This is a genomic window from Citrobacter sp. wls615 (assembly GCF_005281355.1).
GTDB classification, from domain to species: Bacteria; Pseudomonadota; Gammaproteobacteria; order Enterobacterales; family Enterobacteriaceae; genus Citrobacter; species Citrobacter werkmanii.
In genome coordinates, this window is sequence record NZ_SZXM01000026.1 from 228508 (window position 1) to 276456 (window position 47949).

46 protein-coding genes and 2 tRNA genes (1 of these 48 only partly in view) are annotated in these 47949 nt (G+C 50.9%); 22 read left to right on the top strand and 26 right to left on the bottom strand.

Annotation, left to right across the window (positions count from 1 at the left end):
• Positions 1 to 625: the 5' portion of a tetrathionate reductase subunit TtrC gene (ttrC, locus tag FDX04_RS09405; protein WP_042308742.1), read on the bottom strand. The gene continues 398 nt to the left of window position 1, outside the view; the window shows 625 of its 1023 coding nt (coding positions 1-625); it begins with the start codon at positions 623 to 625; the stop codon falls past the left edge of the window.
• Positions 626 to 1360 (bottom strand): tetrathionate reductase subunit TtrB, encoded by a 735-nt coding sequence (ttrB, locus tag FDX04_RS09410; RefSeq protein WP_137360056.1) that lies wholly within the window; start codon positions 1358 to 1360, stop codon positions 626 to 628.
• A gap of 227 nt (positions 1361 to 1587) precedes the next feature.
• Between ttrB and ttrS the strand changes: the two genes are divergently transcribed.
• The 9 genes from ttrS to ydhT all read left to right on the top strand — a co-directional run bounded on the left by ttrS (position 1588) and on the right by ydhT (position 10508).
• On the top strand, positions 1588 to 3321 hold the full coding sequence (ttrS, locus tag FDX04_RS09415; RefSeq protein WP_137370857.1) for a tetrathionate respiration histidine kinase TtrS: 1734 nt from the start codon (positions 1588 to 1590) through the stop codon (positions 3319 to 3321).
• Complete coding sequence (gene ttrR / locus FDX04_RS09420) at positions 3296 to 3880, top strand: tetrathionate respiration response regulator TtrR (protein ID WP_137370835.1); 585 nt, start codon at positions 3296 to 3298, stop codon at positions 3878 to 3880. Before ttrS ends, ttrR begins: the two co-directional genes overlap by 26 nt.
• Positions 3881 to 3972: 92 nt before the next feature.
• A complete protein-coding gene (fumD, locus tag FDX04_RS09425) occupies positions 3973 to 4182 on the top strand; it encodes a fumarate hydratase FumD (RefSeq protein ID WP_137360058.1) in 210 nt (69 codons plus the stop codon).
• A 477-nt stretch (positions 4183 to 4659) separates the two neighbouring features.
• Complete coding sequence (locus tag FDX04_RS09430) at positions 4660 to 5286, top strand: ferredoxin-like protein (RefSeq protein ID WP_038640293.1); 627 nt, start codon at positions 4660 to 4662, stop codon at positions 5284 to 5286.
• A gap of 112 nt (positions 5287 to 5398) precedes the next feature.
• The gene (locus FDX04_RS09435; RefSeq protein WP_038640295.1) at positions 5399 to 7501 is read left to right on the top strand and encodes an aldehyde ferredoxin oxidoreductase; all 2103 of its coding nucleotides are present in this window, start codon (positions 5399 to 5401) and stop codon (positions 7499 to 7501) included.
• Positions 7502 to 7511: 10 nt separating this feature from the next.
• Complete coding sequence (locus FDX04_RS09440) at positions 7512 to 8177, top strand: YdhW family putative oxidoreductase system protein (RefSeq protein WP_042308733.1); 666 nt, start codon at positions 7512 to 7514, stop codon at positions 8175 to 8177.
• Between the two features lie 64 nt (positions 8178 to 8241).
• Positions 8242 to 8910 carry a 4Fe-4S dicluster domain-containing protein gene (locus FDX04_RS09445; RefSeq protein ID WP_042308731.1) on the top strand — a complete coding sequence of 223 codons (669 nt, stop codon included), beginning with the start codon at positions 8242 to 8244 and terminating at the stop codon, positions 8908 to 8910.
• On the top strand, positions 8907 to 9692 hold the full coding sequence (gene phsC / locus FDX04_RS09450; protein ID WP_137360060.1) for a thiosulfate reductase cytochrome B subunit: 786 nt from the start codon (positions 8907 to 8909) through the stop codon (positions 9690 to 9692). Before FDX04_RS09445 ends, phsC begins: the two co-directional genes overlap by 4 nt.
• Positions 9693 to 9695: 3 nt before the next feature.
• A complete protein-coding gene (gene ydhT / locus FDX04_RS09455; RefSeq protein WP_137365575.1) occupies positions 9696 to 10508 on the top strand; it encodes a protein YdhT in 813 nt (270 codons plus the stop codon).
• Positions 10509 to 10517: 9 nt separating this feature from the next.
• On the opposite strand, the gene FDX04_RS09460 is transcribed toward ydhT, so the two are convergent.
• Genes FDX04_RS09460 through FDX04_RS09475 form a run of 4 tightly spaced genes read right to left on the bottom strand, consistent with a single transcriptional unit; the run spans position 10518 to position 13623 of the window.
• Positions 10518 to 11195: an amino acid ABC transporter permease gene (locus tag FDX04_RS09460; protein WP_061381430.1), complete on the bottom strand. Its 678-nt coding sequence runs from the start codon at positions 11193 to 11195 to the stop codon at positions 10518 to 10520.
• Positions 11185 to 11970, bottom strand: coding sequence for an amino acid ABC transporter permease (locus FDX04_RS09465; protein WP_137349829.1), 786 nt, complete (start codon positions 11968 to 11970; stop codon positions 11185 to 11187). Before FDX04_RS09465 ends, FDX04_RS09460 begins: the two co-directional genes overlap by 11 nt.
• Positions 11970 to 12788: an amino acid ABC transporter ATP-binding protein gene (locus FDX04_RS09470; protein ID WP_137370836.1), complete on the bottom strand. Its 819-nt coding sequence runs from the start codon at positions 12786 to 12788 to the stop codon at positions 11970 to 11972. Before FDX04_RS09470 ends, FDX04_RS09465 begins: the two co-directional genes overlap by 1 nt.
• A 1-nt stretch (position 12789) precedes the next feature.
• Positions 12790 to 13623 (bottom strand): ABC transporter substrate-binding protein, encoded by an 834-nt coding sequence (locus FDX04_RS09475; RefSeq protein ID WP_061381427.1) that lies wholly within the window; start codon positions 13621 to 13623, stop codon positions 12790 to 12792.
• A gap of 212 nt (positions 13624 to 13835) precedes the next feature.
• Here FDX04_RS09475 and FDX04_RS09480 point away from each other — a divergent pair, with 212 nt between their 5' ends.
• On the top strand, positions 13836 to 14729 hold the full coding sequence (locus FDX04_RS09480) for a LysR family transcriptional regulator (RefSeq protein WP_137370837.1): 894 nt from the start codon (positions 13836 to 13838) through the stop codon (positions 14727 to 14729).
• Positions 14730 to 14781: 52 nt separating this feature from the next.
• On the opposite strand, the gene FDX04_RS09485 is transcribed toward FDX04_RS09480, so the two are convergent.
• Complete coding sequence (locus tag FDX04_RS09485) at positions 14782 to 14922, bottom strand: hypothetical protein (RefSeq protein WP_003832695.1); 141 nt, start codon at positions 14920 to 14922, stop codon at positions 14782 to 14784.
• 332 nt (positions 14923 to 15254) lie between these two features.
• Here FDX04_RS09485 and FDX04_RS09490 point away from each other — a divergent pair, with 332 nt between their 5' ends.
• Entirely contained in the window at positions 15255 to 16736 is a 1482-nt protein-coding gene (locus FDX04_RS09490) for an APC family permease (RefSeq protein WP_042308718.1), read from the top strand.
• A 19-nt stretch (positions 16737 to 16755) separates the two neighbouring features.
• Here FDX04_RS09490 and FDX04_RS09495 read toward each other — a convergent pair whose 3' ends face one another.
• A complete protein-coding gene (locus tag FDX04_RS09495; RefSeq protein WP_137360064.1) occupies positions 16756 to 17454 on the bottom strand; it encodes a cache domain-containing protein in 699 nt (232 codons plus the stop codon).
• 24 nt (positions 17455 to 17478) lie between these two features.
• Positions 17479 to 18204, bottom strand: coding sequence for a FadR/GntR family transcriptional regulator (locus tag FDX04_RS09500; RefSeq protein WP_042308714.1), 726 nt, complete (start codon positions 18202 to 18204; stop codon positions 17479 to 17481).
• A gap of 314 nt (positions 18205 to 18518) precedes the next feature.
• Between FDX04_RS09500 and FDX04_RS09505 the strand changes: the two genes are divergently transcribed.
• The 4 genes from FDX04_RS09505 (at position 18519) to FDX04_RS09520 (ending at position 23619) form a co-directional block, all read left to right on the top strand.
• Entirely contained in the window at positions 18519 to 19946 is a 1428-nt protein-coding gene (locus FDX04_RS09505; RefSeq protein WP_061381426.1) for a gamma-aminobutyraldehyde dehydrogenase, read from the top strand.
• Positions 19947 to 19957: 11 nt separating this feature from the next.
• The gene (locus FDX04_RS09510; protein ID WP_137370838.1) at positions 19958 to 20431 is read left to right on the top strand and encodes an ester cyclase; all 474 of its coding nucleotides are present in this window, start codon (positions 19958 to 19960) and stop codon (positions 20429 to 20431) included.
• Between the two features lie 83 nt (positions 20432 to 20514).
• The gene (locus FDX04_RS09515) at positions 20515 to 22407 is read left to right on the top strand and encodes an FAD/NAD(P)-binding protein (RefSeq protein WP_137360067.1); all 1893 of its coding nucleotides are present in this window, start codon (positions 20515 to 20517) and stop codon (positions 22405 to 22407) included.
• A gap of 3 nt (positions 22408 to 22410) precedes the next feature.
• A complete protein-coding gene (locus tag FDX04_RS09520) occupies positions 22411 to 23619 on the top strand; it encodes a cytochrome c (RefSeq protein WP_137370839.1) in 1209 nt (402 codons plus the stop codon).
• Between the two features lie 43 nt (positions 23620 to 23662).
• On the opposite strand, the gene FDX04_RS09525 is transcribed toward FDX04_RS09520, so the two are convergent.
• Positions 23663 to 25138, bottom strand: a complete 1476-nt coding sequence (locus tag FDX04_RS09525) for a PLP-dependent aminotransferase family protein (protein ID WP_137370840.1) — start codon at positions 25136 to 25138, stop codon at positions 23663 to 23665.
• Between the two features lie 106 nt (positions 25139 to 25244).
• Here FDX04_RS09525 and puuE point away from each other — a divergent pair, with 106 nt between their 5' ends.
• The 4 genes from puuE to FDX04_RS09545 all read left to right on the top strand — a co-directional run bounded on the left by puuE (position 25245) and on the right by FDX04_RS09545 (position 29478).
• Positions 25245 to 26507: a 4-aminobutyrate transaminase gene (puuE, locus tag FDX04_RS09530; protein WP_137360070.1), complete on the top strand. Its 1263-nt coding sequence runs from the start codon at positions 25245 to 25247 to the stop codon at positions 26505 to 26507.
• A 175-nt stretch (positions 26508 to 26682) separates the two neighbouring features.
• Complete coding sequence (locus FDX04_RS09535) at positions 26683 to 27738, top strand: ABC transporter substrate-binding protein (RefSeq protein WP_137370841.1); 1056 nt, start codon at positions 26683 to 26685, stop codon at positions 27736 to 27738.
• On the top strand, positions 27725 to 28729 hold the full coding sequence (locus FDX04_RS09540) for an iron ABC transporter permease (protein WP_137370842.1): 1005 nt from the start codon (positions 27725 to 27727) through the stop codon (positions 28727 to 28729). The genes FDX04_RS09535 and FDX04_RS09540 overlap by 14 nt, the downstream gene beginning before the upstream one ends.
• The gene (locus FDX04_RS09545; RefSeq protein ID WP_137370843.1) at positions 28726 to 29478 is read left to right on the top strand and encodes an ABC transporter ATP-binding protein; all 753 of its coding nucleotides are present in this window, start codon (positions 28726 to 28728) and stop codon (positions 29476 to 29478) included. The genes FDX04_RS09540 and FDX04_RS09545 overlap by 4 nt, the downstream gene beginning before the upstream one ends.
• On the opposite strand, the gene FDX04_RS09550 is transcribed toward FDX04_RS09545, so the two are convergent.
• The 9 genes from FDX04_RS09550 to FDX04_RS09585 all read right to left on the bottom strand — a co-directional run bounded on the left by FDX04_RS09550 (position 29465) and on the right by FDX04_RS09585 (position 37824).
• Positions 29465 to 30187 (bottom strand): substrate-binding domain-containing protein, encoded by a 723-nt coding sequence (locus FDX04_RS09550; protein ID WP_137370844.1) that lies wholly within the window; start codon positions 30185 to 30187, stop codon positions 29465 to 29467. The two genes, FDX04_RS09545 and FDX04_RS09550, sit on opposite strands and share 14 nt — an antisense overlap.
• 4 nt (positions 30188 to 30191) lie before the next feature.
• Complete coding sequence (locus FDX04_RS09555) at positions 30192 to 31799, bottom strand: FAD-NAD(P)-binding protein (RefSeq protein ID WP_137370845.1); 1608 nt, start codon at positions 31797 to 31799, stop codon at positions 30192 to 30194.
• Positions 31800 to 32016: 217 nt separating this feature from the next.
• Positions 32017 to 32093, bottom strand: a tRNA-Val gene (locus FDX04_RS09560).
• A 4-nt stretch (positions 32094 to 32097) separates the two neighbouring features.
• Positions 32098 to 32174: transfer RNA gene (locus FDX04_RS09565), tRNA-Val, on the bottom strand.
• Between the two features lie 400 nt (positions 32175 to 32574).
• Complete coding sequence (gene trpS / locus FDX04_RS09570) at positions 32575 to 33579, bottom strand: tryptophan--tRNA ligase (protein WP_137370846.1); 1005 nt, start codon at positions 33577 to 33579, stop codon at positions 32575 to 32577.
• Positions 33580 to 33797: 218 nt separating this feature from the next.
• Complete coding sequence (locus FDX04_RS09575; RefSeq protein WP_137370847.1) at positions 33798 to 35582, bottom strand: diguanylate cyclase; 1785 nt, start codon at positions 35580 to 35582, stop codon at positions 33798 to 33800.
• A gap of 118 nt (positions 35583 to 35700) precedes the next feature.
• Positions 35701 to 36810, bottom strand: a complete 1110-nt coding sequence (locus FDX04_RS09580) for an AI-2E family transporter (protein ID WP_042308685.1) — start codon at positions 36808 to 36810, stop codon at positions 35701 to 35703.
• A 149-nt stretch (positions 36811 to 36959) separates the two neighbouring features.
• On the bottom strand, positions 36960 to 37172 hold the full coding sequence (locus tag FDX04_RS24660; protein WP_371415436.1) for a helix-turn-helix domain-containing protein: 213 nt from the start codon (positions 37170 to 37172) through the stop codon (positions 36960 to 36962).
• On the bottom strand, positions 37132 to 37824 hold the full coding sequence (locus FDX04_RS09585) for an AraC family transcriptional regulator (RefSeq protein WP_371415437.1): 693 nt from the start codon (positions 37822 to 37824) through the stop codon (positions 37132 to 37134). Before FDX04_RS09585 ends, FDX04_RS24660 begins: the two co-directional genes overlap by 41 nt.
• Positions 37825 to 38109: 285 nt before the next feature.
• Here FDX04_RS09585 and FDX04_RS09590 point away from each other — a divergent pair, with 285 nt between their 5' ends.
• Together FDX04_RS09590 and FDX04_RS09595 are read left to right on the top strand one after the other, a co-directional pair.
• Positions 38110 to 39387, top strand: coding sequence for an oligosaccharide MFS transporter (locus FDX04_RS09590; protein ID WP_137370848.1), 1278 nt, complete (start codon positions 38110 to 38112; stop codon positions 39385 to 39387).
• Between the two features lie 16 nt (positions 39388 to 39403).
• Positions 39404 to 40606 (top strand): glycoside hydrolase family 88 protein, encoded by a 1203-nt coding sequence (locus FDX04_RS09595; RefSeq protein WP_137370849.1) that lies wholly within the window; start codon positions 39404 to 39406, stop codon positions 40604 to 40606.
• Positions 40607 to 40694: 88 nt separating this feature from the next.
• Here the strand turns inward: FDX04_RS09595 and FDX04_RS09600 are convergent, their stop codons facing one another.
• The 7 genes from FDX04_RS09600 to FDX04_RS09630 all read right to left on the bottom strand — a co-directional run bounded on the left by FDX04_RS09600 (position 40695) and on the right by FDX04_RS09630 (position 47062).
• The gene (locus FDX04_RS09600) at positions 40695 to 42623 is read right to left on the bottom strand and encodes a bifunctional diguanylate cyclase/phosphodiesterase (protein ID WP_137370850.1); all 1929 of its coding nucleotides are present in this window, start codon (positions 42621 to 42623) and stop codon (positions 40695 to 40697) included.
• A gap of 17 nt (positions 42624 to 42640) precedes the next feature.
• A complete protein-coding gene (locus tag FDX04_RS09605; protein ID WP_042308675.1) occupies positions 42641 to 43135 on the bottom strand; it encodes a molybdopterin-dependent oxidoreductase in 495 nt (164 codons plus the stop codon).
• 403 nt (positions 43136 to 43538) lie between these two features.
• The gene (locus tag FDX04_RS09610; protein ID WP_137360081.1) at positions 43539 to 44180 is read right to left on the bottom strand and encodes a transcriptional regulator; all 642 of its coding nucleotides are present in this window, start codon (positions 44178 to 44180) and stop codon (positions 43539 to 43541) included.
• 124 nt (positions 44181 to 44304) lie between these two features.
• Positions 44305 to 45273, bottom strand: coding sequence for a threo-3-hydroxy-L-aspartate ammonia-lyase (locus tag FDX04_RS09615; protein WP_042308671.1), 969 nt, complete (start codon positions 45271 to 45273; stop codon positions 44305 to 44307).
• Positions 45274 to 45300: 27 nt separating this feature from the next.
• Positions 45301 to 45696 (bottom strand): RidA family protein, encoded by a 396-nt coding sequence (locus FDX04_RS09620; RefSeq protein ID WP_137360083.1) that lies wholly within the window; start codon positions 45694 to 45696, stop codon positions 45301 to 45303.
• 226 nt (positions 45697 to 45922) lie between these two features.
• Positions 45923 to 46231, bottom strand: a complete 309-nt coding sequence (locus FDX04_RS09625) for a monooxygenase (RefSeq protein ID WP_137360084.1) — start codon at positions 46229 to 46231, stop codon at positions 45923 to 45925.
• 39 nt (positions 46232 to 46270) lie between these two features.
• Positions 46271 to 47062: a PhzF family phenazine biosynthesis protein gene (locus FDX04_RS09630; RefSeq protein WP_042308665.1), complete on the bottom strand. Its 792-nt coding sequence runs from the start codon at positions 47060 to 47062 to the stop codon at positions 46271 to 46273.
• A gap of 134 nt (positions 47063 to 47196) precedes the next feature.
• On the opposite strand from FDX04_RS09630, the gene FDX04_RS09635 reads away from it, so the two are divergent.
• Positions 47197 to 47895, top strand: a complete 699-nt coding sequence (locus tag FDX04_RS09635) for an RluA family pseudouridine synthase (RefSeq protein WP_137370851.1) — start codon at positions 47197 to 47199, stop codon at positions 47893 to 47895.
• Positions 47896 to 47949: the final 54 nt, after the last annotated feature.

Genomic DNA, 47949 nt, shown 5'->3' on the forward strand with positions numbered 1-47949 from the left:
CGATAGCCAGCGCGCTCAAGGCGACAATTTGTCCCCACGCCAGTTTGCGCAGCAAAGATCCTTCACTTTTTGTTGCAGCGATGAGCAGGGCGAGGAACGTTTGCAGCGCGCTGAGGAACATTGCAACCGGAAAGGCGTAGCTGAACCAGACGGGACGCGCCTGCACCACCGACACTTCGCGACCGGTGTAAACCAGTAATCCGATAGCGGACAAGGCGCTACCGACGGCCAACCATTTAGTTACGCTGTAACTTTTAAGTGTTAACTGCTTAACGTGCTGTGCCAGAAACCACAGGCCCAGGAAGCCGGTGAACAGCGGTAAAAACAGTGCGCCCCATGGCATCCAGGACCATGGCGTCGGATAAGCATAAAAATGCCAGACGCGGGCGGTTTGGTGTAAATCAGCGGTCAGCGCCAACGGGGCGGTTATTGCACAGGTCAGGGCGATTAACAGCGTCAGGTTTTCCAGTTCTGCCGTCTTCTGTTTACGCCAGTGCAGCACGCAGGCGAACAGCGCGGCGCAGGCGGCAATACCGATGAAAAAGAAATACTGTACGGCCCAGGGTAACCAGCTTACATGCTGTGGATGGGCCAGAACCTCTTCGATAATCAGTGAATGGTTCATTTAAACCTCCTGCCAGAGAGCGGGTTGAGCACGTCCCATTAACGGGGTGACAAACGCTTCATCCAGACCCAGATAAAACACGTGCGGTGATGTTCCGCTTTCGGGTTTCAGCACCTTGATGGCCTCATGGTGTTTGTGCAGCATTTGAGAAATCCGGCTGTGCGGATCTTTGATATCGCCAATGATACGTGCGCCGCCGACGCAGGATTCAACGCAGGCCGGGAGCAGGCCCGCTTCCAGGCGGTGTACGCAAAAAGTGCATTTATCGGCGGTTTGCGTTTCGTGGTTGATGAACCGCGCATCGTATGGACAGGCCTGCACGCAGTAAGCGCAACCCACGCAGCGGGTGTTGTCGACGACTACGATGCCGTCTTCGCGTTGGAAGGTGGCCTGCACCGGACAAACGGGTACGCAAGGTGGATTATCGCAATGGTTGCACAGGCGCGGCAGCAGGACGTTGGTGACGCTTTGCTGGCCTGTCAACTGCACCTGATACTGGTTAACGAGGGTTCTGAAATCCCCCTGCGGCGTCTGGTTCTCAATGGCGCAACTGACGGTACAGGCCTGGCAACCAATACAGCGTCGCAGGTCAATCAGCATGGCGTAGCGATGCTTGAGTGAGCCTTCATGGCGTTCAGGCGAGAAGGGGAATTGCGCCTGAGCCAGCGGAACCAGTGAAGCGCCAGCGGTCAGGACGCCCAGTTGCTGGAGAAACTGCCGTTTACTGCTGTCCATATTTTCTCCCGTCACGGTTCAACAACGAAACATTGGTCACGCCGTTGATTTGAGTGTGATGAATAAAGAATTCCAATGATTTACAGTGTAAAAATCGTGACGGGGGGTACTCTATTGTGGTTAACCACATACCCGGCTTGTTGTTGATCTAAAACAACATAATTGACAGGGATAATTGAGTGGGACGCAACGTAGTAAGATGCCTGACGGCGCTGGCGTCGCTGTGGATGCTAAGCGGCACGGTTGCGGCGCAGACATGGAACATTGGCGTGTTGGCAATGCGTGGGGAGATCTCCACACGTCAGCACTGGCAGCCGTTGGAAACCCTGTTGAACCAGCAAATTCCCGGTGAGCAGTTTCATATACAACCGCTGGACCTACGGCAGATGCAGGAGGCAGTGAATCGCGGCACGGTACAGTTTGTAGTCACCAATCCGGCGCAGTTTGTACAGCTAAACAGCCGTTCTGCGTTACGCTGGCTGGCGTCGTTACGTTCTACCCGTGGAGGCAAAGCCGCCAGTAACGTGATTGGCAGCGCGATTCTCGTCAGGCGCGATAGTGGGATCGCTTCCGCGCATGATCTGATCGGTAAAACGGTTGGCGCCATTGATGCTCAGGCTTTTGGCGGCTATTTGTTGGGGTATAAAGCACTTAGCGATGCTGGTCTGCGCCCGGAGCGCGATTTACGCCTGATGTTTACCGGTTTTCCTGCCGATGCCTTACTCTATCTATTACGCGAAAAAGCCGTGCAGGCGGTGATTGTGCCGGTGTGTCTGCTGGAAAACATGGATGAGGAAGGGCTCATTCATAAAACGGACTTTAGGGCTGTACTCAACCATCCAACCTCGATTCCCTGTTTAACCAGTACGCCACTGTATCCTGACTGGTCGTTTGCGGCACTGCCTGCAGTGAGCGACGAGTTGGCCGATCGCGTCACACGGGTGCTGTTCAATGCGCCGCAGAATGCAACGTTTCGCTGGGGAGCGCCTGCCTCAACACGCGAGGTAGAAGCGTTGCTGCGTGATGTCCGCCAGCATCCGCAGCAGCGCCAGCTTTGGCTGGACGTCAAAAGTTGGTTTATCCAGCACCGGCTCGCAATGGGGGCGGTGGCCGTTGTGCTGTTGCTGCTGACGCTCAATTATATCTGGGTGATGCTGCTGGTCCGCCGTCGCGGCAGGCAACTGGAGCGGAACAGCATTCTTCTGCGCAAACAAGAACAGGCGCTGGAAACTGCTCGCCAAATGAGTGTGCTTGGTGAGATGACCTCCGGATTTGCCCACGAACTCAATCAGCCGCTGTCGGCTATCCGCCATTATGCACAGGGCTGTTTGATCCGCCTACGCGGTCAGGATAAGCAGCATCCGTTGTTACCTGCGCTGGAGAACATTGATGCCCAGGCGCAGCGGGGGGCTGACACATTGCACAATCTGCGCCAGTGGGTCAGTCAGGCGCAGGGTAATCCGGTGATGACCGATGACTGGCGAGCCGTCAACGTGCATGATGCTATTCATCACGTCTGGCAATTATTGCGTATGCCCCAGCAATTTCCGGCGGTAGCGCTACAAGCTCGGGTAAATAAGACGTTAACGCTAACGCTGCCGAGCGTTCTGCTTGAGCAGGTGCTGGCCAATCTGGTGCTTAATGCGGCCCAGGCAGGGGCAACCACGGTGTGGTTCAGCGCCCAGCGTGAGGAGGGTGATGTGCGTATTTGGGTGCAGGATAACGCTGGCGGTATTGATGAGGCACAGTTGTACCAGGCTTTTCAGCCGTTTATGACCACCCGTAAAGAGGGCATGGGGCTGGGATTAGCCATTTGTCAGCGGCTGGTGCGTTACGCGAATGGAGAGATTGGGATCAAAAACCATCAGGCTCCTGATGAAAAAGCGGGCGTGGTGGTGACATTACATTTTAAGCAAAACCGGGAGGGAGGCCGTAGTGGCAATAATTCATCTGCTGGATGACGACATTGCCGTCACTCAGGCCTGTGCGTTTTTACTGGAAAGCCTGGGATACGAGGTATGTTGCTGGGATCAAGGCGAAACATTCCTCTCTGAGGCAAACCTGTATCAGGTCGGCGTACTGTTGCTGGATATGCGTATGCCGGTAATGGATGGGCGCGCTGTGCATGAAGCGATGCGCCAACGAGAAAGTACGTTGGCAGTGGTGTTCCTCACCGGGCATGGCGATGTGCCGATGGCGGTTGAACAAATGAAACGTGGCGCGGTCGATTTTTTGCAAAAGCCGGTGTCCGCCGAGCCGCTTCAGGCGGCGTTAGAGCATGCTTTGCAGATTTCTCACGCCGCCTTCTCGCGACAAGAGATCGTGGCCTGCTATCAGATGCTCACGCCAAAGGAACGAGAGTTGGCGCAACTGGTAGCAAAAGGGTTAATGAATCGGGAAATTGCTGACGCCATGAATATTGCGGTGCGTACGGTTGAAGTTCATCGCGCGCGGGTGATGGAAAAAATGCAGGCGCGGAGCCTTGCTGAGTTGGTTAATCGACTGCAGCGGATCCAGTAAATTTATGACATTTGTTTGATTTTCATTGAATTTTGTCTAATCAGCCAGAGTGATATATGCTGTTGGTTTGAGTTAATGACGGGCGGGCAAATATGGGAAATCAGACCAAAGACGACGAGTTGTACCATGAAATGTGCAGAGTAGTCGGTAAAGTAGTGCTGGAAATGCGCGATCTGGGACAAGAGCCAAAGCATATCGTCATTGCAGGTGTGCTGAGAACCACCCTCGCCAACCAGCGTGTAAAGCGCAGTGAGCTAGAAAAACAAGCCATTGAGACCGTTATTAAAGCATTGGCCGGATAATCCATAAAAAGAGGAGGGCAGTCATTTGCGCCATCCTCTTATTCTCGTCACGTTATTCTATCAATATATATAATTTAGGACTGCAATTAGAGAAATACACTCCGCTGTATATTTCGTTGTATATCGATTGATATATAAAAATATATTTGAGAGTGTAGTCACAAATATTTGCAAACCATATGAAATATTATTTCAACTTATCTTAATGATAATAAATCTCACTCCGCATTAATTACTTTCCTTCCGTTTTTTAATTGATGACGATCAAAACGACGATCCCTAAATAACCACATTATCTTTGTGCCTAACCCTAAAGGATTAGATTCATTCAGTTTAACCACCGTCATTTATACGATCAGGTTAGGGCAAATATTCACGTGTTGTTGGCAACATTAATGGCCGAATCGGCCAATCTGCGTGCAAAAATTAGCCTGGATGTGTTGCTGCTACTGCGTTTGCAAAGAGGATGCGAAATAAATGAACCAGGTTGATCGTCCATTTTTAGATTGTGGTTTAACGCGGCTGGAATTTTTACGTATATCCGGAAAGGGTCTGGCAGGACTGACCATTGCACCCGCGTTGTTATCACTTTTTGGTTGTAAGCAGGAAGATATCGACAGCGGTACAGTTGGCCTTATCAATACGCCGAAAGGGGTGCTGGTAACGCAGCGAGCACGCTGCACCGGTTGTCATCGCTGCGAGATTTCCTGTACCAATTATAACGATGGGGCCGTTGGCACCTTCTTTTCCCGCATCAAAATTCATCGTAATTACTTCTTTGGCGATGATGGCGTCGGGTCCGGTGGCGGACTGTATGGTGATTTAAACTATACCGCGGATACCTGCCGCCAATGCAAAGATCCGCAATGCATGAAGGTCTGCCCAATTGGCGCCATTACCTGGAAGCAGGAAGACGGCTGTATTGCCGTAGACCACAAACGTTGCATTGGCTGTAGCGCTTGTACCACAGCCTGCCCGTGGATGATGGCGACCGTTAACACGGAAACGAAAAAATCCTCAAAATGTGTGTTATGCGGGGAATGCGCCAATGCTTGTCCTACTGGGGCATTAAAAATTATCGAGTGGAAAGATATTACCGTTTGATAGAGGGCAGGCATGCCTGATACGCGTCATTAATTGCCAAAAATAGCGCAGTTTTGAATAAAAAACTGCCTGACGGGTATATCTATTAAACCTTCTTGCAAAGGAAAACATGATGGCTAATGGTTGGACAGGTAATATTTTACGGATCAATCTCACCACGGGTAATATCACCCATGAAGATTCCAGTAAATTTAAGAAATTTATCGGTGGGATGGGCTTTGGGTATAAAATTATGTACGACGAAGTCCCGCCAGGCACCATGCCTTTTGATGAAGGGAATAAACTGGTTTTCGCCACCGGGCCATTAACCGGCTCGGGCGCACCCTGTAGCTCCCGCGTCAATATCACCTCCTTGTCAACATTTACCAAAGGTAATTTAGTCGTAGATGCCCACATGGGCGGTTTCTTCGCCGCACAGATGAAATTTGCCGGTTACGATGCGATTATTATCGAAGGTAAGTCCGCATCGCCTGTTTGGATCAACATTAAAGACGATAAGGTCAGCATTGAAAAAGCCGATTTCCTGTGGGGCAAGGGCACGCGCGCCACAACCGAAGAGATTTGCCGCATTACCAGCCCTGAGACTTGCGTCGCCGCGATTGGCCAGGCGGGGGAAAATCTGGTACCGCTCTCCTGCATGATCAACAGCCGCAACCACAGCGGCGGCGCCGGTACTGGCGCGGTGATGGGCTCGAAAAATCTGAAGGCTATTGCGGTAGAAGGGACCAAAGGGGTCAATATCGCCGACCGCAAAGAGATGAAGCGGCTCAATGACTATATGATGACCGAGCTTATCGGCGCCAACAACAACCACGTTGTACCAAGCACCCCGCAGGCCTGGGCAGAATACTCTTCGCCAAACTCGCGCTGGACGGCCCGCAAGGGACTGTTCTGGGGAGCGGCGGAAGGCGGGCCAATCGAAACGGGTGAAATCCCGCCGGGCAACCAGAATACCGTCGGTTTCCGTACCTATAAATCCGTGTTCGATCTCGGACCTGCCGCTGAGAAATACACGGTAAAAATGAGCGGCTGTCATTCATGCCCCATTCGTTGTATGTCACAGCTCAATGTCCCGCGGGTGAAAGATTTTGGCGTACCGAGTACCGGTGGCAACACCTGCGTGGCGAACTTTGTGCACACCACCATTTTCCCCAATGGCCCGAAAGATTTTGACGATAAAGACGATGGGCGGGTGGTGGGAAACCTGATTGGTCTGAACCTGTTCGACGATTATGGCATCTGGTGTAACTACGGGCAGTTGCACCGTGATTTTACTTATTGCTACTCGAAAGGTGTTTTTAAGCGCGTACTGCCGGCGGAAGAGTATGCGGAGATCCGCTGGGATCAACTGGAAGCTGGCGATCCTAATTTTATTAAGGATTTTTACTATCGGCTGGCGCATCGCGTGGGGGAACTCAGCCACCTTGCGGACGGATCATATGCCATTGCTGAACGCTGGGATTTGGGCGAAGAGTACTGGGGTTATGCCAAAAACAAACTGTGGTCGCCGTTTGGTTTTCCTGTCCACCACGCTAACGAGGCTTCAGCGCAGGTTGGGGCGATCACCAACTGTATGTTTAACCGTGACTGCATGACGCATACCCATATTAACTTCATCGGTTCCGGTTTGCCGCTGAAATTACAGCGCGAAGTGGCGGGCGAACTGTTTGGTTCGCAGGATGCATACGACGAAACCAAAAACTACACCCCGATCAATGCCGCGAAGATCAAATATGCCAAATGGACGTTGCTGAAAGTCTGTTTGCATAATGCGGTCACGCTATGCAACTGGGTCTGGCCGATGACGGTTTCGCCGCTCAAGAGCCGTAATTATCGCGGAGATTTGGATCTGGAAGCGAAATTCTTCCAGGCAGTTACTGGCGATGAAACCACGCAGGCGAGTCTGGATCTGGCCGCTGAACGTATCTTTACCCTGCATCGCGCCTATACGGTCAAACTGATGCAAACCAAAGATATGCGCAATGAGCACGATCTCATCTGTTCCTGGGTGTTTGATAAAGATCCGAAGATCCCGGTCTTCACCGAGGGGACCGACAAGATGGACCGGGAGGACATGCGCCTGTCACTGACGATGTTCTATCAGGAAATGGGCTGGGATCCGGAACTGGGCTGCCCTACGCGCGAAACGCTGAATCGACTCGGACTTGAGGATGTGGCAGCCGATCTGGCGGCACAAGATCTGTTGCCAGCGTAAGGAACGCGAGATGACTAACGTGAGCAACGTTCAGGCACCCATTGAGGCGTTTCCTGATGAGGTAGATAGCCAAAAGAGACACTGGCTGCAGGCGCTACAGCTGCCTGCAGAACAGGTGAACGCGACGCAGGTTCAGGAACCTGCCAGCCCGGAGTCGATAGTGGCGGAGTTTATCCGCCAGCATTCAGCAGCGGGTCAATTGGTGGCACGCAGTGCCTTCCTGCAGCCACCATATTCGGTTCCTGAAACCGACCTTACCGTGTTGCTGGATACCCTGTGTCACGGTGCGAATGGGGCGGATATTACCTGTGTGCACGGCGCTGAAGAGGCATATTTCTTTTCAACGCAAACCATGACGGCAAACTACGCCAGCATGTGTGTGCAGGTGGTGGAAAACGACATCTGTCGCGCGATTGCCGAGGCGGTACGCTTCGACTGTCAAACGTATCCGCGCCCCTATAAGGTCGCGATGTTGACGCAACCGCCGTATAGCTTTGAATCTCAGCAGGTTGCAGCGGCGCTCTCGGCAATGGAAACGCACCCGGATTACGCAGATATACGCACTGTGGAATCGTCAAATGCGGAGCCTTATTTGTTTAGCGAACGTTTTATGAGTTATGGCAAAGCGTACGGCCTGTGCGAATGGTTTGAGGTTGAGCAGTATCAGAACCCCTGAATTCTTCAGGTTGATGTCATGGAATGTGTGGACGACCACTGTCACAGCATTAGAGGATAACCCGATGTCCTTCACCCGACGTAAATTTGTCATTGGCATGGGGACGGTGATTTTTTTTACCGGCCCAGGTCAAAGTTTGTTAGCAAGCCCCAGGAGCACTAAAGGCGTTCGTTATGTCATGATCCACGACGAATCTCTGTGTAACGGCTGTAATATTTGCGCCCGCGCATGCAGGAAAACCAATCATGTTCCTGACCAGGGCAGCCGTTTGTCGATAGCGCATATTCCGGTTTCGGATAACGACAACGAAACGCTGTATCACTATTTTCGTCAGTCCTGCCAGCATTGTGATGATGCGCCCTGTATCGAGGTCTGTCCAACCGGCGCCTCCTGGCGAGATGAGAATGGCATTGTGCGGGTAGATACGTCTTCGTGTATCGGCTGCAGTTACTGCATAGGCGCGTGCCCTTATCAGGTACGCTATCTCAATCCGCGCACCAAAGTAGCGGATAAATGCGACTTTTGCGCTGAATCACGTCTGGCGAAAGGTTTCCCTCCGATCTGTGTTAACGCCTGCCCGGAACACGCGCTGATTTTTGGTCGTGAAGATAGCCCGGAGATTCAGACCTGGCTGCGGGAAAACAAGTATTACGAGTATCAACTTGCAGGCGCCGGGAAACCCCATCTGTATCGTCGGTTCGGTCAACATTTGATTAAAAAGGAAAATGTATGAACGCGTCGCAGAATGCCGAACAGTTTCACGCCCAGCTTGCGCAATATGTCCCTATGTTTTCACCTGACTACTGGCCTGTGTGGTTGGTCATCGCCGGATTAATGCTGGTGGGAATGTGGCTGGTGCTGGCGCTACACGCCATGCTGCGCTTTCGTGCCGCGCATAAAGCGTCGGCAGGGCACGGTGAGAAGGTCTACTTATACTCGAAGGCCGTTCGTTTGTGGCACTGGTCGAATGCGCTGCTGTTTCTGCTTCTTCTGGTGAGTGGACTCGTCAATCACTTCTCGGCCGTCAGCGCGTCGGTGATGAAAAGCCTGCTCACTGTACACGAGGTCTGTGGCTTTTTGCTGCTCGCCTGTTGGATTGGTTTTGTCCTAATCAACCTGATTGGCGGTAACGGGCATCATTATATTATTCAACGTCAGGGCTGGATCGGACGAGCGCAAAGACAAACGCGTTTTTACCTGTTTGGCATTATGCAAGGAGAGTCACATCCATTCCCGGCATCAAAGCGTTCGAAATTCAATCCGCTACAGCAAGCAGCCTATGTTGCCGTGATGTATGGTTTGCTGCCGCTGTTGTTGATATCGGGTCTGTTATCGCTCTATCCGGCGGTTGTCGGCGATCTGTTCCCCGGCGTGCGTTACTGGTTGTTACAGGCGCACTTTGCGTTGGCAATAATCAGTTTGTTTTTTATTTTCGGGCATCTGTATCTTTGCACTACGGGGCGCACGCCGGGCGAAACCTTCAAGTGCATGGTGGATGGCTATCACCGGCATTAAGCGATGATGATTACGCGTGATGACTTACGGGCCTGGCGCGTTGGGCCCGTAATGTATCGCTGGTTTCTACGTACTTTTCCCGCCGGGGGAAGTTATGCCGATGTACATCGTGCGCTCCAGCGGGAAGGGTATATCGACTGGGCAAATAGTCTGGTGGAATATGGCTGGTCAAAATGGCGGGAAGAGGAGAGTTTTGTCCGGCAGGATATCCGGGCGATGGGAAATATTTCCCGCGTGCAAACGGTGGGGGAAACAGGTAGGCCGCTGGCGAGTGCGGAAGATAATGTCAGCTTTGGCTGTGCGGATGATAACGTTAAAATCGCCAGCGCCGGCTATGCCGCACAGATTGCCAGTGCAGGTTACAGCGTACGTATAGGCAGCGTAGGCTATAACGCGCATATCGGCAGCTCAGGCGATCGCGGACGAATTGCGGTCGCGGGAAATTCAGCGCGTATCAGTAGCGTGGGCGACGGGACGCGTATCGCCAGTACCGGCATGCGTGTACGCATCAGTGCACTGGGTGACAGAAACCGTATTGCCTGCAGCGGTGATTTAACCCAGCTAGCCTGTTTCGGCGCGGAATCGAAAATCGCCAATTGTGCAGATAATATCCATATTATTGCCAGCGGAGAGAACGCGGTTGTTGCCAGTACCGGTACTGTCGATTCGATTATACTCGGTCCTGGCGGATGCGCGGCGCTGGCCTATCATGATGGCAAAAGAATGCGTTTTGCGCTTGCGGTTGAAGGCGAAAATAATATTCGGGCTGGCGTGAAATATCGGCTCAACGAAGACCACCAGTTCGTGGAATGTTGAGCCTTGAGGTCATTTTAGCGCGAACCGTCGCTGGGTGATTTTTTCCAGGCTAAAGCACAGCAGGTAATAGACCAGTCCGGTAAAGATAAAAATGGCTGCCGGATAGATTTGCACCCGGCTATTAACCTGACCGGCAACCGTCGTGAGTTCTGGCACATTGACAATAAACGCCAGCGACGTGTCCTTCAGTAGTCCAATAAAAATCCCTGTCAATGACGGCATAGTGTTGCGCAGCACTTGCGGCAATAAAATAAGCCACAGGGCCTGGTACGGGCGAAAACCCTGCACCACTGCCGCTTCATATTGCCCACCAGGTAACGCGCTAATTCCGGCATACACCGAGTGCATCACCGAGGCGGCAGTGAACCATGCCAGTGCTAACGTCACGGTAACTGCGCCAGGCAGATCGCTTCCTGTCAGCATGGGGAGCAAATACCACATCCAGAAAATCACAAAGATTAACGGAATGCCGCGAATAAACTCGGCCCAGATAAACAGTCCTTTGCGAACCGCGCCCGGAAAACGCCAGGCGCAGCAGGCAAGAACTATCCCCCCGGGCAGTGCCAGCAATGCCGCGCCGATGGCCATCAGCAAAGTAAGTAGCACGCCGCCGGGTTGGCCTTCGGTCACGCGTCCCCACAGGAGATAGTCCAGATTGTCAGTAATGACCGAAATATTAGCGATCATGTGGGATGCTCCTGAAACTTAATGGACGCGTTCTTATCCTGAACTGTTTACCTGACGCAGATTTCGGACCAAGACGCGTAAGCAGCATGCCTAGCACGATGCCGATAAACAGATAGAGGGCTGTTCCAACGGCAAAGGCTTCCAGTGCATGCGCGTTATAGCTCTCAATTTGCCGCACCTGATAGGTCAACTCTGCAAATCCAATACCGCTGGCAAGCGAGGAGAGTTTCATCAGGTTGAGATATTGCCCAACGATCGGCTGCCATGCGTTCGCCAGCCCTTGGGGAAGGAGAATGTGACGAAAAACCGCCCAGGCGGAAAAGCCCTGAGCAATGGCCGCCTCGCGTTGTCCGGCAGAAACCGCCTGCAAACCAGAGGCAATCTCCTCGACCAAAAAGGCTGAAGTAAAAACACCCAGCCCCCAGGCAGAACAAAGAAACTCCGGCGTTAACCACCAGACGTCACCCGGCAGAACTGACCATGGGTGTTCAGCATTAATAAAGGTAATCACGTCACGGGGTAGCCAATTCCATGCGGCGAAATACCAGAACATCAGTTGCACCAGTAAAGGCGTGTTGCGAAACACTGAGACCCACATGCCGACCACCGCGGTGGCAATGCGATTGCCTGTCAAACGTAAGCCGAGTAGTAGGAGAGCAAAGAGAGTGGCAAGCGCGACGCCTGCCAGCGTCACCCATAGCGTGGTGAGAAAACCGGAAATTATCCATTGTAGAGGTTGCCCGCTCAGCACCCCCTGCCAGTCCATTAGATGCATTATAACGGTAACTCCTGGTGTAACGGGTCGAGCACTTTTTTCAGGAAACGCTGGGTTCTGGGATGTTGTGGGCGGGTGAAGAAATCCTCCGGCGAGGCGACCTCCAGTATATCGCCGCCATCAATGAATACCACACGATCGGCAATCTCACGGGCGAAGTGCATTTCATGAGTCACGACGATCATCGTGATACCGCTGTGAGCCAGATTTTTCATCACTTGTAACACTTCGCCGATCATTTCTGGATCCAGCGCGGAGGTGGGTTCATCAAACAAAATGATTTGTGGCGATGAAGCCAGCGCGCGGGCAATGGCAACGCGCTGTTGCTGCCCGCCAGATAACTGAGCGGCATAGGCATCGGCTTTCTCGAACAGTCCTACTTGATCCAGTAATTCGAGTGCCCGGCCTTTCGCCTCCGCCTTGTTCCAGCCGTGAACATATTCCAGCGCCAGCGCAATGTTTTGCAGCGCGGTCAGATGCGAATAGAGATTGAACTGCTGAAATACGAAACCGATACGGCTGCGTAACTGGCGTAATGCCGCTCCGCGCAACTGACTAATTGGTTTACCATCAATGAAAATTTCGCCACCGCTGAGCGACTCAAGCTGATTGATAAGACGTATAAGAGTGGATTTTCCAGAGCCAGAGGGACCCAAAATGGTCACCACTTCACCAGGTTCAACTGCCAGGCTGACACCGTTAAGTATGGTATGAGCGTCATACTGCTTAATCACATTGTGCAGTTTGACGCTTGCCTGACCCAATTGGGTAGAATCCGCAGCCGAAGCTGCGGAACGATGAAAAAGGGCTGAGAGCATATTACTTGGCTTCTATTTTAAAGGCGCGGGGCTGTGGGTTTTTGGTTTCAGGACCGAACCACACATCATAAATTTTTGCCGCCTGACCGGTAGACTCCAGCTTCAAGAGTTCATCGTTGACGGCTTTTAACAGAGCGGGTTCGCCTTTTTTTACCCCCACGCCGATCTCTTCTTTACTCAGCAGGTCCGGCAAAATTTTGAAATCTGCTTTATCCGGCGCACCGCTTAACAAGCCCGCCAGAATTGTACTGTCCTGGGTGATGGCCTGCACATTACCGTTGCGTAATGCGGTTAATGCCAGGGGAATATCGTCATAGGCCAGTACACGCGACTGCGGGAAGCGCTGATGTAACGCCTGCTCACCGGTAGTCCCTTTTACCGCGCCGATTCGCGCTTTGCCGTATTCATCTAGCTTGTCCGGAGATTTTGCCGGTACAAGGAACTGCTGGCCGGTGACAAAATAGGGCACTGAGAAATCGATCACCTGTGCGCGCTCAGGTGTGATCGTGATATCCGCTACGATTAAATCGGCTTTACCGGATTGTAATAACGGAATACGGTTGGCCGGATTGGTGGCTACCAACTCCAGTTTTACCCCCAGGGATTTGGCCAGCGCTTCGGCAAAATCGACGTCGTAGCCGACAATCTTATGCGTTTTTGCATCAACTGAACCGAACGGCGGATTGGCGTCGAATGTCGCCACTTTGACTACGCCTGCGGCTTTGATATCGGCCAATTGGTCGGCCTGAGCCTGCGAAACGCTAATGCCAGAGGCCAGTAGCACGCTGAGTGCCAGAAGTGTTTTTTTAGCGCTGTGAATTTTCGTTGCCATCATTGTATGAAATCCCTGTAGTTTTTGGTTTGTGCTTTTTACGCTCCCATAACTTACGATTCAGACAAAATAAGAAAAAATTCTTATCTATATACAAAATGTTATTAGTGAAAGGGGGGAGATCAGGAGTGATGTGCGCGAACGTTCACAAACGCTACGTGATTACCCTCATGACCTGTACCATACGTCAATAAAATTAATGGCTGGGGACAAGCATGCTGCGTGATAATTTTAACGATCTTTATTACCTCATTATCGTCGCCCGCGAGCGGAGTTTTACGCGGGCTGCGGCAAAGCTTGGGGTCTCGCAGTCAGCGTTAAGCCATGCGATACGTGGACTCGAAGAGCGGCTGGATGTACGACTCCTTACCCGCACCACGCGCAGCGTCGCGCCGACTGAAGCCGGAGAACGGCTCATCAACAGTATCAGTCCGCGTTTTGATGACATTGAAACGGAACTGCTGGCACTAACCGACATCCGTCAGCGGGTGGCGGGTAACATTCGCCTTACCTTGGGTGAACATGCGTTGCAATCGACTGTCTGGCCCGCGCTGGCGCCTTTTTTGCAGACTTATCCTGAAGTGAAAGTGGAAATGACCCTCGACAACAGCCTGACGGATATTGTGGCTGGCCGTTATGACGCGGGTATTCGTCTCGGCGAGCAGGTGGCAAAAGATATGGTTGCTGTCAGAATTGGCCCGGACTGGCGCATGGTGGTGGTCGGTTCACCCGCTTATTTTGCCCGCTACGGTAAACCACTCACCCCACACGATCTGCAAAACCATAACTGCATCAACATGCGTATGCCGACGTTGGGCGGGCTATATGCCTGGGAATTTAGCAAAGGCGGACAAGATTTGCGCGTGCGGGTTGAAGGGCAGCTTATTTTTAACAATCTCCCCCCGCGGATTAGCGCAGCGATTGCCGGGATGGGGCTGGCATTTGTGCCGGAAGACACTGTCGAACAGGCGGTGACTGACGGTGCGCTGGAAAAAGTACTGGAGGACTGGTGCGAACCTTTCCAGGGCTATTATATGTACTACCCCAGCCGTAGGCAGCACACCGCCGCCTTTGCCCAATTGATTGCGGCTTTACGGTATACAAGCTGAAGTGGGAAGGGTTAGCAGGCGATAAAAAACCGGCATTGCGCCGGTTTGGAAATCAGATTTTGCAGGCGTCGCCGCAGTCATTATCAGCAATAATTTCCTGCGCTTTCTTATCAGCATCTTCCAGACGTTCAGCATTACGCTCTTGCGCTTCTTCCAGTCCATCAAAGACCAGATTATCGAGATCAATTTCCATCATTCACCTGCTCAGGTTCAGCGTTTAACATCACACTATTATATTGCAAAAATGTTGCTTAACAGCAGCGATTATTGCTACTTAGCCCCGAACTTAAATCAGATGCGCATATTTTTCTGGCAGCGTGGCCCACAGATGGCGGCTGTGAAGATCTGCTGGTCGTAAATACTGCTAAATGCCAGCGCTTTCTACCGTTTTATCTTCACTTTTCCATTAACGTGATGTGCGATCATTTTTAACAAATATGCGACAAAATCACTATACATATAACTTAATATCTTTTATACATTTATTGTTCAACCCTGCGACTATTCCACAAAAGAGAAAGATATATGGAACAGACACCTGATAAGAAAAACGATAATTTTCAAAAAGATGGCAAAGAACAGTTCAATCGCTCAATCGGTTTAATTTCAAACTTCGCGTTGGGTTTTACCTACCTTTCGCCGCTCACGGCCGTCTATTCGCTGTTTGCGCTGGCCGTAACGCTGGCGGGGCCGCCCGCAGTATGGTGGATTTTAATCGTCGCATGTGGCCAGCTTTTAGTGGCGTTGGTGTTTGGTGAGGTCGCATCCCAGTATCCGATAACCGGTGGGTTGTATCCTTGGGCGAGAAGATTATGGGGCAAGAAATATGCCTGGATCGCCGCCTGGATTTACCTGTGGGCGCTGGTGGTCACCATTACGTCAATTGCGGAATATACCTCGACGTTTGTTGAGTCGCTGTTCCACTATGGCCAAACGCCTGCCACCATGTTGCTGACGTCTGTCCTGCTACTGCTGTTGATGATGGCTGTTAATATGTCCGGGACCAAAAACCTGGCCAGGGTCGCCAAAATTGGCTTCTGGTGTGAAATTGTCAGCGTGATTGCGCTGGGAATTTATCTGTTGATCTTTCATCGTTCGCAGCCTTTCTCCGTCATTTTTGACTCGATGGGCGTGCTGGCTCAGGACGGAAGCTACTCCACCGCATTTATGTCTGCCGCGCTGATGGGGCTGTTTATGTTCTTTGGCTTTGAAGCCTGCGGTAACGTAGCGGAAGAGGTGCAGAACCCGAGCAAAAAGATCCCGGTCGCGATGATTTTAAGCATCGTATTTGGCGCGATTTCCGCCATCATTTCCGTGATGGGTTATCTGCTGGCTTCACCGAATCTGGTCAGTATCGTGAATGGTAAAACGTCCGATCCAATCCCCGCCATTCTCAATGAAGCCTTGGGGGAAACAGGCGCAACTATCTTTATCATCGTCGCGATTGTGGCGATGTTATCGTGCATTTTGTCTCTACAGGCTGCGTTAAGCCGTCTCATTTTTTCTTTCTCCCGCGACAGAATGCTGCCGGGAAGTGAATGGATGTCCAAAATCTCGAAAAACGGCGTTCCGGATAATGCGATGGTCGTCAGTTGCCTGCTGCCGGTGATCATCTGCGTTTGGGTCTATTTCCAGCCAGACAACCTGTCGCGTATTACCGCGTTTGCCGTAATCGGTATCTATATCTCGTTCCAGATGGTCGTGCTTGCTGCGTTACGTCAGCGTCTGAAGGGCTGGAAACCGGCCGGGGAGTGGACCATTGGCGGTTGGGGCGTGATTGTAAACGTACTGGCCTTAGCCTATGGATTATGTGGGATCTGGTTGCTGGCCCAACCGGCAGATAGCAGCGACTTCATTGACCGTTGGACAGTGCTGTTCGGACTGGCGATTGTAGTTGGGTCGGGGCTTATCTATATGTTCCTGACCCGACCGTTTGGCCGCTCTGCGGCGCCGGAAAATGATGCTATTGCTTACGCCAATAAGCTCAATATGGGGCAGGATAACTAAAACAAGGGCCTTCGGGCCCTTAGTTTTGATAGTGATAAAGGATAAAGTAGTCGCTCTGATATACCACGGTGCTGTTGGCGGGTGACAGTAACTCCCCCACGCGAAAGCGAGGCCAACTGGAGAAGATAATCCTGTTTTCCAGATTGGTCAGTATGACGTAGTCAGGATGAGCGCAGGAGAGCAGTTCGGCTTCGATTTGGCTGACCAGCAGATCGACGGCGGCGACGCCGAGGAACTGATCGTTGTAGTAGACCGGCACTGCCGAAGTCAGGGTATAGGAGATATTGCAGATATAATCGACGTACGGGCCGTGGATATAAGCTTTCCCTGCCGGTGGCGAATGTTTAAACCACTCGAAGGTTCTGAAATCCAGTCGTTGTTGCGTGGCCTGATCCAAATCGAGGTGAGCCTGGCTCAAACCATTATCTTTCTTATACCACCACTCCAAAAGCCAATACTCTTTGGTGGTGGTAGTGCTCTCTATATGGCTGGCAAATCCGGCTCCAGAGCAGTAATGGTTGTCATTGAGCGTGCGCTTAATATGCTCTTGAACGGTGGATCTCACAGAGGGATCGAGGACAACCTCGGCTGAAGCTTTCTGTATTCCGGCAATCGCCTCATGGATGCTCCTCGCCAGCGCCACGGTAGAATCTACGGTAGAGACGGTAATATCATCAATTTTATGGATTAATGCGCTTAAGGATGTCGAAGAGCTCATTGTCTGTCCTGCCTTCACGGGTTGTCAGTTCGAGTTATATTTCAGCTTTTTTTCGATAAGGTAATAGGTAAAGGTGTCGATGATCCGCGTGGCAAGCTGTACTGATTCCGCCTCGTTGTGGGCTGCCAGCGCATCGGCCAGCGCTGAATAAAGCGCGATAATTTCGGCATGAATGCTGTCCGTGCGATAGAGGATCGCCACCAGCGATGCCCATTCAGCTTGCACCTGAAGCTCCTGGTTCGCCAGCCGTGCCGAATGTGAACTGGCGGCTATCGCCAGCAGGCATCGCATATCGGCCTGGGTCATCAGCTCAGGTGATTTTGCCTTTCTAAGCACCTCAACAAACTCGCGAAATTTGGCGATATCCGCGCCAGTCATTCGTCTGGAAGCAAGTCTTGCGCTATGGCTAATGATGGCGCAATGCATTTCCCCCAGATCCGAAAGATAATCGGTACTGATCGCTTTGAACGGATGCAGAGGGCTATTTTTGCCATCGATATTTTCGCAAACGAAGCTGCCACCATTACGACCACGAACAGTATGGATAAGATTATTAGCCCGAAGCGTGTTTAGCGCTTCTCTGATAGTGATATGTGAGACACCCATCATCTTTGCCAAATCAGTTTCGTTGGGAAGCTGTTCTTTCGGCTCCAACAATCCCGTGATAATAGCGTTTGAAAGGCGTTGCACTATCTGGTCTGAACGACTGACCTGCCCGATAGGCGCAAATATGACCGCGTGAGTAATCATAATCTTTTCTGCACTCAATTCCCTGAAACAACGACCCTTTCTAACACATGCCCGCTGGGCAAGGAAGGTAAGAATGGCCGCGTTATTTTACATGCCCATGCGCAAAATCTGCCGCACAGACGGATGTGTGTTCCGATAACCTCTGGAGCCGCGCGCGCCGCGTCAGCTACCAGTGGCAAGCTTTACCCTGAATAATGTAAAAAATAAGTTAAAAATGCGAGGCTTATCATAGTGTCAATGTTGCGTATTTGAAAAGTTTTTACAATATATATATTACATAAGATTCTTTATGTATTAATGAGCGGGAGACAGGCATGAAAACCCTGAAGCATTTTATTAATGGGCAATATGTAGCAGGCGGCAGCGAAGAGACCTTCGAACTGGTGAGTCCGGTTGACGGTGAAACGTACGCATTATCTCCTAATGCCAGCGCGGCAGAGGTGGAGCAGGCCTACTCTGCAGCTGAAGCGGCGTTTAGCATCTGGAGAAAATCGACACCGGCCCAGCGACAAATAGCGTTATTGCGCCTTGCGGACGAAATAGAACGCAATGTGGAGCGACTGGTCAATGCCCAAAGCCAGGAGACCGGTCAGCTTCGCCATTTTATTGAGAAGGAAGAGATCGCGGCATCCTGCGATGCCATCCGTTTTTTTGCCGGGGCTGCACGTTGTCTTGAAGGCAAGGCAGCAGGCGAATATTCCGCTGGATATACCTCGACTATTCGCCGGGAACCGCTGGGCATTGTCGGGCAAGTTACGCCGTGGAATTACCCGTTTATGATGGCGGTATGGAAGATTGCGCCGGCACTGGCTGCAGGTAACACGGTAGTGTTAAAGCCAAGCGACACCACGCCAGTCAGTACGCTGCTGTTGGCGGAACTGGCGGCGCCCTTGTTCCCGAGAGGGGCATTTAACGTGGTTTTAGGCAAAGCCAGTACCGGTTCTCTGGTGGTCTCAAACCCGAAAGCCTCACTGGTTTCGATTACCGGTTCGGTCCGTGCAGGTCTGCAGGTTGCGGCCTCGGCAGCGGCGAACCTGACCCGGGCGCATCTGGAATTAGGTGGGAAGGCGCCCGCGGTGGTATTTGCCGATGCGGATATGGACAAGGCGATTGCGACGATTGTCACGGCTGGCTTTTTCAATGCCGGGCAGGACTGCACGGCGGCCACGCGTATTCTGGTCGAACAGTCCGTCTACGCTGAATTCCTGGGAAAACTGGTACAGAAAACAAAGAGTATTAAATTTGGGCCGCCAGAAGATCAGGATGCATTGTATGGCGCTTTGAATAGCCGGAATCAACTCGAGCAAGTGAAAGGCTTTATTGAGCGTTTACCGGCACATGCAAAAATTGAGACCGGCGGGCGCGCCGGATCTGGCCCAGGCTTCTATTTTGAGCCGACGATCGTCTCTGGTCTGCAACAGCACGATGAAGCTATCCAGCATGAAGTATTTGGTCCAGTAATGACTATTCAGTCGTTTTCTGGCGATGAAGATGCATTACTTAAGGCCAATGATGTGGAATATGGTCTGGCGGCGAGCGTCTGGACCAGCAATCACAGTCGCGCGCAGCGCTTCAGCATTGACCTTGATTTTGGCACGGTATGGATTAACAGCCATATTCCCCTGTGCGCCGAAATGCCACACGGCGGCTTCAAAAAATCGGGTTATGGCAAAGATCTCTCATCCTATTCGCTCGAAGAATACACTCGGGTGAAACATATCATGTGCGACATTTCTGAATAGAGAGGGTGGTGATGAAAACATTAAAAGTGGCGGTGCTTTCATTGGTGATGCTCTCGGGCTATAGCCTGGCAGAAAGTCCCTCGCTGAATACCGTGAAAGAGTATATGGCGGCGTGGAATGCGCATGATGCTTCGCGAGCGGCTCAATATCTTGCAGATGATGCAGTCTATTATGATGCCGCCGCGGGAGAACCGATTACCGGCAGGGAAAAAGCAGAAAAAGAAGTTATTGGGGCCTTTATTAAGGCGGTCCCGGATCTGACCTGGAAAATGATCGGCAAACCCGTTTATGACGAGGATACCGTGGCTTTTCGTTGGCAGTTCTCAGGAAAAAATAGTGGTGAATGGGCAGGGAGTCCACCGACAAATAATCTGATAAAATTTGAAGGTGTCAGCTATATTCATGTTAAAGCAGGAAAAATCACCTGGCAGGGTGATTATTATGATTCTAAAAAACTGGATGAAGAATTAAAGCCAGTGAAATAGATGGCGATCCCCCTTTTTGTTGAGGAGGGAATACCTCTTATTTGTGTCGTGTTAAGGGCAGTGTAGCAATAAGGAAAAAAGTAATGGCAATTACCAGACGTGATTTTCTCAACGGCGTCGCGGTGACCGTTGCGGCGGGGCTTACCCCGCTGGAATGGGTCAGGGCGGCAGGGAAGGAAAACGCATTTATAGATGGAAGTTATTATCCGCCTGCGCTGACGGGGCTGCGGGGCAATCATCCGGGATCGTTTGAAATGGCGCATGCCGTGGGCCGTGAGCATAAACATTTTGATTTAAACGCTCTGCCTATTGAGGAAGAGTACGATCTGGTGATTGTGGGCGGCGGTATCAGCGGCCTGGCTGCCGGTTGTTTTTGGCGTCAACTTGCCGGGCAAAATAGCCGGATTCTGATCCTCGATAATCATGACGATTTTGGGGGGCATGCCAAACGGAACGAGTTTACCAGCTCGGGCAAGAAACTACTCGGCTATGGCGGCAGCGAAGCATTCCAGTCGCCTGCGCATAATTTCAGTCCGGAAGTGCAAAAGCTGATGGAAACCGTGGGCGTCAGCGTCACGCGGTTGAAAGAGAGTTTTGACGTAAACTTCTATCCCGACTGGCAGCTCAGTCGCGGCGTTTTCTTCGATAAAAAGAATTTTGGCGAAACAAAAATCGTCAGCGGCGATCCGGGACGGGCGGTATCTGATGATATTCCGCCGGACAGACTGAATGGACGCAAGATCGAAGACTTTATCAATGATTTTCCGCTAAGCGAAAACGACAGAAAAGCGTTAATCGATCTGCATGTACGTCCTGCGGACTACCTTCCCGGTATGACGGTTGATGAGAAAACTGAATGGCTGGATACCCACAGCTACAGCGAATTTCTGGCGAAAAAAGTCGGTTTGAGCAAAATGGCGTTGCTCTATTTTCAGCAGCGTTCTAACGACTTCTTTGCCATCGGCATTGAAGGGATTTCCTGTAGCGATGCCCGGGCGTGCGCCTTACCGGGTATGGAAGCGCTGGGATTACCCCCGCTGGATGGAGAGTCGCTGGCCGACCTCGAAGAGCCGTATGTTTACCATTTTCCGGATGGAAATGCCGGTCTGGCCCGACTGCTGGTCAGGTATATGCTACCGGATGCGCTGCCGGGCACCACCATGGAGGACTCGGTCCTCGCCAGACTGCATTATGAAAAACTGGACCTGCCGGAAAACACCACGCGTCTGCGCCTGAACAGCACGGTGATTAACGCCGCCAACGTGCCGGATGGCGTTGTTGTCAGCTATCTGCGCGACGGTAAAATGCATCGCGTTCGTGGTAAGAACACCATTATGGCGGGTTATAACATGCTGATTCCGTATCTGGTGCCAGAGATGCCGGAACAGCAGCAGGCGGATCTCAAACTTAACGTGAAAGCGCCGCTGGTATACACCAACGTGGTGGTTAAAAACTGGCAGGCATTTAAACAGCTTGGCGTGCATGAATTTTACTCTCCGGCAGCACCTTACAGCCGGGTTAAGCTCGACTATCCGGTCAGCATTGGCGGGTATCAACACCCAGCCTCACCGGACGATCCGATGGTGATTCATATGGTCTACGTCCCCACGTATCCTGGCAGTAACCTCTCGGCCAGAGAGCAGTTCCGGCTGGGGCGGGCCTATTTGCTGGGAACGACATTTGCGGCGCATGAAGAGATGATTCGCGCCCAGTTGCAGGAGATGTTTGGCGCAACAGGCTTTGATAATCAACGCGATATTGCCGCCATTACGGTTAACCGCTGGGCGCATGGCTATGCCTATTACCCTAACTCGTTGTTCGACGACATGGACAAAATGCCCGAGATTATCGAGCGGGCGCGCAAGCCAGTTGGTCGTATTGCCATTGCTAACTCCGATTCTGACTGGGGGGCTTATGCTCATACGGCGATCGATCAGGCATGGCGAGCGGTTAATGAACTCAAGGAGATGGGGTGATCTATGCGTAATGTAACCGTTCTTGCTGCCTGTTTATTTACCGCCACGGTTTCTGCGGCTGAAACTCATGGCGAATACATCGCGAGGATTTCTGACTGCGTAGCCTGTCACACGACGGAAGGTGGCGCGGCGATGGCCGGGGGCAAAAAGTTTCCCACTCCACTAGGGGATATTTATTCGACCAATATTACTCCAGATAAGAAGCAGGGGATTGGTAGCTACTCATACGAGGATTTTGAAAAGGCGGTCCGTCAGGGGATTGCCAAAGATGGTCATCCGCTCTATCCGGCTATGCCTTATCCCTCTTACGCGAAACTTTCTGACGAGGATGTTCAGGCGCTGTACCGCTATTTTATGCATGACGTCACGCCGTCGGCACAACCCAATAAAGAGAATGCCATTCCGTGGCTACTCTCCGCCCGCTGGCCGCTGCATATCTGGAACTGGTTGTTTACCGACGCGCCAGAGACGGCTGCTGCGAGCGCGAAAACGGATGAAAATGCGGCCCTGGTGAAACGAGGCGCTTATCTGGTGGAAGGCCCGGGACACTGCGGTTCATGCCATACACCGAGAGGTGTGGCGATGAACGAAAAAGCGTATAGCAATGCCGATCCCGAGTATCTGAGCGGCGCGATGATCGACGGCTGGTATGCACCGTCGTTGCGGGGCACCGGAATGTCGGAGTTGGAGTTAAAATCGCTGTTGCTGACCGGTAAAAGCAAGCATGCCGCGGTTTCTGGTTCGATGGCTGAAGTCGTTACTCAAAGTACACAGTATCTGACGGACGAAGATGCCACGGCGATCGCACAATATCTGCTGAGCCTGAAAAGTACGAAGCCTGAAGCGGGGCGTAGCGCAGCGACTACGACATCCTGGTCGAATTCAGCCGAGGCGGGCAAAGTGACCTATAACCGCTACTGCTCAACGTGTCACGGTCTGGAAGGCAAAGGTACGGATGATAATGCACCTTCGTTGATCCACAATCCGCTGGTGATGGTGGATGACCCGACGCCGCTGTACAGAGTGATTGCCTATGGCGCAGAAACACCGACAACACGGGGCAGCGTCTCCTTTAAGATGCCAGCCTACAACGGTATGTTAAGCGACAACGAAATGCGCGACGTAATTAACTACGTGCGTAAAAGTTGGGGGGAAGGGAATGGTGAAGTAAGCCAGGAGGATCTGGCTGGCGTTAAAAAAGCGTCACATTAAACAGCATGCCGGATAAGGTGCGAGCACCGCTATCCGGCAGTGCTTATACGGCGTTTTCCCTGATAATCGTCGCGAGTCGGGTAAACGCCGCCGCCATTTCATGTTCTTCAATACTGGCAAACCCCAACAGCAGGCCGCTGCATTTCTCTTCATTCACGTAGTAACGAGACAGCGGACGCACCAGCAGATCTTGCGCATTCGCTTGCCGGGCTATGGCGACGTCATCACTTCCGGCGGGTAGCTGTAAAATCATATGCAGCCCGGCGTTGCTGCTGAAGGAGCCAAGATATTGCTCACCAAGTTGGCGGGTAATAAGTTCCACCAGCATCTGGCGACGACGACTGTACAGCTGGCGCATTTTTCGAATATGCGCCGCGTAGTATCCCTCGCGGATAAACTCCGCCAGCGCGGCCTGAATCAATAAATGTCCGCCGCGATAGAGGTCGTTATGAACCTTTTTTAGCGGCGCGGCTAGCGGTTTGGGCAGTACCACATACCCGAGTCGCAGTGCGGGATAAAGGGTCTTGCTGAATGTTCCGATGTAGATAACCGGCGTCTCTTCCTCCAGTCCCTGTAATGACGGAATAGGCTGCCCGGAAAAGCGAAACTCGCTATCGTAATCATCTTCTATTATCCAGCTTCGCGTTTCGCGGGCGCGCAAGAGAAGCTGTTGCCGACGGCTCAGACTCATTACCGAACCGAGCGGATACTGATGTGACGGTGTCACAAAAATCAGTTTCGGTGCGGGTTCTGTTGGGCCTGGCGGAATCATACCTTGCTCATCAACCGGGATTGCCGAAAAGTTTACCGCGTTGATGCGTAGAATGTTTTTTATCCCCCAATAGCCTGGCTCTTCAATCCAGGCACTGTCACCCGGATTGCACAACGCACGCGTTACCAGATCCAGCGCCTGGTGAATACCTTCAGTAATCAGAATTTGATCAGGCGAACAACGTACACCCCGGGCGGTGCGCAGATAGTCTGCCAGCGCTTCTTTCAATTCACTCACCCCGCCTACGGCATCGTAAGTGAGAAACTCCGGGCGCAGTCGCCTTGCCAGCCGATCCTGGATTTTTTTGAGCACCCGGTGAGGAAAATGCTCAACATCAGGCACGCCAGGAATAAAGGCTCCCCATTGCCGGGGACTGGCGCTGGCATGCCCCAGCAGTTCAAGGCAGCGGGCAGATAAGCGGGTGTGATCCTCAAGCGCAACAGCCACTGGCTCTTTGTTGGGGCGTAGATCGAGATTGTCGAGCACGCTGTCGGTAACAAAGGTGCCGCTGCTGGTGCGCGCAGAGATATAGCCTTCGGCCTGCAACTGCTCGTAAACCCGCAAGACGGTGTTACGCGATAACGTCAGTTCGCCCGCCAGATCCCGTGAGGGAGGCATGCGGGTAGCCGGTTTCAGGCTGCCCTCAAGGATGCAACAACAAATGGCGGCATACAGACGACGATGCAGTTTTTCATCTGTCTGCTGGCTAAATGCTTGCTTGATCACATCTCCGGCAAGTGAACGCATTTGGATCCTTAAAATAAAACGATTTGGCTCTCGATTAAAGTACCAGATGGCGTCTAAATTTAAAGGGTAATTCAACTGAAATGTAGTTATGGACAAGGTGTAGCGAATGAACAATAAAAACCTGCAACAACGTCGTCTGGATGCCACCCCGCGTGGCGTGGGTGTCATGTGTGACTTTTACGCCCAGTCGGCAGAAAACAGCACGATTACCGATATTGAAGGCAATCAGTATATTGATTTTGCCGCCGGGATTGCCGTGCTCAACACCGGGCACCGTCATCCTCGTCTGGTGCAGGCAGTCGAAGCCCAACTGCAGGCTTTTACCCACACGGCTTATCAGATTGTACCGTACGAAAGCTATGTGTCTCTGGCTGAGAAAATCAACGCCGTTGCGCCGATTGACGGTAAACGCAAAACCACATTCTTCACTACCGGCGCTGAAGCCGTGGAAAATGCGGTAAAAATCGCCCGCGCGCATACCGGTCGTCCCGGTGTTATCGCTTTTGGCGGCGGTTTTCATGGACGGACTTACATGACGATGGCGCTGACCGGCAAAGTAGCGCCTTATAAAAAAGGGTTCGGCCCGTTCCCTGGTTCCGTTTACCATGCGCCATATCCTTCTGAGTTGCAGGGTATCTCCACGGCGGATTCGCTAAAAGCGATTGAACGCCTGTTTAAAGCCGACATCGATCCAACCCAGGTTGCGGCGATTATCTTCGAACCGGTCCAGGGCGAAGGGGGCTTCGTGGTGGCGCCATCGGAGTTTGTTGCCGGGATCCGCCGTATCTGTGATGAGCATGGCATCGTGATGATTGCCGATGAGGTGCAAAGCGGTTTTGCGCGTACGGGGAAACTGTTTGCGATGGATCACTACGCCGACAAAGCGGACCTGATGACGATGGCGAAAAGCCTGGCGGGTGGGATGCCGTTGTCTGGGGTGGTAGGCAAAGCAGACATTATGGATGCGCCTGCGCCGGGTGGGTTGGGTGGTACTTACGCCGGCAACCCGTTGTCGATTGCGGCGGCTCATGCGGTACTGGATATTATTCGTGATGAGCAGTTGTGCCAACGGGCAGCGGCTCTCGGTGAACAACTGCGCGCCACCCTGACTGACGCGCAAGGATGGTGTCCTGAACTGGCCGAAGTGCGCGGCTTAGGTTCAATGGTTGCTGCTGAATTTTGTGATGCAGCGACGGGCGAGCCCAGCGCTGCCGTCGCGCAACGCGTGCAGAAGAAAGCCCTTGAGCAGGGATTGCTGCTGTTAACCTGTGGCCAGTACGGTAACGTTATTCGTTTCCTTTACCCGCTGACAATTCCGCAGGATCAGTTCGCCAAAGCGCTCGAAATCATTAAAGCTGCGACGAAATAGTTAGCCACTCAGTATCAACGAAAGCCGACGGTAGTCATTGCCGTCGGCTTTATTTTTGCCAACATAAATTGATCTTCCTCGTCTGCAGCGCGGTAATTATCGGTAATGGGTTGCCAGTTACATCGTTATATAATTTAATATATATCGTTTTTACTCCTCATCCAGATGGTATCCCATGTTAACTCTCCGTTCTTTTGTGCTGGTTTGCGCCAGCTTCTTTGTGGCGTTTTCGGCACAGGCCGAGCGTACGATTACCGATCAGCTTGGTCGTCAGGTCACGATTCCTGACCATGTCGACAAGGTGGTGGTGCTGCAACACCAGACGCTGAATATTCTGGTACAACTCAACGCCCAGCAAGACATTGTTGGTGTGATGTCGAGCTGGAAAAAACAGCTCGGGCCTGAATTCGCGCGTTTTATGCCAAAGATAACGACATTGCCGACGCCGGGCGATCTCACCAGCGTGAATATCGAGAGCCTGCTGGCGATTCACCCACAGGTTGTCTTTGTAGCCAACTATGCACCAGCGGAGATGATTCAGCAGATTCAGAACGCCGGTATTCCGGTGGTCGCTATCTCATTGCGTCAGGATGCTGATGGTCAGCAGAATAAAATGAATCCGACTATGGCCGATGAAGAGCAGGTCTACAACGAAGGGTTAAAGCAGGGAATTCGCCTGATTGCGGATGTCGTTGGGCGCAAACTGCAGGCAGAGACGTTGATCGACTACGTTTTTGCGGCGCGGGCAAAATTTAATGCGCCAGTTGCCAACATTCCTGATGCGCAAAAGGTCCGTATTTATATGGCTAACCCAGACCTGATGACTTACGGCTCCGGGAAGTATACAGGACTGATGATGCAGCATGCGGGGGGATTAAACGTGGCGGCGGCCAGTGTGAAAGGCGCCCGTCAGGTCGCGCTTGAGCAGGTCTTGGCGTGGAATCCGCAAGTGATTTTTGTTCAGGACCGTTACCCGCAGGTGGTGACTGAGATCCAAAACGATCCCAACTGGCAGGGAATCGATGCGGTGAAAAATCATCGTATCTGGCTGATGCCGGAATACGCCAAAGCCTGGGGGTATCCGATGCCGGAAGCATTGGCGATAGGTGAACTGTGGATGGCCAAAAAACTGTATCCGGACGCCTATAAAGACGTGGATGTCGATGCGCAGGCGCAAGACTACTATCAGCGTTTTTATCGTGTGAACTGGCAGTCTGATGCAGCTAAGTAACCGCACTTTACCCCAGCAGCCACTGCTAATGGCGGCGGTTTTGTTACTGGGCGTCAGCTCGCTGTGCCTCGGGCAATATCCACTGTCGTTAAGCGAGGTATTTTACCATCTGACGCACTATAGCGATGCCGAAGGGATTGCCAGCCAGATTGTCTGGACGGTGCGGTTACCACGAATTCTGATCGCGTTGCTGGCGGGGGGCGCGTTGGGTTTATGCGGTGCGACGTTGCAAGGGGTATTTCATAATCCACTGGTCGACCCGCATATTATCGGCGTAACGTCGGGGGCTGCTTTTGGCGGTACGCTGGCGATTCTGCTCGGTCTGTCGCCGTGGCTGATGATGGGTTCAACGTTTTTCTTCGGTCTGACGGCGCTGATTCTGGTGTATGCCATCGCTACATTGCAGGGGCTGGAGAATACGCTGGTGCTGATCCTGTCGGGTATCATTCTGAGCGGTTTCTTTGCCGCACTGGTGAGTCTGATTCAGTATCAGGCGGATACCGAAGAGACGTTACCGAACATTGTGTTCTGGCTGCTGGGCAGTTTTGCGACGGCCAACTGGCATAAAGTTCTGCTGTTGGCGATTCCGGTGGGTATCGCCGTGACGGTTTTGTATCAGTTACGCTGGCGGATAAATCTGCTATCGCTGAATGACAAAGATGCCAGAGCGCTGGGCGTGGCGGTGGTTCCTCTGCGACGCAGCGTTCTGGTGTGCTGCGCTTTTTTAGTCGCCGCTCAGGTGGCGGTCAGCGGCAGTATTGCCTGGGTCGGGCTGGTTATCCCGCATCTGGCACGTTTGCTGGTGGGGGTCGATCATCGTCGGTTGCTCCCTTGTGCCTTCTGGCTGGGGGGCGGTTTTATGATTGTGGTTGATGATATTGCGCGCACCCTGCTGCCTGCGGAGATCCCGCTGGGGATCATCACTGCATTATTTGGTGCGCCGCTGTTCGCTTTTTTACTCATCCGCAACAGCCGCCGGAGGAAACAATGAAATCTGTCGCACTGCGCGTAAATCAGCTGACTTACGGGCATCGTGTACCGCTATTTGAGCCGCTCACATTCAGTTGCCGGAAAGGTGAGATCTGGGCGGTGCTGGGACGTAACGGTCTGGGTAAAACTACGCTGCTCGATACGCTAACCGGCACGTTGCCTACTTTGGACGGCAGTATTGAAAATGACGGTGGAATTGGGATTGTGGCGCAACATTGTCATCTGCCGTTTCCCTATACGGTCAGCGATGTGGTACTGATGGGGCGGGCACAGCACGTGAAGTTATTTGCGCAGCCCAGCCAGCAGGATCAAAAAAGGGCAGCGCAGGCGCTGGAGCAACTTAATATCGCACATCTTGGCGCCTGCTCGTTTGGTTCACTCTCTGGCGGGCAACAACAGTTAGTGATGATAGCCCGGGCATTGGTCACGGAATGTCAGACGTTATTGCTTGATGAACCGTGTTCCGCGCTGGATCTCGCTAATCAGCAGGTGGTGCTGCAGCTCATCAGCGATCTGGCTCGCCAACAAGGCTGCAGCGTGCTGTTTTCAACCCACGATCCGCAGCATGCGCTACAGATAGCCACGCATACGCTGCTGCTGCTTCCTGAAGAAAAATGGCGGGCAGGCCCGACGGACAGCATCGTGACGGAAGATAATCTGTCCCAGGCCTATGGATTACCGCTGCGAAAAGTGAACGTTGACCATTACCAGACGCCGTTTATTGCGCCGCTGTTTTCTATTCGTCGGTAAGTGATATAAAACCGGCGGCGATCAGAAATTCCTGACCGCCGTTGCCGAGTATAAACTCAACCAGCGCCAGCGCATCTTTGGACGTTTCCAGAACCGCCAGCTGGTATTCACATTGAATGTTATATTCAGCCGGAATCGCGACATAACGAACGTCGGGGAGTGCGCGGAGCGTTTTTGCATAGTGCGCGTAGCCGATAAACAGATCGGCCAGTCCCTGACGCAGGACCCAGGCGCTGGCTACTTCTCCCTGCGGTATCTTTACGCTGTCGCGACCACCAACCAGGGGAATGGCCCTTTCGCGAAGCTGCTGCCCAAGGCCCGTCTCCAGCGCATCCATCTTGTCAAAAAATGCCCAGGTATAATCTCCGGAAGGGTCACAGCCGGGCGTAGAGGTACCAATTCGCAGGGCAGGGTTTCGCAGCAAATCCAGCCATTCACCGGTCCGGTTGGTAACCAGACCCAGCTGGTTCCAGCAGAAGGTATGCGTCGAGAGGGCTATATGCTCAGCCAGAAGGCGCTGCGGATGCTCCCGATTGGCCGAAGCAAACAGCGCACAGGGTTCACCTGCTTCAATCCGCTCGCGCAATAAACCGGCTGGACCATATTCCACCTTTACATCTATTCCACTGATGCGCGTGAAATGGGTTATCAGCGGAGTCAGTGCTGGACGTAAACTGCCGGCAGCAAGTAGAGTGATGGAAGAAGACATCGTGTCACGCCTCGTAATAGGGTAAGCGTCGACGAAGACGCGTGGCTGGCCGGGAAATGGCTTGCGCGACGCACTGCCCAATTTCTGCGCAGGCAGTAAGCCCTTGCACGAAAGGTTGATCGTGCATCAGCCAGGGAAGTGCGGCGAGCGCAATGCGTCCCCGGACGATATCAGGCGCCTGTAACGTATAGTCATCGCCGACATCCGGTATTTCCTCACTCGTGGACTGCAGTTGATCCCGCAGCGATGGAAATGGCAGATCTTTAATTTTTAACGCTTTCTGGCCTCTGGCATCGATAAAAACGTCAAACTCATAGGTTTCGCCCTGAGCGCGTATTACCGTCATTTTTTCTTTTTGCTCTAACTGATAATCCTGACCGAGCGCGCGAATATTCAGGATCCCGGCCTCACGCAGCGCCAGTAATCTACGGATCGACTGTGAAGGAATGGCTGCATAGTTATCGATAAAGACGCGAGCAAGTCCATTGTTAAACCGCTCTCTGTCTTTCTCATCCAGCCACGGGACAATTTCCTGTACGGCCTCATGCAGTCGCAGAATAGCGTAACGCCAGGCAACCGTGTGTTTTTCACGTTTATTGCGTTCGACTTCTTCAAGATTGGCTGCGGCCCAGTGAAACGGATCGTGCTTTTTACGGGCAGCGAACCAGACATCCGTAAAGCTGTCGGCGTTCAGGGAAGAGAGGGCGACTTCTTTGCTCCAGACAGGGTCTGCCAGCTCAATTTCTTTGACTATGAGCATAAAGATCCTGTCCAGCAGCCCAGCAGAACCATCTGCAATACATTGTTCCAGTGCCTCAGCAGTCACAATGGAGAGTGGTTCATAGGGGAGAGGGCAGTAAAAATCGGCTTCCGGTAGAATGCCAGAACGGGACATGAGGAGAATGTTGAGATCCTGACTGCCTTCATTTCTTTCGAAATGAACACCCTGCGCATCATCTAATACAAACCTGCCGTGTTGTGCGACGACGGCCATAGCCGCATCAATAGCGCTCAGCGACGTACCCAAAATTCCTACATTACACGCCGGGATTTTTGCCTCCATAAGTCCAGTCCACGGACTCGGGAAGAAGGTACGTGACGCGCTTTGTGCATCAGGCCAGACGTGACCCGTGGCGATGACAGCAAGATCAAAGTGCTCCGGGTCGTTATGATCGCTACAAATAACAACGCCATCCGTTGTGGCTTTGACATCCTTGACCTGACAGGACTCGTGTACGGTGACGTTAAACCCCTGTTTGTCCGCAAGGTTTACAAGGCGTAAAAACTGGTCACGAAAATATTCACCAAGCAGAATTCGCGGCAGAAATTGTCGGTCATGCAGTGAGGCGTGTTTCACGCCATAACGGGCTAAATGTTCGACGCTCTGTTGGCGTAACCAGTCGAGATAAGAAGAGGTAATAGGGGGAATTTCAATACTGGCGATATTTGCCAGCATCAATCGCGAGTTTTCTTCATCGCTATAGGGCATGCCAACCCCAGCTTCATTCGATTGTTCGTAGAGGCTAATTGAAAGCGGGGTTTGATGCTTGAGGAGCGCGAGTAACGTATAGATTCCTGTCGGTCCCGTACCGACGATAGCGATCTTGTTCATCTTATCCACCTGATATTATTTTTATGCCCTGTGATCGATGTTCTGTGTCGGCATTGTGCCGAAAACAAGCGAAGCAGGATAAGTGTGGTCGATAACAGCGCTGGAGACAAACGGGATAGACAGTAAGAATTTCGAAATCGTTCAGGACGGCAACAAAAATTGGGAGATATTATCGAGAATAGAATATGAGGAGAAAAGCACCACATCAAAGATGATATGGTGCGTCCGAGTGGACTCGAACCACCGACCCCCACCATGTCAAGGTGGTGCTCTAACCAACTGAGCTACGGACGCAATATGGTGCGTTCAATTGGACTCGAACCAACGACCCCCACCATGTCAAGGTGGTGCTCTAACCAACTGAGCTATGAACGCAACGTTGTAGGTGACAACGGGGACGAATATTAGCGGCACAGACCGAATGAGGCAAGAGGGAAATCGCATTTTTCTTCCCGATCTCACGCGTTTGCAGAGTAATTAAGCAAGTTGATTATATTTTGTTGATTTTGCAGCGTGTTTTTTACTCAGGGGGCGATGGACTGGCATTAGTGGTTAACTGATATCCGAAAAGCTGATAGTGAAAAAAAAGCCTGCATGGGCACGGACCCAGGCAGGCGTAAAGAAGAGAATTCGAACTTTTTATAATGAGGCGTAATAGTAAGATAGTTACATCTCACTCTCTTAGTAGCGGTTATGCCATTGAAAAACTTAAGCGTAACCACATTTTTTAAGTTTAGCGGGAGTTATCAGTCATCCTGTGTTTTTCTATTCGTGTTCAGAACACCGGTAAACCCAGGCCTTGTTTCACTTCTCTTAATGTCTGCTGTGTGATTTCGTGCGCCTGTTGACTCCCTTTTTTCAGCATCGCCATCAGCATGCCTTTATCCTGAATGTAAGTTGCCCGACGCTCACGCATCGGCGCGATGAGTTCTTGCAAGCACATCTCCAGCTCATTTTTGCATGTCCTGTCACCTAATCCGCCGCGCTGATAATGCGCTTTCATCTCCGCTACTTTGATTTTATCTGGGTGAAATGCGTCGAGGTAGGTGAATACGATATTGCCGTCAATTTGCCCCGGATCGGACATTTTCAAGTGGTTAGGGTCGGTGAACATTGCGCTGACGGCGCGATGAATAGTTTCCTCGCTGGCGGACAACAGAATTGTATTACCAAGGGACTTCGACATCTTGGCGTTACCGTCGATACCGGGCAGACGACTGGTTTCACTCAGCAACGCTTTGCAATGCGACAATACTGGGGCAGGTAACAAGCTGTTCATTTTATGCACGATTTCATTGGTCTGTTCGATCATCGGCAGTTGATCGGCGCCGACCGGAACCACTTCAGCTTTGAATGCTGAAATATCTGCCGCCTGACTGATGGGATAAACCAGAAAACCAACCGGTAACGAGCGTGCGAATCCTTTCTGCGCAATTTCGTTTTTGACCGTAGGATTACGCTCCACGCGCGCCACAGTAACGATGTTCATATAAAGCGCGGTCAGTTCGGCAAGGGCGGGCAAGGCCGATTGCAAACAGATGGTGGTGAGTGAAGGGTCTATACCCGCGGCGAGATAGTCAGCCAGCACTTCAGGAATGTTGTTTTGGATCTTTTGTGGTGTACTGCCGTTATCGGTCAGTCCTTGCAGGTCTGCGACTAATATAAACTGCCGATAATCGTGTTGCAGCGTGGCGCGTTGGCGCAACGAGCCAACATAGTGGCCGAGGTGCAGCGGACCAGTAGGACGATCGCCTGTGAGGATGATGGTTTTGTTGCTCATATAAGACTCCTTAAGCGTAAAACCGAAAGGGGTCTTCAAATGCAAATAACCGCCTTTCGGCGGTTATTTGAAATGGGGAAAACACATTCTGACCGCCTTTAAGAAGGCAGCCACCACAGGTTATGAGTAAAACCGTTGATATCGTGTTTGGTGTTCATGCTGTCAACTTACCACTACCTGAAGTGGAGGTAAAGCAATGCGCCGACAGCTGACATAATTCAGCTTGCTTCCAGCATGCCAAAGCTCACAATGCGCGAACGCCCCAGTTCTTTTGCGCGATACAGCGCGACGTCTGCGGCACGCAGTAGATTATCGCTCTGGGCATGCTGCGGGTAGCTGGCAACACCGATAGAGACATCCACATGACCAATATCGGATACGCCAAAGCGCAGTGACAATTCGCGTACGCCGTTGTAAATGTCTGTCGCAAAGCTATTGGCCGTCTGTTCATCCGCACCTGCCAGCAGTACCAGAAACTCTTCTCCCCCGTAACGGAAAGCCATGCCGCTGTCGTGGACAACGCGCTGAATAATGGCGGCGATACTTTTTATCACACTATCGCCCGCCTCATGGCCAAAGCGGTCATTGATGTTTTTGAAATGGTCGATATCGATCATCAGGCAACTGATCGGTTCTTTGCTACGAATTGCCTGGCTCATCTGGGTACGGAGAGTATCTTCAAGATGATGACGATTGCGCAGACCGGTTAGTGGGTCGTACAGCGCTTTCTCCAGCAGCGCATCGCGCAAGCGTTGGTTGGCTAATGCGAGGCCGAGTGCTTCCGCCATCAGTTCCAGGTAGGCGCGAGATGAGGTGGAATCCTCGCTGAGATTCTGGAATGAGAGCAGGCCGATGGCTTCCCCCTGGGCAATCAACGGAACGCACAAGGTATGCCGCTGGCATGACTCTGGCAGATGGTAGCAGGCGATATCCGGTTCGCCTTGTACCGGTGGATGGCTCTGGCCGCGGCGTACTGCCCAGCATTCGTCCGGGTGGAACGCATCGGCTTTGCCCTCTGGTGAGAGCCACTGCGCAACGCAGCGCATTTGCCAGGGTTCCCGATCCAGTATGTACAGTCGGCCGGCAATACCTGGGGCAATATTTGGCGCGAAAAGTTCTGCCACATTAATGACATCGGCAAAACTCTCGCACCCCTGCAGACGCTGCGTCATACGCGCCAACAGCTCACGGATCCCCCAGTCGGCGTCTCTCTCTTTCTCCAGCCGCTGACGGGCCAGGCCGTTCTCGCGAAAAATCCGGATCGCCTGGGCCATATCGCCAATTTCATCGATCTGGTTAAAGCTGGGGGTCTCGACAGCATAATCTTGCGATGCCAGACGGTTTACTACATCGCTCAAACGCACCACCGGGCGCAGCACGCGGCGCTTCAATATAAATCCAAGAACGAACAAAAACAGCAGCGCCGTAAGACCGACCATCACTTCAGAGGCTGTGCGTAGTGTACGTGACGCCTGAGTGGCATCTTCAATGGCATTGAGTACACGATTGTCGAGCAATTGGCGGAAATGGTCGATCCGGTCCTGTGCCTGCTCCAGTTCCTGTTCATAGGTTTTGCTGAAGAGCAGGGCAATAGCTTGTGTGTGTTCTCCCCGCGCGACGCTGGCCAGCGCCGCAGCTTGTTCGTCCTGCAGGGCATCAACAATCTGCAATCCTTCATGCAATAGCGCCAGCTCTTCACCTGTAGCTCCGGCAGCTTTCAACGCCGCCAGGCGATGCTCAACGGCTTTCAGTGACGCCTCTTTCTGGCGATAGTTGTTCAAAGCATCCGGGTCTTTACTGACCACGTAGAGACGCGCCATATCGGACAGCGACCAGGCGTCGAGCTCCACTTCTTCGGTCAGTTGATCAAATTTGTAACGTTGTTCCACCACCTGGCGTTCGGTGTTATCGGCGTTGGACGCCATCAGCATGACAACGCCGGAGGCGATGGTCAGGCATACCGTCGCGCTGTAGGCCCAGTTGGTGATTGTGGCTATTCGCACTGATGACATCCTTCTGCGACGATTAATCAATTAGCATGATTGAAATTATAGGAAACGTATGATTTTGCGTGAAAATAAAAAAGGCGGCCCAGGGCCGCCTTCTGTTATCGTCCTGACATCATAAATCTGGAGGATTTTTTCCTTCTTCCATAAAGGCTTCGTCGATTCCTTCCACGTTACCTGCATGATCACGCCCGGAAAACAGGTTCCAGCAGGTAATGAATAGCGCGGCGATCAGGGGGCCAATCACAAACCCATTGATACCGTAAATCTCCATCCCGCCGAGGGTGGTTATCAGAATCAGGTAGTCCGGCATTTTGGTGTCTTTTCCTACCAAAAGCGGGCGCAGGATGTTGTCCACCAGCCCGACGATAATCACGAAGAACCCGACGATAAACAGCCCTTGCCACAGTTGGTGCGTAGCGAAGAGGAATATGGCCGCGGGGACCCAGACGATTGCCGAGCCGACGGCAGGCACCAAAGACAGAAACGCCATTAATGCGCCCCACAGAACGCTGCCATCAATGTCCACAATCGCAAAAGCTATGCCGCCAAGAATCCCCTGAACTAAAGCTACAACCGCTGTGCCCTTGACGGTTGCGCGCGTTACGCCGACAAATTTGGCGAACAAGTGCTGTTTGGCAAAATCAGAAAGTGGTAATGAGTCCAGAATCTGGCGCACCAGATAAGGTCCATCTTTTAACAAGAAAAACAGCAGATACAGCATGATGCCAAAGCTGATGGCAAAGCCGAATGTCCCTTTACCGATCAGGAATGCGCTGCCCGCAAGGTACTGCCCGCCTTGCAACACAATGTCGGACAGCTTTTTCTGGATTTCTGCAACATTATCCAGATTGTGTTCTGCGAGGAATCCTCTCGCCCAGCCAGGGAGATACGAAAGAATAGTGGTGACGACTTCGGGAAACTGCGTGTCGTTTTGTTGCAGTTTGGTGTACACCACATTGAGTTCAATGGCCAGCGATGACAGGATCACCATAAGCGGGATAAAGACAATCAGACAGATAATGGCGATGGTTATTAACGATGCCAGCCCGTTGCGTTCGCCAAGTGCGCTGCGCAGCCTGTTTTTTACCGGGTTAAAGATAGTCGTTAATATCGCGGCCCACAAAATGGCGGAAAAGTAAGGGGACAGCACATCGAAGAACGCCCAGGTAACCAGGGCCAGTATGAAAATGAAGAAACCTTTGGTCAGTCCGTTAAATCGCATCGGTGAATCCTGTAATGAGAAGCAGTCCCGACTATAGAACCGTTCTGAGGATTTACCAACTTTTGCTGAAGATCTCTGCTTAATACCAGGCGGGTATGGACTCAAGTTTGCTTAGACAGTGTCCGTCAATGCGATAAAAATGACGTTCTTTACGCCGTATCGTGGCCAGTGTCTTCATCGTATTGTTTGCGGTACTGCAAAGGAGATTGCCCCATCATTTTTCTAAAACAGGTAATGAAATAGGTCATTTCCGTAAAACCCACATGCTCGGCAATCTCCGTCACGTTCAGTGATGAGTAGCGCAATAAATCGCAGCTTTTTTTAATCCTGCGGGTTGAGTATATATTCCTGGATCCCGCCACCGGTTTGTTGACGGAAAATTCGCGAGGTATAGCTGCGTGAAAAACCAATATCCGCAGCTAACTCATCGAGTGAAAATTTCTGCTGATAATGCTCTTCTATCCACTGCATAATGCGGGCCGCCACGGTCTGCTGTTGGTGCACTACACTCCGCGGTTGCAGGGGAAGAAAGTCCAGAAGTTGCATTACCAGAAAAGCAACATCACTGGCCGATTGATACCCGTTGCTCTTAAGTGATTCAAACCGATCGAGGATATAGGCAATATAGTCCGCATGTTCACTGAGATCGTGAATTTGTGCCGGAGCATGGGTGCCAGAGAGTGCTGCAAACTGAGCCTGGTGGCGGGGAAACATCTGCAAGGCACTGATTACTTCATTGTGCTCAATATGCATAGCCGTACGATAAGACGGGTTATTCGGTGCAACATCAACCTGCACCTTATGCAAGCGAAACGGTGGGAAAATAAAAAGTCTGCCCGGCTTTGCTGTATAGTGTTGTTTATCAACGACGACGATGCCGTATCCTTTTGAAATATATAAAAACTCAATGCATTGATGCCAATGGTAATAATGAACACTCGCGCCCATTGGACGCTGAAAGGAAATCACTTCATTCCCCATCGCAATTCTTTCAAGTTTTTGTGGCTCGTTCATTTTTTACCATGACAACAGAATTAAGTTTTGCTGCTATATATTAAAGATATTGCTGAATATCTGTCCGTAAATCCAATCAAACTTAAAAATCGAACTGTTTTTGTGAACATGCTCACGCTGCTGTAGGAAACAAAAAGACTAATCTCCGTCCGTCAGCACCTGGTTGTCGCCAGTAGTACTGAGTCTATAAATACTTCATAAGAGGTAGTGGATTATGATTGCAATTAAATCTTCGGTTTTTTTTATTTATACTTATCATTGTCGAGATAATGCTGGAGCCGCATCATGAACGCGATTGCCCCGACTCGTTTAGCGCAGCTCAAAATGAGCAGCTTTATTTTTCTCTATTTCTTTACCTGGTCATCCAGCTTCGGCTTATATGCATTATGGCTGAGTCAAAAAGTTGGTCTTGATAGCGTAACAATTGGTACAGTATTCGCGGTTAATGGTGTGTTTGCCGTGGTTATGAAACCAGTATATGGTTATATCATGGATAAAATAGGCATGAGCAAATGGCTTCTCTATTTTGTCTGCGCCACCTCGGCATTAATGGCACCGTTTTTTGTGGTGATTTACCAGCCTTTACTGCTGAGTCATACGATGCTCGGCATTATTATTGGTGCATTCTATTTAAGCCTGGGATGGTATGCGGGAGTGGCTGCCGCAGAATCCTATGCCGACCGTTTCAGTCGCCTTTACGGCCTGGAGTTTGGCCGTATCCGAATGTGGGGATCGCTAGGGTGGGCGCTGGCGGCTTCGGTTTCCGGTGTATTGTTCAACTACACGCCAACGGCCAACTTTATACTGAGCAGTACCACCTCCGTAGTCATGCTGCTGGTGTTGTTGAGCCTGAAGATTGGTGATGAGCAGCTACGAAATAACTCGGTTATCTCCGAAAATAAAATTGTCTTTGCCGATGTCATTGCGCTGATGCAAAACCGAAAATTCTGGATGTTTAGTCTGTATGTCGCAGGTGTCGCGTGGATGATGTTTGTAGCAGAACAGCAATTTCCCCGTTACTTTGTCTCTTTCTTTGCCACCAAAGAGCAGGGCAATGCCTGGTATGGTTACCTGGGGACGCTCCAGGCTGGTATTGAATTCCTGATGATGATGTTTATTCCCACGCTGGTTAACTATTATGGTGCTAAGAAGGGGTTGCTGCTGTGCGGGTTAGTTGTGGGGGGCCGTCTGATCCTTTCTGGTTTAACAGTCGACCCAATTATGATTTCAATTATTAAGCCATTTTACGGTGTGGAAATAGCGTTACTGTTAATCTCTGTATTTAAATATATCGCTGAACATTTTCACAAACGCGTTAACGCCACCATGTATTTGTTGGGTTATCAGGCAATGGTATATGTTGGTTCTGTTGTCGTGGCGCCACCTGCTGGTTATTTATACGATAAAATAGGGTTTGCACATACCTTTTTAATTATGGGTGTCTGCGCACTGCTGTTTACGCTAATTTCCGCTTTCACGCTTTCTTGTAGCCATGCGGGGAAAAAAATATTAACACCGCGTGCTGACATATTGTGCTCTCAGACTATTAAAACTTCCAAATAGTATTAACAGGATAATTATGATTACTAATAAAACGGCTAATGTCGTTACTGAACCCTTGCGCGTGTCATACGCCGCCCCGGTTGATCGTCAGGCATTGAAAAAAGAGTTAGATAAAGCAATACCGTATATTTCGTCACGAATTGATCGAACGCTGTATGTGCTTGGCGATAAATTTCCCAATGAGGCCTGTGAAGGTGGGAAATGGCAACCCGCTGAAAATAACCAATGGACAAACAGTTTCTGGACAGGGCAGCTCTGGCTATTGTGGGAGATAACCGGCGAAAGTAAATACCGTCAGGCTGCTGAGCGATTCATTACTTCTTTTGCTCATCGTCTGGTAAACCGTATTGAAACAGATACTCATGACCTCGGCTTTCTGTATTCATTGTCGTGTGTAAACGCGTGGCAACTGACCTGGAACGCAGCCGCACGCGATATCGCCTTGCATGCGGCTGAAATGATGATGCAGCGCTATAACCCAACGGCAGGTATTATCCAGGCATGGGGAGACCTGACGGATCCGGAGCAGCAGGGACGAATGATTATCGACTGTAATATGAATCTACCGCTGCTCTACTGGGCAAGCGAACAGACGGGGAATCTGGTCTTTGCTGACGCGGCCTTATCCCATGCCATGCAGGCAGCGAAATATATCGTACGACCCGATGCATCGACGTATCACACCTACTATATAGATGTTGTGACCGGTGAGCCGCGGTTTGGCAATACGCACCAGGGACACAGCGATAGCTCATGCTGGGCACGCGGTCAGGCGTGGGGGATTTACGGATTCATGCTTAGCTATCTGTATACGGGAAAATCTGAGTTCGTCAGCCTGACCCGCAGCCTGAGTCATTACTTTATCAACCGCCTGCCTGAGGACTCTATTTGTCACTGGGATCTGGCTTTGAATAACACAGGCGCCGTACGCGACAGTTCGGCTGCCGCTATCGCTGCCTGTGGTCTGCTGGAGCTAGCGAAAGCATTACCGGCGACAGATGCAGGTCGGATGCTGTATGAAGAAGTGGCTTTGCGGATTGTACAATCGCTGACGAAGTGCTATCTCTCTACGGATGAACCGGAATGCGAAGGGTTACTGATGCACTCGGTTTATCATATGCCAGCTGGTAAAGGCGTTGATGAATGTTGTTCCTGGGGAGACTATTTTTATCTTGAAGCGTTAATTCGCGTGCGCCAGTGCTGGACGTCTTATTGGTAGAGGCAATTATCACTAAGCGTATGAAATATTAAAAGTCGGGCAACAGTTTTGTTGCCCGACTTTAGCTGCCAGGGATATCCGCCGTGATTTAACCGTGTCTGATTTTCCCATCAATTCCCGGTTGAGGCTTACCAAACAGATATCCTTGTGCGAAATCGCAACCCAGTGCCTGAAGTTTTTCCAGTTGCTCTTGCGTTTCAACGCCTTCTGCAACAGCCTTCATATTAAGGGATTTCGCCATGCCTGTAATGAGTTTGATAATATTAAGGGCATCGTCCTGGGTAGATAGTGAATGTACAAAGGATTTATCTATTTTTATTTTATCGAAGGCCAGCCGGCTCAACCGCGAAAGAGAAGAATACCCGGTACCAAAATCATCGATGGAGATTTTTACCCCCAGAGCTCTGAGCTTGTTAAGTGTATTCATCGGCGTATTACTCTCAGTAAAAATAGAGGATTCAGTGACCTCCAGTTCAAGGCGTTGAGCAGGGAGTCCTGTTTCTTTCAGGATAGTTTGCACTATTCCGGCAAAGGCTTTGCTGCTTAGCTGGACAGGCGAGACATTGACTGAAATTTTGGCCGGAATCGCCCAGGACGCCGCTTCCGTACAGGCAATTTCTAGTACAGATTTCCCCATTTCGTTAATCATGCCTGTTTTTTCAGCAACAGGAATAAAGCTATCCGGCGACAGGAGACCCTTTAGAGGATGTATCCAACGAATGAGGGCTTCATAACTGTAAATTTCCCGGCTAAAAGAATCCACAATAGGCTGATAATAAACCACGAATTCTTTATTCACTATGGCCATCGCCATATCATGCTCAAGCGTTCTGTTTTCTTGCAGCTTTTCTAACATCCATTGCCGGAAGACTTTTATCTTGCCTGAACCTTCATTTTTGGCTTCATACAGGGCCAGATCTGCAAATTTATAAAGATAATCGGAGCGGCGCTCTGTTTCTGATATAACAATTCCAACACAGGTAGTTATGTTTATAATTGTGTTATAAATAGTGTAGGGCTGGCTGATAAAATCACATATCTTTTGGGCTCGCGAAACGGCCTGGCTCTCCGTCAGACCACTTGAGAGAAACGCAAACTCATCCCCACCTAAGCGATACAGCGTATCTGAAGTATGGCTCATCGAAATCAGACGGTCCGATATCTGGCGTAATAAAACATCACCGGCATCATGACCATAGGTATCATTAACCTCTTTGAATCGGTCTAAATCAAACAGCATCACTGTTACAGAATCGTTGTTTTTTTCTGCTATCTCGATTGTTTGATTTAAATTCCCCCAGAAAAATTGGCGGTTATTCATATCAGTAAGTGAATCATGGTAGACGTCATATTCCAGTTTTGCATTCTGGATTTGCAACTTTTCTTTAGATTTCTGCAGCTCTTCAGCAAGGCTCTTAACCTGAAGATGCGCTCGCAGAATATTTCTGTTCTGGAAGAATATCAGCACACCCAGTATCGCACTCAGTATGATCAGCAGAACAGATGTCGCCGAGTAAATATAGTACAGAGTTTGAATTTTAAGGTTGGCGTTATTGATCGAGTTTACATCTTTATTTAACGCACCGGATGAAAGGCGGCCAAGTTGCGAATCCAGCGTATGCATTTTTTTCAGGTATGTCTGAAGTTCTGAACGGTCCATTTTCTCGAGGTTAACATCCAGATAGTTAAGGATGTTTTCAAGTTTGATCGCCAATTTACTGTGCGCTTGATTGCTCTCTATATAGTGCCCCAAATCACCTTCTTTTATCAAATCACTCTGGCTAAGCATAATATCGAGGCGCAGGCGCACCTCGTCGAGGTTCATCGTTTTATCGATAGTATAAAGACCAAGCAATGATTCGAATCGGTAATATTGTGATACCATTTGTGCAGCGGACCATGAATCGGTGTAGTGAGTCAGTTTCTGTAACTCTTGCTGTCTTTCATGGACTAAGAAAGAAATATACCCAGTAGATATAAAAAGAAAAAATATGATGCCAGCCAGTATTCTGTTCATGATGTTCCTCTGAACGCTTACTCAATATCCATTCTACTGACCTGCCAGGCTGATCTTGAGTAATAAATCTGATTATTCAGTTCAGGTATGCTGTCATAGGGATACACAATGAATAACGGGCCTTTATCTCGAATTCGCATGTATTTTCCGTTGATTTTTAAAGCAAGAATGACATTGTACTTCTTGAAATCATCGAGAGGGATAACGGTGGTGTAGTCATTGAGTGCAGTAACTTTTACAACCGAGCCTTTCGCCCCAACAAAATCCATGAGCTTTTGTAGTGGAATACCCGTAAAAGTCGTGCGTCCATTATACCAAGGGGAGGTGGTCTGAAAACTTACCATGCCCAGTTTCTCGAGGCTGGCGGTATCAAAAGTGGCTTTCCCGTCTTCATTTGTATTTTCTATATTACCGGACACTGTTAGAAGGACCTGGCCCGTAGGTTTGGAAAGTTCACCTGCCCAGAGCTGTGTAGAGACGACTAAGCTTAACAACATGACTAATAACCGCATTCTGGCCTCACCTGACTACTGGATGTAAAAAGATTATAATTTAGATATTATGCTATTTATATATACTGTATGGATATTATTTTACAGTACGTTTATTTATTTTTTCATTCAATGAAATCAGTGGGTTAGCGTGGTGGTGTTTTATGCTTTGATTAAGTAAGATCGATGTCGTCATTTAAAGTACCGCTAAAATTTACCCCGTCAGTTTAAAAATAAGCTATCTATTCAGTCAGCGCAAATAAATACCTACGAATGCCAAGGTTTATTTTTATGCAGTCATAAGGTGCCGTTTTTTCGTTGGATGATAATTGCTGGCAGCAAAGCAGCCCTCTGCATATGGGCGTGCTTCGTTCCAGTAATCATTGACCGGCAAGTTGTGGCAGGTATGCCTGCCTGAATCAGCTTATTCGTGCATCTGTGCTGACTGGCGGGCATACAGGTAAGCGGTGGCTCGCGACACGCCTAAATGCTGCGCCACGGTATCCATTGATTTTCGTACGTTCAGTAGGCCTTCTTTACGGAGTTGTTGAATCAATAACTTACGGTCTTCAGGTTTGAGTGCGCGCGCCGTGGTCGCGCGTTTGGCGGCAAAGTCATCGATACGTTGGCGAATAACTTCGTTACTACCGGGATCGATATGCTCCTTTATGGGGGATTTTTCGGTTTCAGTAAATCGCGCAAGCGCGCTCTGCATACCGCGAAACAACGTCATATCAACATTAAGGCACAGCGCCGCGACGTATTTACCGTCCTCACCCTTGATGCCAATGGAGGTACTTTTTACTGGACGACCATCAGCAAATTGATTGCTGTAGTTAGCGATGATGCTGGGAAAGTCTGGCGATGCTATGCGTGCCAGACCCAGTTCTGTTGCTGGTTGGCCAGGTTTACGTCCGGAAAGATTATTATGGATGGACAAAATGGCATGTTCAGGTTTTTTGAGGTCATGAACAACCACTTCACAAAAGGGAGAAAAGGTCTCGCTTAACCCTCTGGCGATAGTATCAAGTTGGCTGAGAAGCGAGTTATTGTCGGTTTTTGGCATGCCAGTCTCCTGCAGTGATGCCTTTTGCCATGATTGCGAGCAGTTTACAGTGAGCGGGGTTCGCTTTTCCAGACTGGAATATACAGACAGGAATAAGGTATCTGCATGGCAGATACCTTGCTTATCATCCGGCCAGGAATGCACCATAGCGGCTGATGTCCACGTTTCCACCGCTGATAATAATGCCGATTCTCTTACCCTGGAGTTCAGATTTGCGTGCTCTGGCGGCGGCAAAACCCAGACAACCAGTTGGCTCTACGACGATTTTCATTCGTTCTGCAATAAATTTCATCGCAGTGACTAATTCAGTATCTGAGACAGTCAGAATATCGTTCACGTTTTGCTGAATAATCGCAAACGTATACTGCCCAAGGTGTTGAGTTTGCGCGCCATCGGCTATGGTTTTCGGTGTATCAATATGAACAATGCTGCCGCTGCGAAAAGACTGCTGACCGTCATTGCCTGCCTCAGGTTCTACGCCATAGATCATACAGTCAGGGGAGAGATGTCTCGCTGCCAGCGCGGAACCGGATAGCAGACCGCCGCCACCCAGACATACGAAAAGGGCGTCTAACGGTCCCACTTCCTCAATCAACTCTTTCGTTGCGGTACCCTGGCCCGCAATAACGTGCGGATGATCGTAAGGAGGGATCAGCGTTAGCCCTTGTTTCTCAGCCAGATTCTGACCAATTTTTTCTCTGTCTTCAGTATAGCGATCGTAAATCACGACATTTCCGCCATACCCTTTGGTCGCGGCAACTTTGGCAGCCGGGGCATCATGCGGCATGATAATTGTCGCCGGGATTCCTAACAATTTTGCCGACAAGGCGATGGCTTGTGCATGATTTCCCGAAGAAAAGGTCACGACGCCCGCAGTCCGTTGTTGTGGCGTGAACTGGCGTAGCGCATTCATAGCGCCGCGAAATTTGAACGCGCCCATTCTCTGGAAGTTTTCGCATTTAAAGAAGACTTCAGCGCCAAATTCTTCATTAACCGTACGCGACGTCATCACCGGCGTTTTGTTGGCATAATCTGCGATGCGCTCTGCCGCAGCGACAATATCGTTATAATCAGGCAGTGTCATATCAGTCATTTTTATTCACCTGTATACAGTTATAAATCAGGCCTGTGGGGCCAAAGCCATCGCTTCGATTTCTACGGCAAAACCGTAATGAAGTTCGGCAACGCCAGCGACAGCACGGGCAGGGCGGAAATCACCGATCCACTCACCATAGATCCTGTTAAATGTCGGCCACTGGTTAATATCCGTGACATAGACGCGTACTGAAACCAGGTGCTGACGCGAGACTCCAGCACCTGCCAGGCAGGCATCGACATTTTGTAAGGCCAGTTTTGTTTGTTCTTCAAAAGACGCATCGGTTTTTTTTTCGCCATCCTGGGTGACTGGCAACTGTCCAGAAATGAACACAAAACCACCTGCCGTTGTACTGTGCGAGTAATGACCTGCCGGGGGAAAACTGCCTGGTGAAGCATTGAGCGTAATGTCTGGGGACATAAGCGATCTCCTTGGTTTTTGATGATTCATTTTGTATGAATTAATACTGTTTGTATTATTTATACACCTTCATGCTCCGGTCGGCTAGTGATAGTTTTCATGGCTGCTGATTTTGTGAACTAAAGCAAACGTGGCACCCGCTATATAGCGGGTGCTGGGGGATGAGTGAGGGGAAAACGGGGGGGGGGCGGTATCGCCCCGGAACAAGGCGTTTAAGCTAAAAACGTTAGCCAATATGACCGTGGTTAATCTTACTCAACGGCTCATTGATATCGAAGATTTTGAAAAACACCTCTTCCACCCCCAGGTGCTTCAGACGGGCTGTATGCTTTTTAACATAAGCCAGCGCGGTGTCTTGATCCTGAAACAGATAGATGCCACCGGCTTCATGATTTGCTTCGTTCTCGGTCCAGATTTTCCAGATAAAGCCCGGCTCCTGATTGATGGATTCGGCCAGTTCAACAAGTTGTTGCGACATCTCGGAGCCAAACGGGCCATGAAAATTAAAGTGAATCTGCAGCAGTTTGTTAGACATACTTCCTCCCTGGATTGGGTTATGTAACGGGTAAGAGGGTTAGCGTAGCAGCACTTTACCCGTCAGGTAAGTTGTTGCCTGCCCACCAATATAAACGCGAGAACCCGCCAGTTGGCAGCGTAAATCCCCACCGCGCCCAGATACCTGACGCGCCAGCATTTGTGTTTTGTTCAGTTTCTCTGCCCAGTAAGGAATGAGCATGCTATGCGCCGAACCTGTGACAGGATCCTCCGCGACGGCTTCGCCCGGGCAGAAGAAACGGCTGACGAAATCGTATTCCCCGTCACCTGGCGCGGTGATACAAACCATTTTCCCCAGCGGGATCATGGCGTGGATATTCGGGCGTACAGCCTCGACCTGGCGCTGGTTCTCCATTACGACCATATAGTCGCGCGCCACGCGAACTTCTTTGCATTCGGCGATGCCTAAAGTTTCCAACAATAAGGCGGGCGGTACGACAGGGTCGCTTTGCCAGGCAGGAAAATCAAGCGTCAGCCATTGACCGCTGCGTGTGACCGTCAGCGGACCCACAAATCGGGTGGCAAAATGGAGAGTTGTGTCCGGATAATCCAGATGTTCAAAAATGACATGCGCTGCGGCAAGCGTGGCATGCCCACACAAATTGATTTCTCCCTGTGTGGTAAACCAACGTAGCTCAAAGCCATTATCATTGGCGACAAAGAAAGCGGTCTCCGACTGGTTATGCTGCTGCGCCATTTTTAATAATGTTTCATCGGGCAACCAGTCTGCGAGCGGACATACTGCGGCGGCATTACCGCCAAACGTCGTGGTGCTAAAGGCATCTACCATATAAAAATCGATTTGTTGCACAGTGTAACCCTCTCTTCGCTTGCCGGATAACGCCCACTCTACCATGCAATGAGTGCCATTAGTTAAGCGAGCCTATTCGCCAGTACAGTGAAAATTCGTTATCATCCGTGCCCACACTCCATCCTGGCCGCCTGATGTCTACCATTCTTGATACCTTTATTGCCCCGCCTTGTTATGACCAGATAGAGATTCTCTATCAGGACGAGCATTTGCTGCTTATCAATAAACCCACCGGGCTGCTCAGCTTGTCGGGGAAAAATCCGCACAATCTCGATTCGGTACATCACCGGTTGGTACAGATTTTTCCCGGTTGCACGCTGGTCCATCGGCTTGATTTCGGCACCTCCGGGGTAATGGTGGTGGCCCGTAACAAGGCTATCAACGCCGCGCTGTGCCAGCAGTTTAGTCAGCGCATGGTGACGAAGGTATACAGCGCACTGCTATGCGGGCATCTGGAAAACGATGCAGGGATTATTGACGCTGCGATTAGCAAAGATCCGGCGCTGTTTCCGCTGATGACGATTTGCGCCGTTAACGGCAAGCCTGCGCGCTCGCGCTATCAGGTTGTTGAGCGTTTTGTTCATCGCCAGGAGAACGGGGAATTACTCCCCTTAACGCGCGTACAACTGACGCCTGAAACCGGGCGTACCCATCAACTACGGATCCACTGTCAGCAGTTGGGACATCCTATTTTAGGGTGCGATTTGTATGGCGGGCGTCTGCTGCCAGGCACTGAGCTCACCCCGCGACTGATGCTGCATGCCAGTGCATTGCGTTTCAGGCATCCTGTCAGCGAACAATGGGTGAATGCCGAAAACGCCAGTCCCTTCTGAAGGTGTAAAAAAGCCGCCAGACGGCTAACACCGATCGGTTAAGCAAAATGATCG

Excerpts from the sequence above, each read along its gene's own strand:
- trpS (WP_137370846.1), bottom strand. The coding sequence starts at position 33,579 with ATGAGCAACAAAACCATCATCCTCACAGGCGATCGTCCTACTGGTCCG.
- FDX04_RS09475 (WP_061381427.1), bottom strand. The coding sequence starts at position 13,623 with ATGATGGCAACGAAAATTCACAGCGCTAAAAAAACACTTCTGGCACTC.
- FDX04_RS09500 (WP_042308714.1), bottom strand. The coding sequence starts at position 18,204 with ATGATTACTCACGCGGTCATATTTGCGCCTATCGGGCAGGTCAGTCGT.
- FDX04_RS09510 (WP_137370838.1), top strand. The coding sequence starts at position 19,958 with ATGAAAACATTAAAAGTGGCGGTGCTTTCATTGGTGATGCTCTCGGGC.
- FDX04_RS09495 (WP_137360064.1), bottom strand. The coding sequence starts at position 17,454 with ATGAGCTCTTCGACATCCTTAAGCGCATTAATCCATAAAATTGATGAT.
- ttrS (WP_137370857.1), top strand. The coding sequence starts at position 1,588 with ATGCTAAGCGGCACGGTTGCGGCGCAGACATGGAACATTGGCGTGTTG.
- FDX04_RS09545 (WP_137370843.1), top strand. The coding sequence starts at position 28,726 with ATGAAATCTGTCGCACTGCGCGTAAATCAGCTGACTTACGGGCATCGT.
- FDX04_RS09595 (WP_137370849.1), top strand. The coding sequence starts at position 39,404 with ATGATTACTAATAAAACGGCTAATGTCGTTACTGAACCCTTGCGCGTG.
- FDX04_RS09555 (WP_137370845.1), bottom strand. The coding sequence starts at position 31,799 with ATGAACAAGATCGCTATCGTCGGTACGGGACCGACAGGAATCTATACG.
- phsC (WP_137360060.1), top strand. The coding sequence starts at position 8,907 with ATGAACGCGTCGCAGAATGCCGAACAGTTTCACGCCCAGCTTGCGCAA.
- FDX04_RS09615 (WP_042308671.1), bottom strand. The coding sequence starts at position 45,273 with ATGACTGATATGACACTGCCTGATTATAACGATATTGTCGCTGCGGCA.
- FDX04_RS09465 (WP_137349829.1), bottom strand. The coding sequence starts at position 11,970 with ATGCATCTAATGGACTGGCAGGGGGTGCTGAGCGGGCAACCTCTACAA.
- FDX04_RS09625 (WP_137360084.1), bottom strand. The coding sequence starts at position 46,231 with ATGTCTAACAAACTGCTGCAGATTCACTTTAATTTTCATGGCCCGTTT.
- FDX04_RS09635 (WP_137370851.1), top strand. The coding sequence starts at position 47,197 with ATGTCTACCATTCTTGATACCTTTATTGCCCCGCCTTGTTATGACCAG.
- FDX04_RS09435 (WP_038640295.1), top strand. The coding sequence starts at position 5,399 with ATGGCTAATGGTTGGACAGGTAATATTTTACGGATCAATCTCACCACG.
- FDX04_RS09515 (WP_137360067.1), top strand. The coding sequence starts at position 20,515 with ATGGCAATTACCAGACGTGATTTTCTCAACGGCGTCGCGGTGACCGTT.
- FDX04_RS09460 (WP_061381430.1), bottom strand. The coding sequence starts at position 11,195 with ATGATCGCTAATATTTCGGTCATTACTGACAATCTGGACTATCTCCTG.
- FDX04_RS09525 (WP_137370840.1), bottom strand. The coding sequence starts at position 25,138 with ATGCGTTCACTTGCCGGAGATGTGATCAAGCAAGCATTTAGCCAGCAG.
- FDX04_RS09600 (WP_137370850.1), bottom strand. The coding sequence starts at position 42,623 with ATGAACAGAATACTGGCTGGCATCATATTTTTTCTTTTTATATCTACT.
- fumD (WP_137360058.1), top strand. The coding sequence starts at position 3,973 with ATGGGAAATCAGACCAAAGACGACGAGTTGTACCATGAAATGTGCAGA.
- FDX04_RS09535 (WP_137370841.1), top strand. The coding sequence starts at position 26,683 with ATGTTAACTCTCCGTTCTTTTGTGCTGGTTTGCGCCAGCTTCTTTGTG.
- FDX04_RS09430 (WP_038640293.1), top strand. The coding sequence starts at position 4,660 with ATGAACCAGGTTGATCGTCCATTTTTAGATTGTGGTTTAACGCGGCTG.
- ydhT (WP_137365575.1), top strand. The coding sequence starts at position 9,696 with ATGATGATTACGCGTGATGACTTACGGGCCTGGCGCGTTGGGCCCGTA.
- FDX04_RS09550 (WP_137370844.1), bottom strand. The coding sequence starts at position 30,187 with ATGTCTTCTTCCATCACTCTACTTGCTGCCGGCAGTTTACGTCCAGCA.
- FDX04_RS09440 (WP_042308733.1), top strand. The coding sequence starts at position 7,512 with ATGACTAACGTGAGCAACGTTCAGGCACCCATTGAGGCGTTTCCTGAT.
- FDX04_RS09605 (WP_042308675.1), bottom strand. The coding sequence starts at position 43,135 with ATGCGGTTATTAGTCATGTTGTTAAGCTTAGTCGTCTCTACACAGCTC.
- FDX04_RS09585 (WP_371415437.1), bottom strand. The coding sequence starts at position 37,824 with ATGAACGAGCCACAAAAACTTGAAAGAATTGCGATGGGGAATGAAGTG.
- FDX04_RS09490 (WP_042308718.1), top strand. The coding sequence starts at position 15,255 with ATGGAACAGACACCTGATAAGAAAAACGATAATTTTCAAAAAGATGGC.
- FDX04_RS09540 (WP_137370842.1), top strand. The coding sequence starts at position 27,725 with ATGCAGCTAAGTAACCGCACTTTACCCCAGCAGCCACTGCTAATGGCG.
- FDX04_RS09445 (WP_042308731.1), top strand. The coding sequence starts at position 8,242 with ATGTCCTTCACCCGACGTAAATTTGTCATTGGCATGGGGACGGTGATT.
- FDX04_RS09580 (WP_042308685.1), bottom strand. The coding sequence starts at position 36,810 with ATGCGATTTAACGGACTGACCAAAGGTTTCTTCATTTTCATACTGGCC.
- FDX04_RS09520 (WP_137370839.1), top strand. The coding sequence starts at position 22,411 with ATGCGTAATGTAACCGTTCTTGCTGCCTGTTTATTTACCGCCACGGTT.
- FDX04_RS09505 (WP_061381426.1), top strand. The coding sequence starts at position 18,519 with ATGAAAACCCTGAAGCATTTTATTAATGGGCAATATGTAGCAGGCGGC.
- puuE (WP_137360070.1), top strand. The coding sequence starts at position 25,245 with ATGAACAATAAAAACCTGCAACAACGTCGTCTGGATGCCACCCCGCGT.
- FDX04_RS09485 (WP_003832695.1), bottom strand. The coding sequence starts at position 14,922 with ATGGAAATTGATCTCGATAATCTGGTCTTTGATGGACTGGAAGAAGCG.
- FDX04_RS09610 (WP_137360081.1), bottom strand. The coding sequence starts at position 44,180 with ATGCCAAAAACCGACAATAACTCGCTTCTCAGCCAACTTGATACTATC.
- FDX04_RS09590 (WP_137370848.1), top strand. The coding sequence starts at position 38,110 with ATGAACGCGATTGCCCCGACTCGTTTAGCGCAGCTCAAAATGAGCAGC.
- FDX04_RS09480 (WP_137370837.1), top strand. The coding sequence starts at position 13,836 with ATGCTGCGTGATAATTTTAACGATCTTTATTACCTCATTATCGTCGCC.
- FDX04_RS09470 (WP_137370836.1), bottom strand. The coding sequence starts at position 12,788 with ATGCTCTCAGCCCTTTTTCATCGTTCCGCAGCTTCGGCTGCGGATTCT.
- ttrB (WP_137360056.1), bottom strand. The coding sequence starts at position 1,360 with ATGGACAGCAGTAAACGGCAGTTTCTCCAGCAACTGGGCGTCCTGACC.
- FDX04_RS09620 (WP_137360083.1), bottom strand. The coding sequence starts at position 45,696 with ATGTCCCCAGACATTACGCTCAATGCTTCACCAGGCAGTTTTCCCCCG.